The sequence below is a fragment of the Acinetobacter sp. YH12135 genome, assembly GCF_013418565.1.
Lineage (GTDB): Bacteria > Pseudomonadota > Gammaproteobacteria > Pseudomonadales > Moraxellaceae > Acinetobacter > Acinetobacter towneri.
Genome location: NZ_VPBU01000011.1, coordinates 1 through 57,671, shown reverse-complemented (window position 1 = coordinate 57,671; position 57,671 = coordinate 1). Strand labels below are relative to the sequence as shown.

Below are 57,671 nucleotides of genomic sequence, written 5' to 3'. Positions count from 1 at the left end.
CATTGGCGACGATATTCAGGTCCATGTTTCTTGCGTTTCCATTCGCCCTCACCTAGAAACTTCATGCCTGTAGAGTCTATGAGTAGATGCAGCCCATCGCTACTTTTTTGGTAGCTGATTGCAATATCAATATGCTTTTGTCTTCTACAAAGCGTACTGTAATCTGGTGCGGTCCAATTTAATCCACAAAGTTTAATCAGACTTTGCACAAAGCCAGTGACCATACGTAAAGATAGACGGAATAAGGATTTAATCATTAAGCAGCATTGGATAGCTGCGTCGGAGTAGGTTTGATTTCGCCCTTGTTTGCCTTTTGATGGAGCATACCATTGCGTAGCAGGATCAAACCAAATGGCAATATTTCCGCGACTCATGAGTGCTCGGTTATATGCGGGCCAATTGGTTGTACGGTAGATTTTGTGTGTAGGCTTCTTCATTTGAAAATTATATCGCTGAAAAAGCCTTTACAGATAGGTTTGTGCAACAAAGCCCTTTTAAACTCAATTATTTTTTTGGGGGATTACCAAAGAGTTTCTTTGTATAAGGAAACTCCTGTACTCAAAACACAAATTTATAGTGTAGGTAACTTTACAGGAATCTTATAAAATTTAGTAAATTGATCAATTGAATGAACTTTTAAATTTTTAGGTAAGATTCTAGAAGAATTTTGGTCTGGGTAAATGATTAAGCAATCCACAACAATATCTTGCATATCTTCATCCGTGTAACCCAAGCGTTTTAAAATTTTTCGATCTCTAGCATATCCACATATCTGTCTTATATCATCAGAATTAAAACGATTTTGATATTCATCATTATTCTGATAAATACGCTTATATTTGGTATCTATCACCATCTTTTCAGATTCAGTAATTAAAAGAAAATCCGGTTCACCATAATTTCCCTTCGCCTGAAACTGGATTTTACTGCCATATTGTTCTTTCAATAACCCCAATACATAAAGTTCAAAAAGCTTCGGCATATCAATCCAGAAAGGTGGAACTCTTACTACCTTTTTATCCATTTCTCGAATGTTATAACCGAATCTCTTTATAATCATTTCTGCTAAATCAAGTGCTTCTTTATATTCCTTAAAAAAAGCATTAATTTTTATTTTTTTTATCGAATTAAGATCAAAAAACGAGTCATCCACCTCATAGAATGCAGGTTTACAAAAGCTTAGGAGTAGCAAAAAACAATCTGAGAATTGCCTATATTTCGCTAAGTAAAATTCTACAAATTTTAAAGCAGATTTTAAAATTTTATTTTCAATAGAATCGACACCATAGACTTCAAAATTACATATAGTCTTATTAAGTCTGTTCTTTACGATATTTTGTTTTAAAGTCTTTGAAACAAAAACTTTGCCTTTGATCTTAGAACTTAAATTCTGTTCTACTCGGTAATATGACTTTTTTAACCCTTTTCGAACTACCGATTTTAGAACTTGCAGATACCTGATCATTAACAGTGGTGTAATTAAATCCTGTTTCTGATTTATCTCGATATATTGTTCATCAAACTTAATTTCGTACAAATCCTTTGAATGTGCTGATATATCGGAATGTTTCATACATGAGAATAACATATGAAAATAGTCAGTTTCTTTTCTCTCCTCATTCAATTTTGGAGCTACATAAATAGCTATGTCATTCTTTTTAAGCCAATCAACACCGACATAATAATTAGTATGTAACGTAATAATACCTTGACTAAATTTAAACTCTATACACTTTTTTTCCTTATTATTACAAAAAATAATTTCTTTCATATTTGTCAAGTTATCTACTGAAATATCAATAGGTAAATGTTCATATGTTTGATGTAAGTTCACTTTAGACCTTTAAATTTTCAATATGTACTGCAGCGGACTCTAGTAGAATTCCATCTTTCAAATATTCTTTTAATATTGGTTTAATTTCGAAATCCAACTTAACTTTTAACTCATTTTCATCTTTGGTTAAGAAGTAACTATGCCCAATCATCACATCATTCGGTTTAAAATCTGGAGATAAGTAATCATTACCAAAAATTAATTTAACGTCATTAAATAATTGTTTGGCTTTGAGATTATTGATAATACTTTCATCAGGAAGAATATCGACAAATGCAAATCGTCTCCTAATCGCATAATCAATATGTCCTACAGATCGGTCAGCTGTATTCATTGTGCCAATGATGTATAAATTTTTAGGTAAAGTTATATTTCTTTCTCCCTCAAACTCATACATAGACGTTACTGCGTCCCCTCTGTACTCTAGTGCATAAATAAGTTCACCTAGTACTGACGGTAAGTTAGCCCTATTAATTTCATCAACAATTAATACATATTTTCCATTCGGATTATCTTGTGCTTTTTTAGCAAACTCAGCTAATACTTTATTTTCTACCTTATAGGTTATATTGCCACTGTCATTCGTTTCAGCAACAATCCCTCTCACAAAGTCTTCATAAGAATATGCTGGATGGAATTGAATGATCTGATATTCCCCCTGGCTTATCACTTCATGTTCTTGGTTAATGTCTTCTCCAGTTTTCAAATTAAAATTTGAAGATAATATATTTGAAAACTCAAAGGCTGTAATGTCTAAATTAAACTTGGTTTTCTTATCTACATAAACTTCATAAAGCTTTTTATTTTTTTCGAATACATTTAGCCCCGCATAATTCACTTTGAAAATTTTTAAGGAGTGATCAATCAATTTTTCACTATTGATTGGAAAATATTCCTCAGGAAAGTAAGTATTTAAGATTTTTAAAATTAAACTGTCACCAAAATACTTTGCAGTTTTATCAACATTTTTTTGATTTACTAAGCTATGAAGTTCTTTCGCAACGTCCTTCATTGCTTCTTCATCATTGGCTACTTCCTTAACAAATCCATGCTTACTATATTCTTGAGCACTCTTTTTCCAATAAATTTGGTATGAACGAGATGTACCTGGGAAATAATAACCTAAAGGTTCAAGCCCTCTCTCGAGCCACCAGCAGAAATTATCTCGCTCACCTGTACCCGTACAATATTTATCTAAGGTTAGATTGTTTAGATTTTCTTTAGGGAATTGTTCTAAAAATTCATCGCGAAGACGTTGATGGAGTTTTCTAGTCGCTTGAATATGTTCGTTAGTAGAATCAAATTTTTCAAGCTCTCCATCAACAATTTCTTCTGGATGACCAATAGTTTCTGGCTTAATCAAATCTTCTGCTATTAACTTTGCTAATCGAGTTTTTCCAGTTCCTGGAGGACCTTGTAATATGATTTGATGTTTGTACTTGAGCAAACTAATACTAGTATCCATTAAAACTTTTCCAACTATTGTTTTATACCAAAAATTTATAAATGCTGAATTATTAGCAACTTCTATAGTAGTAGGTAGATATAATGAATCATTCCAATTTGAATTGAATTTCTTTTTAAATTGAACTTTATAAAAATTACCTTCCAAAGATAATATTTCAACCTTTCTTACAAGGTCAAACCAAACGCTATTATCTTGATTGTTATAACAATCACTTAAGACTTTTACTAAAGCTAGAGGTCCATCACTTCTAATTAAGACAACATCGCCAACTTTGACCTCTTTCTCAAATTTTTGTGGCTGTCCTCTATCATTTTCCCATTGAACTCCTAACCCTATAACACCTTTTTCTAGAAGAATTCTTTTTGCCTCATCACGGTTAACTGCTTGACTATCACTAGGATGAAGTTGCATATGCCAAAAATTCATTTTTAACAGAAACTCTTATAAATAACTTATTCCAAACAGACATATCATCGATTATATGTCTGTACCACTTTATGAAGAGCACTCGGTAAGTGCTCTATTTTGCATTAAGACTTCTGCTCAATTTTCAATGAATCTCCACCAATAATCTGCGCCGTTGCATTATAAGGAAGATGTGCATTTACATGCATCACCTGTTCAATGTGCTCGATACGTTTAGAAATGACGGTATCAATATGGGTCTGCATTTGCTTCTTACTTTCAACAACAGAGGCAACGACAATATGACAACGTTCATTCAGTTTCTTCAACTGTTCTGTCTTGAAATCAAAATGCTTTGCCATTTCTCGGTCAATACCACTCATATAAAGTTTTCGGCTGTCTGATTCCTCCGGAAATTTGTTTGCTATATCCAACATCTGCGGAACTTTTGAAAACATAAAGTCGTCATTTTCGATGTCTTTTCCCAGATCAGCATACATTGCTTCAACTTTCTGAACTTGTTCCTGACTACCGTTCTCCAAGAGAACCAAACGCTCTTCAGCGAGTAAATTGACCTCTTTAAGCATTTGCATCATTGAGCCTTGCATCGCCTGAAAGCCTTTGCATCGAGCTTCAATCATCACTGCTTCCAGACGAGCATTGACTTCCATCAATTCAAGCTGAGCATTTTTCACTAAATCAACACGTTCATTTTCAAGCTTCGCAACTTCTACTTTATCTGGATCATAGTTGGTCACTGTAGAGCTTGTAGAAGTGGACGTTGAATAGGAACCGCCATAGTCTCGATCTCGTCCCCCCCCACTATTTGATGAAGACTCGCTTAAAAAACTACCAACAGCACTTGCTGCACTGCTCACAAAACTACCAATTGAACTAAACAACCCCATTATATTTTTCCTTATTTCATTAATGCTTTACGCATTTTAAAAATCAATGTATTCACGTCTTTTTCACGTTGTGCTAAAGCTTCGCTGTAACTTTGAGCATCTTGTAAACATGCTGCTAAGTTTTGCTGCTGAACTTTACGTAATTCTTCACTCATGATTAAAATAACATCATCACGCTCTATAAGCTGTTCTTTGGCTAAAAAATCTGTGATTTGATTGACCACGCCTTGTTGCCAGACCTCACTAAAGCGTATTAACCAGATTTTTTGCGCCGTTGTTCTAGTATTAAAGATGATCTTTTCCAACTGTTGCATGAACTGGTGAACTAGTTTTGTTAGCTCTTGTTCTTTTTCAAGCTTCTCTTGACGGTGCCCATTCGCTTGGAAAGCATACGTCGTATGAATACCTAAACGTTTTTGTAGATAGAATTGGTCTAATCCTGATTGATACTGTTCAATACATGGCAATACATCAAGTACAGTTTGTTCATCTATAATTTTATTCAAGCCCGCATCTAACAATGGCTGAATCTGTTTTAAAAGGGATAACCGTTCACTACGCCATTCAGCAAACCACTTCGTGATTTCTTCAGCTTCAATGCTATTGTCTAGACCTAGCTGTATTAAGTCTTGCTGATATTTATCAATTAGAATGAAATATTCTTCTGCTGATTTGCGTAGAGCACCTACAACTGTTTTCACAAAATCGAGTGATTCATCCAACCATTCCATTTCTTTTAATGTCTTGGTACACAGTGTTGCTGTGTGTTCAGCAAGCAATTGAAAGCTTGGACGTACTTGTTGTTCAAGCTTTGCTAGTCCAAGCAATGTATTGGTTTGCTCTAAATTGAGAGAAATCTGCTGAGATTCTGAAAATAAATTAATTAAGTTTGAACGTAACGGCGTTAAGCCTATATCAAGACGTTTTTTTAGCTGTTGTAATTGCGATTCAAATAACTGCTTTTCTTCAGCAGTCACATTCATACTTACAGTTATCTTTTTATTTAGCTCCTGCTTTAATTCAAGGGCAGTATTCATTAGATCTAGATTGTCATTTTCCCATTCATCAATTTTACCTAAAAGACTATTCAGCCATTTTTGTGCAGAAAGACTGTACTGCCACACAGATTTATTGATTTCATCAATATTATAGTTTTGTATTTCAACAAGAAAGTTATAAGGCACTTTACCCACATTTGATACCGCCGCATTTGACAGATCATCATAAGTTAGACCAAGACCCAAAAGTTTTTTCTCTAATTGTCTTTTTTCATAGTAAATTTCAAAAATACTATTGTACTCATCACATTGTTTCTTAGCTATATTGAATCTGTTCTGATAATCATCATTGGATTCATTGTGAAACTGATCCAAGAAGGGCTCAAAAATCGGCATCCATCCTTTATCTATAAAGAAATTCAAAATTATTTTGCTTTTTTCCTTTCCGATCATACTCGGATGATCTGGTAATAATTTTGGATTATTCAATACCCTCAGTACAGGGAATACACTATGGTTTAAGTAATTCTGATAATTTCCTGTGACATACCAAGAAAAAGAATCATTTGTGCTGAAGCCTGTTATATAGTTAATCTTTTTTAATTGGCCTAATTTATCTATATGCTTTGAAATAAATATTCCAGTCGCCTTAGATCCTCTAAATTTTTTTGGATAGTCAAATTTTAAATTATGTGAGCCTTGTTTAAAAAAATATGAACCTTTAGTTCTATCAGTTTTCTCATCATAATAAAAAATCTCAGATAAAATTTCCCATCGCCCTTTTTCAATATCGTTAGGTCCATAAGATTTTTTTACCTCGTTCCATTCACGATAGGCAACATGTTTAACGTGGTTAAAATTTGGAAATAAAAAACCAGTTCTACGATCAAATACAACAAATGGCTTATTTTTAAAAGTAAACCAATTCTGCTCTTCTATAGCCTCATATAAAGTATCCTCTACATCACCATAGGCAAATAGTTTCTGATTTACTTCGATCAACTGCACTTTTAATCCATTTATTTCTTTTTGATCGTCATATTTGATTTTAGAAACTGTATTCACATTACCCCCTAACATTTAAACTATTTTTTAAAAACTCTTCTGTTCTTTATTCACCGACCCATCATAAATAACCCGAATCGCGGATAAGAAATTGACTTGAAAAATAAGAGGACTAGAGCCATCAGTTGAGTTACCACACCAAACTCACAACTCTAGTCCTGATGTTCAATAGTACCGAATTATTTTGCGTAATTGATGATTTTTTCTTAAATTTGAAGCAACTTATTGGGAGTTTCTCAAACAAAACCGTGATTCCCTAAGAATCAGAACTGCTCAACTTACAATTTCAGAAATCTGATTTATTGCCATTTGGTACAAATGCTCTCATTTCAATAATTTCACAGCCTTTTCACCTGGTTAAAAGAAGATAAAAGCCATTTATTTAAGTACTCGTCTTGCTATCAAAGGATGATTCATCTGATCAAAAGGCATGAATTAGCACTGCATGCCCTACATGTGGCACTGATGAAAGGCCAAAGTACACAATATTTATGGATTGATTCAACAACTCTGCCAGTTTGTAAAAATCAACGTATTCAGCGTCATAAATCATTAGTCCAAATTGCATCACGTGGTAGGAGCTAAATGGGCTGGTTTTATGGCTGTAAATTACATATTGCGATGAACCAATTTAGTGAAATTGCCTGTTCTGCTTTATCGAATGTGATGTGGGTCTAGGATTTTAGACCAGGCCTATAAGTGATAATCTACTCCCCAATAAGCATGGGAAATGCTTGTTTTTGGAGTCAATCATGACACGAAGAAAACGTCGTAATCATTCAGCAGAGTTTAAAGTTAAAGTTGCTCTGGCAGCAATTAAAGGCGACCACACACTCGCTCAACTTTCTACTCAATTCGATTTACATCAAAACCAAATCATTGATTGGAAAAATCAATTGCTTGAACAATCGTCAATATTTTTTCACGACCAACAGCACAACAAGAACCAGAGATTCACCTCAAAGCTTTACATGCCAAGATAGGACATCAGGCATTGCAAATTGATTTTTTAGAAGGTGCGCTCAGAAAAATAGGGCAGCTGAGCGTCAAAAAATGATCGATAAGACCCATCAACTTTCGGTACGACAACAATCGCAGTAGGTTGTATTACAAGCCCAAAGAGATTTCATCAACTGATTTGAGTTTGATGCGTCTGATCGATGAAATTCATCTCGACTATCCATTTATGGGCAGTCGAATGATACGAGATATGCTACAGCGTCAAGGACATCAAATAGGTCGGCGTAAAGTCCGACGTTTAATGCGCTTGATGGGAATACATGCCTTGTATCCAAAACCCAATACCAGTAAGCCTAATCTTGCACACCGTATTTTCCCATATCTGTTGAAAAAAATGCTCGTAGATCACTCTAATCAAGTCTGGTGTACAGATATCACGTACATTCCTATGGCTAAAGGCTTTGTCTATCTGTGTGCAGTTATAGATTGGCATAGTCGTAAAGTACTGGCTCATCGTGTATCGATCAGTATGGAAACAGACTTTTGCGTAGATGCGTTGCAAGAAGCAATTGTGAAATATGGTTGTCCTGAAGTCTTTCATACAGACCTAGGCAGTCAATTCACAAGCGAGGCATTTTTGAATGAGTTAAAATTGCGAAATATCCGTATAAGTATGGGTGGGAAAGGACGATGGATGGATAATGTGATGATTGAGCGGTTATGGCGCAGCGTGAAGCATGAGGAAGTCTATTTGAAGGCTTACGATACGGTTAAACAAGCGAAACAATCAATTGCTGAATATTTGGATTTTTATAACATGATGAGGGTGTAAATAATTCTGTGTAAATACAGTTTTAAAAATACTTGGTTACACGCTCTTCAAACATGATACTAAAGCGATTCATGGCAGCTTTCCAATTCTGAATAGGCATCGTCCATTTTTTGCTTGCTGCCATAATTGCTAAATATACCACCTTTTTCACGGAATCATCAGTTGGGAAGATTTTTCTTTTCTTGGTTGCATGGCGGATAACGCTGTTCAATGATTCAATCGCATTCGTCGTGTAAATCGCTTTGCGAATATCCATAGAGTAAGCGAAGAACGTGTTGAGATTCGACCAGTTGGCAAGCCATGACTTGCTGATTTGAGGATACTTCTCATCCCATTTTTGTCCAAATTCATCTAAAGCCTGTAAGGCTGCGTCTTCTGTAACAGCTTGATATATCTTTTTTAAATCGGCTGTGACAGCTTTGTAGTCTTTCCAACTCACATATTTAAGGTTGTTGCGTACCATGTGGATGATACACAACTGAATATGCGTATCAGGGTAAATTGTATTGATTGCATCAGGAAAGCCCTTCAGTCCATCTACGCAGGCAATCAGAATATCCTTTAAACCACGATTTTTCAGTTCTGTAAGGACTGAGAGCCAAAATTTAGAACCTTCGTTTTCTGACACCCACATACCTAATAAGTCTTTCTGTCCGTCTGTATTGACACCTAATGCTAGATACACCGCTTTGTTAATAATCGTACTATCTTGACGCACTTTCACCACGATACAATCCATATAGACAATAGGATAAAGGGCATCCAATGGTCGATTTTGCCATTCTATTACTTGTTCTTTAACTGCATCCGTCACTTTGGAAATAAGCGTTGGGGAGACGTCCGCATCGTACATTTCCTTGAATGGGCTTTGTTGCACAAAGATTTCATAACTATGTGTTTTAAAAGTTTTGATTATTTTTTGATCCAAAATTAAATTTATTTAAATCAGATGCTTACATATTTATGCAACAAAGCCTCGGTTAACTAAATTTTTTTTAGCTTGGTTAGTTATTTTGTCAACTTAACATTTCACAAAAAATTCACTATTAAATACATAATCTTTAAAAAAGTAAAAAGCTGAAATTTATAATTGTAAAAATTTAGCCGATGCTTTTAAGAAAGATTAAGTAAATCGTATCAAATATAAATTTATATAGGTGTATTCTTCAATGGCTATAGAGTTTGTTTCAAAATCAAAACTACCGACTTCATTTGGCGATTTTGAAATTATAGCGTTTCAAGACCAAAGTACTGGTGAAGAACATATCGCTCTTGCTAAAGGAATGGATACTATTTCTAATCAATCTGTACTCGTCAGAATTCATTCGGAATGCTTAACAGGTGATGCTTTTGGATCACTCAAATGTGATTGTGGTCCACAATTACACTCAACTATGAAAATGATAAATGATGCAGGTCAAGGTGTGATCTTATACTTACGCCAAGAAGGTCGCGGCATAGGACTAACCAATAAAATTCGAGCTTACGCACTTCAAGATCAAGGACATGATACTCTTGACGCCAATTTATTATTAAATTTACCAGCAGATGCTCGTAAATATGATATGTGTACCATTATGTTAGATTATTTAAAAATAAAGAATGTAAAACTCATTACAAATAATCCCCTTAAAATTAAATCTTTAACTGATTTAGGAATTAATGTTGTTGAACGTATTCCTTTAAAAGTTGGTTTAAATATCTTTAACAAAGCTTATCTAGAAACAAAGCAAAAACGCATGTCACATCTATATGATAATAGTGATTTTTAAAAGCGATCACTTTTAGAAAAAAATTCACGTATGAAGTTCCATCTCCCTCTCGGGAGAAGACTAAGATAAAATACTGTTTTATATTTAATTATGTTTTTAAAGAATACGCAAATACCTATCAAAGAAGCTGGCTTATTATTTATTTTCTCTCAGGATTTGTGAAAAAACTGTGACTTTTTCTAAAGTTGCGTTCATTCCTTTATTAAAAAAAGTGTCTACGAGCGCTGAACCGATAACAATAAGATCTACTTTATTGGCTAAGGCTTTAACATGACTTTCATTTTTGATCCCAAAGCCAATTGCAACTGGGATATTAAAAATAGGCTTGATTTCAGCAATCTTTTTCTCAAGATTAGCCAAATTTAAGTCTCCTCCTGTTAAGCCATTTTCTGCAACATGATATAAAAACCCTGTCGCGCGCGCTGAAATTTGCTCTAACCTTTCAACTGGGGTAGTCGGCGCTGTCATTGCAATTAAATGCATATTTTTTTCATTTAATTGCACCTCAAATTTTTCTCGATATCCATATGGAGCATCTAAAATCAATATTCCATCTATAAGATTTTCTGTTTCGGCGATAAGTGTCTCAAAACCATATTGCATCATCGGATTTAAATAAGTCATGAAAATTATTGGTGTCTGGTCATCATGCAGCCTGATTACTTTTACCAACTCAATGGTCTGTTTTACCGTTTGACCTGCATCTAAAGCCCGAAGATGCGCTGCCTGAATGATCTCTCCATCTGCCACTGGATCAGAAAATGGAATACCCACTTCAATAATGTCAGCCCCTGCTTGACCCAATTGGCTTAACAGACGACAACTTGCTGTAAAATTAGGATCTCCAGCAGTAAAATAACACACCAGACCGCTTCGATTTTCCAGTTTCAATTGCTCTAATTTTTGATCTAGACGATTCATGCTGTAGCTCCTGCAAGATATTTTTTGACTGTGTTTAAGTCTTTGTCACCTCTGCCACTTAAATTGACAATAATGATCTGTTTTGGCTGCATTTCTTGAGCAAGTTGAATCGCATATGCAATCGCATGGGAACTTTCAAGAGCAGGAATAATGCCCTCCTGTTCGCTTAAAAGCTGAAATGCATTTACGGCTTCTTGATCGGTTATAGTCGTATATGTAACACGTCCTGTTTCAAACAGAAAGCCATGTTCAGGGCCAATACCAGGATAATCTAAGCCAGCTGATATAGAGTGCCCCTCTAAAATCTGCCCATCTGAATCTTGTAATAAATAAGTTAAATTGCCATGCAGCACACCGACTTGACCTTTGCAAATAGAGGCGGCATGTTCACCGCTATTTGTTCCTTTTCCACCCGCCTCAACGCCAAACATTTTGACATTCAGATCTTCTAGAAAAGGATGCATCAACCCTAATGCATTTGATCCCCCACCAACGCAAGCAACTAGAGCATCAGGCAGTTTATTTTCTTTCAGGAGTATTTGGTTTCTGGCTTCTAAACCAATAATTTTCTGAAATTCTCTGACCATGGTGGGATATGGATGAGGGCCTGCACCCGTACCCAATAGGTAATAGGTTGTATCCACATGATGAATCCAGTCACGTAATGCTTCGTTCATGGCATCTTTTAAAGTCCCACGACCTTTTTGAACACTTCTGACTTCAGCACCGAGTAACTTCATACGTTCAACATTCATTTGTTGGCGCTGAATATCTGTTTCTCCCATAAAAATGGTACATTTCATCTTAAACAGCGCGCAAACCGTTGCTGTTGCAACACCATGTTGCCCAGCACCCGTTTCCGCAATGATTCTGGTTTTACCCATAAATTTGGCTAATAAGATTTGCCCTACACAATTATTGATCTTATGCGCACCCGTATGGTTCAAATCTTCTCGCTTGAAATATATTCGAGCGCCGCCTGCATAAGCTGTTAGGTTTTTTGCATAAAAAAGAGGGCTAGGACGACCAACAAAGTCCGTTAAAATCTGCTGATATTCAGCCCAAAATTCAGGTTTGTCCCGAACAGTATTAAAGGCTTGCTCTAATTCTTGAAGTGCTGGCATTAAGCTCTCTGGCATGTAGCATCCACCAAATTTACCAAAAAATCCCAAGGCATCAGGACCATTACCTATATAAGGGGTTGTCATCTCATATCTCTTTTACTATCAAAACTTGTTTGATCTTAAAATATTTTCATTTTTCTGATAATTGATATATTTTGAGCTTATGGTGTTAGAAAATTTTACAACATGAAACGCAGAACATTACCTCCGCTTAATGCTTTAAAAGCTTTCGAAGCTGTCGCCAGAAATAAAAGTTTCAGCTTAGCTGCCGAAGAATTATGTGTAACCCATAGCGCGATTAGCCATCAAATAAAGCAGTTAGAAGAATGGTTGGATAAAAAATTGTTTATTCGACATTCCTCGACCATCTCTCTGACGGCGGATGCCGAAGAATTATCGCTCGTTTGTACGCAGCTTTTTAATCGTTTAGAACAATGCGTCTTTGAGTTAACTAATAAGACATCTGAAGTAGAAGTTGTCATAGGCGCTTCTCATAGTTTTATGGCAAATTGGCTGATTCCTCGATTAGAAAAGCTCGAAGTCATTTATCCCAATATCCATATAAAATTAATGACATGTAATGATTTAAAATTGTTAGAAAAAGAGAAAGTTGACATATTTATCAATAGCATCAGTGAGCATCATCTACTTCCCAACTTTTTGAATAAATATCTGTTATTTCCCGATAACATGGGTCCTATTTGTCATCGTGAAATAAATCCTCTTCATTCCGTAAATGATCTTTTAAACTATCCATTACTTCATACCCACTCAAATAAAAGTGCATGGCATACATGGTTTGATCAGTTTCAAATAAGCTTTTCCCCAAAATCCAATGACCGTTATTTTGATAGTCTGAATTTAATGATAGAAGCTGCCGTGTCTGGGTTAGGAATTGCCATAACACCTCAAATTTTAGTAGAAAAAGAAATGTTAAATGGAAAGATCATTGCCCCTTTTGGTTTTATCTATTGTGACTATAATTTTTATGCAATGGTCAGAAAAAATAACGAAAATCGTGATGTTATGAATATCATTGATTGGTTAATGGCCGAAGAAAAAAGTTAAACATTTAATCTTTGATTTGAAAACTTCTATTCAATTGCTCATCTATAACGTCTATTTCACATTCTGTTCACGCTGTGCTGCCTAAGGTATAAACATACACTTCATACGGACACTGATGATGAGACTTGTAAAAACACTAATTGCTACAGCCTTATCCTTGCCGCTTCTGTTGTTAGCCGGATGTAAAAGTATTCCCAGTTATTCAGCCGATTACGCCCAATCCAGAAACGGTATTCAGGGGATAGCGCTGGATCAGGCTAAAGCTCAGGATATCGGCCTCCGCTTTACCTCAGCTTTTAATACTTTGGGCACACCTAAATTCGTTGAAAATGCTGGAGCAATGTATGCCGACCAGCTGTTTATTAACGATACCCTATCGCAATTTTCATCCCGTCAAAATCTGCTGGAGCACTTTCAAGGCATGAACAAACGGGTCAGCAAGGTCAGCGTCAAGCTGTTAAACGCTTCTTATCATCAGGACTCTGCCTACGTGCACTGGCATATGACCTATGATTTTAAAATGTTCGGCACGACCCGCAGTATGGACTCTTACGGTATCAGTGAAATCAAGATCAACGAAAACAACAAGATTATTTTCCAGCAGGATTTCTGGGACCCTGCGAACGGCCTGTACCGTTCCCTGCCTTATGTTGGAGGGGTCTACTCATGGCTACTGCCTTTCAAAAAATAGCGATCAGCACGGCGTTAGTGATGGGATGTGGCTTCAGTCCATGGGCCCAGGCACAAAGCCTGAATCAATGCGGCAATGGTCCGCTGATGGTGGGTCAAAAACAGGTTGGAGTGGCCAGATATTTTGCACAAAACTGTAGCCAGTCCTGGGAAAAACAAAATATACAGATGGACTTTTCCTATACCCAGAATATTCCGGAATGGGCATTTAAGCGTGCGGCCACACATTTACTGAAACGAAATGTTAAAGACGCAAAAATACATGCTCTATTCAACCCAATCACCGATTTGTATCGTCCGGTCAGATCAAGCGACCTGTACCGTTTAAAATACAACCATGCTACACAGACCCTAAGCTTATCCCTGAACCAGCAGGGTTTAGGGCAGCTTAAACATCCTCTGGCACAACAATATTTTAATATATGGCTGGGTCCCCAGCCATTTAGTGCTAAATTAAAACAGCAATTATTAAATTAGTGTCTGCCGCTATGTCGAAACATTTTATCCTGATGGTTGAAGACCATTATGAACTGGCCTCTACCCTATGCGAGTTTCTTGAAGAACATGGCTTTGTGGTTGATCATGCCCGCAATCTGAGTGCTGCTAGACAATTACTGAAACAGCAACGCTACCATATCTTGCTACTAGACATTAATTTGCCTGATGGTTCTGGTTATGAATTGTGCGAGTGGTTACGCAATGAAGAGGGGTTGGACTTACCTGTCTTGATGCTTACCGCTCGGGATACCTTGGATGACAAACTTAAAGGCTTCAATTCCGGCACGGATGATTATCTGGTCAAGCCCTTTGACTTTAACGAGCTAGTGGTTCGGGTCAAGGCCCTGATCAAACGTTCCCTGGGTGAAGTATCTAGCAGTCGTCTGCAAATTCATGACCTAATTTTGGACCCAGCAACACAACAGCTAACTCGAGCTGGGCAGAACATTGAATTGCCTCCGATTCAGTTTAAACTTTTGAAGCTACTAATGCGACATTCTCCTAAAGTACTGACCAAACAGGAAATTATGATGCAGCTTTGGGGTGACGAAGAGCCAGAAAGTGATGCTCTGCGCAGTCATATCTATAATTTACGCAAAATGGTCGATAAACCCTTTGAACAAAAGCTGATTCACACCATATCCGGGATTGGTTTAAAGATTGCTTTCGAAGATGAAGCCTAATTTAGGTACACAACGACAATCAGTCCAGTGGTCATTGCCAGGTCAACATTCTGATGAGTGCAAAGATAATATTGCCTGTCAAACAGCTCCACACGCCAACCTAGCTGTTTGCATAGCTTTTGCACCAATTGCAATCCAATGCCATGCCCTTTGATTTCCAGTTGTAGCTGCTGGCCAGACAGTTCCTGAACCTTAGAATTGTTAGGTAAAGGCATGCCGACCCCATTGTCAGCAATCAGCACTTTATTTTTTTCCAGAATCACATCAATTTCTGTGCCCTGTGAATAGTTCAGCGCATTGCGCAGAATATTACCAAACACCATTTTGGTCATGGATGGGTAAAGTTTACGCGGCTGTTCATCGAGGTCTTTTTGCAGGTCAATCTGCATGCCTTTGTTATGACTGACACTCTCTAGATCCTGCACCAGATTGTCCAGACATTCTGAAAGCATGGTCGGTTCAGCAGTTAAAGTATTGGTGGTATTGCGGGCAATGGCCAGCAAGGTATCGACCAGCAGCTGCATGTCTTCAATGGTGTTATGCAGGCGGGTAAAGGACTTGTTGTCGCCATAGCGTGCCTGACACAGCTGCACATTGCCTTTTAAAATGGTCAGTGGCGTGCGCAGCTCATGGCTAACATCTCCGGTAAATTCACGCTCACGCTGAATAAATTCGCTTAATACCTGATGATATTTTTCCAGCGCCTGCTTGAGGTATTCAGCTTCCAGATTGGAGTCGGTGCGGATGTCCTGAAAAGGCGAAGCCTGATTTTTCTGATGTTCCCAGTCGATATGTTCCAGCGCATTGGCCAACCGGGTAATCGGGGAAAAATAACGTCGGGCCCGACGGTTCCACCACCACAATACGCTATATAGCACAAACAGGCTGACCATCAGCGGTGCCAGACCAAACAGCCAGACCAGCTTGTTGACGTTGCTTTCGCCAAACACCAGCAGCACATGCTGTCCGTCTTTTTCACCATACACGGTCATGCGCTCCTTGCCATCGACAAAATGCCGGTTCACCCCTTGCTCAAGCTGCATGTGGCGAAATTGGACTGGCGGCACATCGCTCCAGCGGTAACCATACAGGTTTTTGGTGTCGGGCAGTTCAGCAGCTGGATTACGTTCCAGCCGCTGCCAGTAGTGTGACATTTCCTGTTCTAGCGCAGTTCTGAGCAGGGAACCCTTGATTACCCAAGCACTACAGCCAATCCCGATCACCACAGACAGGGCAATGAATCCGATTTGCAGCCAGTAATAGCGGTTAAACACCTCACCCAGAGGATGATCGTGTTTGTCCCTGAACAGCTTTAACATTGGTGCATTCCCCGCTGGCCCATCCGATTCGCCATTCAATTATACGGTTTTCTTTTTAAACAGAAAGTGACCGATCACCCACTCGCGTCCATGCTCATAACCGAACAGCTCGGCACAGGCCATAAAGAAAATCCGCCAGCGTTGCCACCAGATGGCGGCATCTGCACCATAGGTCTGTTCAAACAGGGGCTGCAGCTCGACCTGTTTCCGGTCCATGTTCTCCAGCCAGGCATTTGCGGTGCGTTCATACTGCGTGCCGGCCCATTGCCAGTGCTGCTCTAATTGCAAATGCTGCTGGAAATGCAGAAAGGTCGAAGCTGCCGGCATCAGTCCGCCACTAAAGAAATATCTCGACATCCAGTCGAATTCATTTTTCACTTCAAACGGATAATGCAGGAAACGGTGACAGAAAATATGGCACCAGAGCAGACCATCCGCTTTCAGCCAGCTGCTGATATTTTCAAACAGTTTCTGGTAATTACGTACGTGTTCAAACATTTCCACCGAAACCACGCGGTCAAAGGACGCGGGTTCCAGTTGCAGCACATTGACGTCGCAGGTGATCACCGTCAGGTTCTGCAGTTTTTTCAGACGCGCCTGTTCCTGAATATACTGGCGCTGGGTCGAGGAATTCGACACCACCGTGATACGGGCCTTGGGATAATGCTCGGCCATATACAGACTCAAAGATCCCCAGCCACAGCCAATTTCCAGAATATCCTGTCCATCTTTTAACTGTGCACGCTGGCAATAGCTGGCCAGTGCCGCTTCTTCCGCCTGATCCAGCGTGGTATGAGTATGTTCAAACAGGCTGGCACTGTATTTCAGACGCTTGCCCAGTACTGCCTGGAAAAATGCGGTGGGCAGTTCATAGTGCTGTTCATTGGCCTTGTCGGTCTCGATGGCAATCTCGCTGTTTTTCAGCATATGCAGCACATCCATATAGCGCCGGGCTGCCAGTGCCGGGTCAAAGCGTCCTTCCTGTGCCAGACGTTTTTTGCTTAGGCTGCGAATGCCGGCGCGAATGACCGAATCGGGCAGCTTGCCGCTTTCGACCAGTTTTAAAGATTGTTGAATCATAAAGTCCATGTATTTACCTACTGTTTGGGTGGCCACGGAATAAACATTGAAGTTCGTCGTTGATAGTCTTTATAGTTGTCGCCGCGATGTGCCAGCGCCTGTTGTTCACTAAAGGGAATCCCGGTGATGTAGTACAGAAACAGCCACATCAGCAGCGGATAAATCCATAATCCATAGGCACCTGCTGCCAGACCAAGGACCGGATAGGCAAACCAGTGCAGCCATTCAAAGAAATAATTGGGATGGCGCGAATATTTCCACAAACCCTGATCCATGGTTTTACCTTGATTCTGTGGATCTAGCTTAAAACGGTAAAGTTGCTGATCGGCAGTGCTTTCGCCTATCAAAGCGGATAGCATGATCATGCCCGCCACAATCACAGTGACCAAAGTCCAGTCATTCCATTGCTCGGTCGAGATACTTAACAGCTTCAGCATTGGGTAAGAAAACAGTAGAGCCAATCCTGCCTGAAATATAAAAAACACCAGAAAACCAAGATGCTGATACTCCCCCATCGCTCGGCGCATGTTGGCATAACGCGTGTCTTCTTGGGTTTCACTGGCATAGCGCCGTAACAGATGCCAAGTCAGCCGTGAAAACCAGATCCCACTCGCCAGTCCCAGAAATAAGCGAACCAACATCGGTGCACTGTCAATCGCCCAAGCGGCAATAATCACATTGAGTGCAATACTGAAACTCCACGCTACATCGACCAGTCCGGCACGCTGGTTATAGGTCACCAGCAGCCAGCTACACAGCATAATGAAGACATTCAGCACCAGTAAATTCAGCAGCATGTCAACCCTCCTGCTTTATCTTGGCTTAGTAGGCACTGGCTTCGAACAGCAGATGTACATCACTGATCACGCCTTCGCGGAAGCCACCTTCGCAATAACACAGATAAAAATCCCACATGCGGATAAAACGCTCATCAAAGCCAAGCCCAAGTACCTGATCATGCTGCTGCAAGAAACGCTGACGCCAACACTTCAGGGTTTGTGCATAGCTTTGACCAATATCTTCCAGATGTTTGAGACGAAGTTTTTGCTCAGAAGCCGTTTGCGTCATAACACTGATACATGGAATAAAACTACCGGGGAAAATATAACGCTTGATGTAATCCACCGTATTTAAAGCTTTAATATAGCGTGCATCTTCAATCGTAATCGCCTGTATCAAGGCCAGACCATTCGGCTTGAGGAGCTCGCGGCATTTTCGGAAATAAGTTGATAAATATTGCTCACCAACTGCTTCAATCATTTCAATGGACACCAATTTGTCGTATTTACCCTCGAGTAAACGGTAGTCCTGAAGCTGTACAGACACCCGATGAGACAGCCCTGCTTCAGCAACTCGGGCGAGTGCTTCATCGTACTGAGCTTTGGAAATGGTAATGGTAGTCACCCTACAGCCATAATGCTGAGCCGCATAAATGGCAAAACCGCCCCAGCCGCTGCCAATTTCAACCAAATGATCCATCGGTTTGAGTTGCAGTTTCTGGCAAATCAGTTCTTTTTTATAATCCGAAGCCTGTTCCAGGGTCATGCCCGGCTCTTTAAACACCGCACTGGAATACATCATGCTGGAATCTAGGAACAGCTTGAAAAAGTCATTGCTCAGGTCATAATGCTCGGCAATATTTTTGCGGCTGCCATCAATCGAATTCTTGCGCGATTTATACCAGACCTTTAACAGTAACTGGCTGGCTTTGGCCACTGCATTCTGATTCATCTGGTCCAGCACATCGCGGTTACGTGCCAAAATGCGGATCACATCGACCAGATCTTCACTGCTCCAGTAGCCACGGATAAAACCTTCGGCAGCACCCAGTACACCATTACGGAACAGCAGATCCATCAGACGAACATCATGCACCTGTATCACCGCCTGTAAATCGCTATTTTCCCCGACAGCCCCGTTCCAGACGCCTTTAAAAATCAGCTGACCATGGCGTAATTTCAGCAGGTGGCGCAGTACCACCGGCAGTGTGCTTTGCTCTCCCATGAATAGTGTCTTCATCGCAATGTGTTTCCTTTTTCTTTTTTAGGATGTCGGTAAAATGGAACTTTCTTTTTCCATAAACGAAAGGCGTGCAGATAAATTCCGCTGACCATCCTGAAGGGTTCAAGAACTTTCATTACAGCATAGCGATGCTGCTGTGAAGGAACCGTGATGGCCTGCAAGGAAAATTTCAGGGTGGCATCGAATTGCAAGATTCCCTGCTCAAACAGCTGCATATGAATCACGTTCTGCCGATCCGAAAAGCTGAAGCGCCAGCGATAATCCAGCCCCATCGGCATGAACGGCGACACATGAAAGGCCTTTTTAAAGTCAAACTGGTGACTCTGGTACGGCGCATGTTCGTCTGCATTGTTCCGGCAGTCGTGAATGTAGACCTGTCGTTCATTCCACGGTGTGTTGGTGATTTCACTCAGCACAAAGAGCAACTGGTCGGTGGCACCAAAGACCAGATAAAACACTACGGAATTGAAACGGAAACCCAGTGTGCGCGGCAAGGCCAGCACCCGGATGGAAGCGGCATGCGGTAACAGATAGTTTTCCCGCTTGATTAGCAGGCGTGCAACTTTCTGCCGGATTGAACCACATTCCATGCTCAGAAAATCGCGCTCATCCAGGGTCAGAAAATTCCAGCGGCTGGAAGACCAGAGCCAGGATTTACCGGTAAAGGTCGCGAGCTGATCCGGATCAAACCATAGATAGGTTAGCTGGGTCTCAAAAGCATGGGCTTTGGGCAAATAACGTCGGTGCCGGATTTCGGCAGAGGCAATCGCCAGTGGATACATCTGCATCATGTGCTCCTAGGCGGCCTGTTCGGCCTGTTTCAATAGCTGATCGACTACCCATGATGCGCTACGCGCCCCATCCTCATGAAAGCCCCAGCCCCAGTAAGCACCACAGTATGAAGTGCGGTTTTGGCCGTTGACCTCGACCCAGCGTTGCTGTGCTTCAATCGCCGGGGCATCAAACACTGGATGACGGTAATGTCGTTCTACCCAGACTTTTTTCGGATTCAGGGCAAAATTAGGATTCAGGGTGGCAAAGACTTGGGTTTTGCAGTTCAGGTTCTGCAACTGGTTCATCCAGTAGCTAAAGCCATAATGTGTGCCACTGTGCTGGAATGGCGTCTGTTCAGTGGCCTGAGTCGGCGTGACGTGTACATGCCAGCTGGCCCACTGGCGACGGGATTTGGGCATGATAGAGGTATCGGAATGTACCACCATGCGGTTATCCTGATAGCGGAACTTGCCTAGCACGTCCAGCTCCTGCGCGGTCGGGTCTTTCAGCAGTTCCAGGCTGTCATCGGCGTGGTTGGCGAAAATCACCCAGTCAAAACGCTCGCTACCTTGTTGGGTTTCAATCAGTACATCATTGGCGCTGCGAGACACCTGATGCACAGCAGTTTTACGGAAGGTGATATTGCACTGGGCTTGAATGGCACGAACGTAGCGAGCTGATCCACCCTTGACCGTCAGCCATAAAGGACGGTCTTTGAGCTGCAACATGCGATGATGCTGGAAAAAGCTCACCACAAATTTATAGGGAATCTGTCCGGCCTGTTCCACCGGACAGGACCACAGCGCTCCACACATCGGATAGAGATGTTCATGACGGAAGGCATCGCTATAACCATGGTGATTTAAATACTCATCAATACTTAGCTGTGCATCGACCTGTCCCACATCCAGATCTTTATTGGCCGCATAGAAACGGAACAGATCCGACAACATCGCGCGAAAATCTGCATTAAAAAAGTTTTGAGGTCGGAACAATAACGAGAATTTTTTTGAAGGATTGTACTGTAAGCCACTGACCTGATTATTCACCGAAAAGCCCATGTCACTGCTTTGCGATTGAATCCCAAGTTCTTTTAGCATGGCGCAGAACAGCGGATAGTTATGCTCGTTAAACACAATAAAGCCACTGTCCACCGCAACCTGTTCACCATCGATATTCAGCTGATGGGTATCGGTATGACCACCAAAGTAGTTATTCTTTTCAAAGACTGTGACTTCATGCGCTTTGCTGAGTTTCCAGGCAGCATACAGACCGGAAATACCTGAACCAATAATTGCAATTTTCATGGTGATTCCTTTGAATGAATAGTCGGAGTGCCAGTCTTGGCAGCTTTTTTCTGTTTTCGAGCCCGGGCAATTTTACTGACGTCATAGACACGTGCCGGAATGGGCTTGAGTCCCCAGACCAGCCCGAACAAAGACATGAGTTTCAGCAGGTAATAGGTCACATCAATCTGCCACCAGTAAAAACCCTGCCGGGTACTGCCGGCATAATAATGGTGATTGTTGTGCCAGCCTTCGCCCAAGGTAATGATCGACAGGAATAAATTGTTGCGGCTGTGATCATCCGTGTCAAAATCTCGGCTGCCATAATGATGCGCCAGTGAATTGATACACAAGGTGGCATGGATCAGTAACACGGTAGACACGACAAAGCCCCACACTAGCAATTGCAGGCCTGATGTACCAAGTTGCGGCCAGGTGATGGCCACCCACTCCCCGAGTGCATAAATTCCTCCCGCGGTCAGCAGCACCACAATTAAACTGAAGCGGTCCAGCCAGATCAGTTCCGGATATTTCAGCCAGTCCTTGATCACTTCTTTACGCGTGGCAAAATTATATTCATTTAAAAACCAGCCGACATGGCTGTACCAAAAACCATGTGTTGAGGAGTGTGGATCTTGTAGTGTATCGGTATAGCGGTGGTGATAACGGTGATGGGCCGCCCACCAGAGCGGGCCACGCTGCGCACTCATGGTACCCATCAACACAAACAGGAACTGTACCGGACGCGAAGTCTGAAAAGTTTTATGTGACAGATAACGATGAAAAAAAGCGGTGATGGAAAACATGCGGATCAGGTAGAACAGCAGCATAAAGCCAATCGCAAACCACGACACTCCCACCCAGAACACGGCGAGACAGGCTAGATGTAATAGAATAAAGGGTAAAATCCTCAGCCACTGAATCTTGCTGTTTTCAGCCGTCAGTGTTTCGGGCGCTGTGGGTGTAGACCAGCTGTCTATCCATCGCATCAGACTTTTCAACATGGACTCATCCTATTTTCAAGCGATTGTCTTTATTCTATTTGATGAGTGTAATCAGTCAGATATGAATTTTATGTGAAATGAAATAAAAAAAGCCGAACTGTGTAGAGAGAGTGGTCAGTTCGGCAAAAGGGTAACAGATTAATGAGGCAATTTGATCAGTTTTGTGATGTCATAACCATAATATTTTGCTGTATCCAGATAGGACTGATAAGTGGCTTGATCCAGTTGCGGTTCACGTGACAAAATCCATAGGTATTTGGTACTCGGTCCACCGACCAGCGCCACTTTATATTCTGGGTCTACTCGTAATACCCAGTAATGCCCTTTGGTAAACGGAATCCATCTTAAACCTGGCGGCAAAAAGCTGACTTTCAGTTTGCTGTTGCCCTGATTTTGCGGATAGGCCACCCCTTCAGAGCTTATCATTTCACCATTTTCAATCCGGCAGCTATTTAAGACGTCCATGGTCTGATCGGCATTGACAGTGTATTGTGCCGAGATATTCGATACGCATTTACGCTGAAAATACATCGGTAAATGCGCAATTTCATACCATTTACCAGCATACTTCTGGATATCAACCTGATCGACTGCCTGAGGTGGAACCGTTTCAGCTTGCGTAGTAAAGCTTAAGCTGATTATCGCCAGCGTTGTCGCTGCCAAAACAGACTTGAATAGCATCTTCATTTTTTAGCCTTGTTTGATTTTAGGCTTAAGATAACTCAACAGCATGTGAACAAAGCGTGAAGACGAAATGATGTGATTCAGGAGGCGTGCTGCTAAAAAAGTCCTAGACTGGTTTCCGGGTTAAAGCCATTCTTTGCTGTCATCTGCCACAGGGGTACCATGCATCACATGCTGAATCATGGCATAGGCAATACTGCCCTTGAACGGAATTTCGGGTAACTGATCAAATTTGAAAAACTGCGCATCGCTCAGTTCATTTTCCTGAATTTGAATGTCCCCTGTATGATATTCCGCCTTGAAGGCCATCATCAGATTGCTGGGAAACGGCCACGGCTGGCTGGCCAGATATTGAATGTTTTTGATCTGCAGCCCAACTTCTTCTAGGGTTTCACGGCGGACTGCCTCTTCCAGGGTTTCTCCGACTTCAACAAAGCCGGCAATCAGACTGTACATTTGGGTTTTATTGCGGGCATTTTTTGCCAGCAGAATTTCATCTTCGCCCCGGGTAATGATGGTAATCACACAGGAATTCACCCGTGGATACTGGTTATAGCCACAGGATGGACAGACCATGGCATACTGGCTGGCGTGTTGCTGGGTGGCATGGCCGCATTTACTGCAAAAGCGGTGGTTACGGCGCCATTCCAGTAACTGTACCGCACGGCTGGCCTCTTCAAATTGTGGTCTGTTCCAGACTTGCACTAGTTGTCGGATCGGAACCAGCTGATAACCTTCAGGCACCGGTTCGTCTTCTTTCAGGTCACGAGCAATGATCTCGCCATTTTCCGTCAAGTTCAAGTCGTGCTGCAGTTTGGCTACCTGCGGCAACTGAAAATGCTCATCCACCAATAATTGCTGCTGTCTAAAAATATACGCTTTTGAATGCATGCTCGTGAGAATTCCCTGATTAAAAAAATCCCATACTGGGGATGTATGGGACAAAACTAAGGAAGCTTACATGGAGTAACTTCTAGCCAGATACTAGGTGCACGCCACCTAAATTACAAGCATAATAATTTGTATCTTTTTGATTAAAATCACATAATTTTCACACCAATTATGAACTCAGAAATCATGCAAAGTAAGTTTCATCAACTGGCTTTAGCATTGTAGAGATGAACAGTCTTTTATTGCAGCAATTATGATTCCTATGCGATGTCAGAGGATCATCTGGTCGAGTTGAATTGGCTCAACATGTGGGTTGATTTTTATTTTCACAAAAAATTGAACTGGCTGGCTATAGACTAGGCTATCTTTGATCGGGTCTGGAAAGGCTATGCGTTTCGGTTTAATTCTGGGTGACCAACTTCATCATCAGCTCGCTACGCTTAAAGCGCTGGACCGTACCCGGGATGTGATCCTGATGGCCGAAGTGGTTGAGGAAGCGACTTATGTCGCCCATCATCCGCAGAAAATTGCCCTGATTTTTAGCGCGATGCGGCATTTTGCCAAAGAGCTCAAAGCGAAAGGCTGGCGTGTACGTTACCATGCCTTTCAGTCCGGCAGTCCGATTCGTAGCCTGCTGGATTTCGTACAGGCACAGCAACTGCTCTTCCCCGTCACAGAATTGGTAATGACCCGATGCGGGGAATACCGCCTGCAGCAGCAGATTGAACAGCACTGGAGCCAGCAGCTGCAACTGCCGGTACAATGTCTGGATGACGATCGTTTTTTCTGTAGCCCGGAACAGTTCCGGCACTGGGCCAGCCGTTACCAGACGTTGCGCATGGAATATTTTTACCGGGAAATGCGTAAACAGACCGGTTATTTGATGCAGAGACAGCAGCCACTTGGACAACAGTGGAACTATGACAGCGCCAATCGCAAGGCATGGTCAGGCACTCCACCATTGCCTCCAACACTTCATTTTGAACGCGATCAGATTGATCTGGATGTACTGGAACTGGTTGAGCGCGAGTTTCCGCTTCACGCTGGCAGCCTTGACAACTTCCGCTGGGCCACCACACGTAGCAATGCTCTGCTTGCACTGGAGCATTTCACTACCCACAGTTTGCCGCATTTTGGAGATTATCAGGATGCCATGGTTCAGGGTGCAGACATGCTGTTTCACAGCCTGCTCTCGCCTTATCTAAATTGTGGTCTGTTACTGCCCAAAGAAGTCTGTGATGCGGCAGAAGCTGCCTACTATGACGGTCATGCACCACTGAATGCAGTGGAAGGTTTTATCAGGCAGATCCTCGGCTGGCGCGAATATGTCCGCGGAATTTACTGGCTGTACATGCCGGAGTATGCCAGCCGCAATGCGCTACAGTACTCAACACCGTTGCCACAATTTTACTGGACTGGCCGCACTCAGATGAACTGCATGGCTGAGTGTTTCCGTAATACTTTTCAGCATGCGTATGCACATCATATTCAGCGTTTGATGGTGACTGGAAATTTTGCCTTATTAACTGGTGTAGACCCGCAGCAGATTAGCGAGTGGTATCTGGCAGTATATGCCGACGCCTATGAATGGGTAGAACTACCGAACACCTTGGGCATGGTAATGCATGCCGATGGCGGGTTGATGGCCAGCAAACCCTATGCCGCTTCAGGCAATTATATCCATAAGATGTCGGATTACTGCAAGCACTGTAGCTACAATGTCAAAACCCGTACCGAACCAGACAGCTGTCCTTTCAACAGCCTGTACTGGTATTTCATGATCCGGCATGAAGCGACATTCCGTACTCATCCACGTATGTGCATGATCTATCGACAGCTGGACAAGCTTAAAGATCGGCCTCAGATTATCAGCCATGCCCAGCAACTTCTTAGCCGGATTGATGAGTTATAAACCATGAAAAAACAGCATTTTCCTGAAAAAATCTGTATGCACTGTTTGCGTCCTTTTACTTGGCGCAAAAAATGGCAACGCTGCTGGGAGGAAGTCAGATACTGTTCTGAACGATGTAAACGTGAGTCCAGACAGCGGTCAAAATCAAACGCTTAGAAACGCTTGTATTGCCGTGAACAATAGGCCCGTATCACGTCGGGTGAACGCAGTTGCAGATGTTTGGTTTTTCGGCCGGTGACGCGTCCACGCCACATTTTAAAACTCGATGCTTTCATATTTTGCCGCATCAAGCGGATCACCGCCGCTTCATTTAAACCATACTCACATAAAATAGCTTCAAAAGGAGTTCTATCTTCCCAAGCCATTTCTATAATTCTGGATAAGTCCTCTTCAGAAAATTGATTCATACCATTCTCGTTTTTAATCATCACGAAGCGTCAATAAGCTTTATCGACTTTAATCTGACTAAAAGAATAACAATACAATCATGAATTTTTTGTGATTTTTCTCTAGTTTACGGACTCAGCACGAATAAAAGGGCTAGTTAAACTAGCCCTGTTAAGTCTTAGTTACCTCTATAAGTCGAATATCCATAAGGACTTAAAAGTAGAGGAATATGATAATGGCTGACACTTCCATCTACCTTAAAAATTACAGGAACTTCAGGAAAGAAAGTATCTTGCTTATTTTTTTTAAACCAGTCCTCAGTTTTAAAAGTAACTTTATAAATACCGGCTTCAAGCTTCTGATTTTCAGGAAACAATCCAGTAATACGGCCATTAGGACCAGTATATTGCTGATTTAACTTCACCCATTTATTCCCAGTACTTTTTTCGAGTACCACTTCGACTTGAGCTGAGGGTAGACCATTTTCTAGATTCAACACATGCACACTTAAAGGGTTAGTTTGTGCGAAAGTCATTGAGGTCAACAATAGTGTTGAAAGTGGCAATAATTTTTTAAACATGATGAATTCCTTAAGGATTGAAAATAGACTTAACAGCTGTTTCAGCGCAGTAATGGTCATTTTTTGCACCCCCTGCTCCGGCAACGCCAATGGCACCGACCACCTGATTTTCATAACGCACAGGTAGGCCGCCACCCAACAGCAGTAGATTAGATAAGGTGGTTAAATTTTTTGCATCCTTGTTTTCATTGGCATTTTGACTTAACAACATAGTCGCCGTTTTGGTCGATAAGGCGGTATAGGCTTTCTTTTCAGCTGCGCCCAAATTATGCGGTCCGACAGTTTCATGCCTGTTTGCCATTAACGTATTTCCGCCCCGATCCACCACCACCACAGCGATATTGTGCTGTATTTTTTGACACGCAGTCACCGCAGCATCCGTAAGAGTTCGTGCTGACTGAGAATCAAGTGAATAAACTTGATTGAATTGAACGGATTGTGCAAAAGTACTGCTACTCATCAGCATTACTGTTGCAATAAGCCCTTTGAGTTTGTTCATCATGATTGCCCTGAATTAAGTTTTAAAAATCTTATACAACCTGAATGATTTGAAGGATGACAATCACATTACAAAGTTGTCATCTTTAAAATGAGTCTGAACAAAATGTGTATTCTAATTATCGAAGATGAAGCGAAGATCGCCTCATATCTGGTTAAAGGGTTAAATGAATCTGGCTATGAGGCGCAATGCGTCCATTCAGGACTAGAAGGTTTGGAAAAGTTAAAGATGCATGCATATAGCCTAGTCATATTAGATGTAATGTTGCCCGATATTGATGGCTGGGCAGTCCTGAAAGTCTTGCGACAATTTTCCCAAATTCCGGTCATTTTTCTTACAGCAAAAGATCAGGTGATTGATCGGGTCAAAGGTTTGGAACTGGGCGCCGATGATTATCTGGCCAAGCCTTTTTCTTATATTGAATTACTGGCCCGAATTAAAAGTCTACTTAGGCGCCAGCAGTATGCACAGGAAAACCAATTAGAAATTGCCAATCTGAAATTGGATTTGATCCATCATAAAGTCTGGCGTAACGAGCAGTCGATAGAACTCAGTAGAAAAGAATTCAACCTTTTGCGCTTTCTGCTGCGCCATCCGAATGAAATTATTACGCGCAGGCAAATAGCTTCTGAAGTCTGGCAGATCAATTTTGATACCGATACCAATTTTATTGATGTAGCGGTAAGGCGTTTACGTAGTAAAATTGATGAGGGACATGATATAAAGTTAATTCATACTGTTCGCGGTTTGGGCTATAAAATTTCGGCAGAGAAATAATGTTGAAACCGATTCGTTCGCTAGAACTCCGATTAACACTCTTGGTTACAGGGTGTGCTGCAATGGTCTTGTGCGGTGTAGCATTTATGACCTATCTGGGTATCAACCAGATTTTAATTGCTCAGCAAGATAGGGCTTTGATTGAGCGAATTGAGCGACTGGAAATATTACTACAAGACAGTAGCAATATTGAACAGATTATCGCTCGCCCGAAGCTGTATCAAAACATGTTGGGAAATCAGGATAATTTGTTTTTATTGATTCAGGGTGATCAGGCGCTGATCAGCATTAATCCTCTTGGCATTCCTCTACCTGAATTTACCCATCAGCCCCAAATTCAATTCCAAGATTTATCGGCGCATGCTTATCCCACCCGCATTGCCTGGAAAACTATTCAAATTAATCGCCAGCCGTATCTGTTAATTGCAGGCAAACAGTGGTCTGAACGTTTAGGCATCATTGCACCTTTTCAAAAGAGCCTTGTCATTTATGTTTTCACAGGTATCTTGGCGATTTTCATCCTTTGTGCTATTGCTAGCCATCTGGGATTAAAAGTATTAAGAACCCTGCGAGAACAAACCCATGCGATAAATATTCAGCAACTTGAACAGCGACTCAATCTGCCCTATCCCCCTCAAGAGATTGCACAACTAGCCTCCGATATCAATGCCATGCTCGACCGTATTGAGCTGGGATATAGCCAGCTGAATCGTTTTTCAGAAGACATTGCGCATGAATTTAGAACACCATTGAATAATTTAATAGGACAAACCGAAATTTTACTCATGAGTGAACGCAGTCCCGTACAATATCAGGAAGTGCTGATTTCCAACCTAGAGGACTATCAACGCTTAAAAAGAATGATTGACAGCATGTTATTTCTGGCACGTGCAGATGCGCAGAAGGTTTGCTTAAACAGACAAAAAATCCAACTTCAATCCTTTATAGAAAATATCTTCAGCATTTTTGAGTATCAAGCCGAAGAACAACACTGCAATTTTGTTTTAAAGCTTGAGGCAACTGAGCTATTGGCAGATCCAGAACAGTTACAACAAGCTCTGTATAATCTGCTCTCCAATGCCCTGATTCATGGCGGCAAGCACCGGACTATTTATGTGCATAGCTATCGAAAGATCATCAACAAACTGCCTATGATTGCGCTATCGGTCGTGACCAGTGGTTTAGAAATTGCCCTGGAACATTTGCCGCATATCTTTGAGCGATTTTATCAATGCAGTTCCAGTAGACAAAGTTATCATCAAACAGGTGGTTTGGGACTATCCATTGTGGCATCTATTATGACGCTTCATCAAGGGATGTATCAGGCGATTAATAGCGCAGAAGGTATATGCTTTGAACTGCTTTTCCCAGATACGTGATTCACATTCACACTGAGCTTATATCATTTTTTGGAATCACTCTGAATTCTCCCATCCACCAAATTAATGGTTCGATCACAGGTTGCCGATAATCTAGGATCATGAGTCACCAATAATACTGCACAGCCATGTTCGCGATGAACTTTACGAAATAATTCAAACATTTCCGCAGCAGTTTGAGTATCAAGATTACCTGTCGGTTCATCGGCCAACAATAGTGCAGGCTGAGTAATCAGTGCACGTGCAATCGCTATGCGTTGCTGTTGCCCTCCAGAAAGCTCATTGGGTTTACGGTCAGCGAACTTATCTAACCCTACAGCGGCCAATAATTCATGGGCATATTGCAACGCAGATTGATCTGGCTTACCTTGCTTCAGCATTAATGGCATAAGCACATTATTTAAGGCAGTAAAGGCCTGTATAAGATGATGGAATTGAAACACAAAACCTATACTGTTGCCACGTAATGCTGTCCGAGCCATATCATCCATACGACTTGTTGCCTGACCCAACAAGTACAACTCACCACAGCTAGGCTGATCTAATAAGCCAAGAATATTCAGTAAAGTACTTTTGCCTGAACCAGAAGGACCAATTAATGCAGCAAAGTCATTCCGTTGAATACACAGGTCAATTCCATGTAATACCTCCACTTCATTAGGTTGCCCAACATTATAGGACTTTCGCAATGCTTCTAAACGTAGTACTTCCTCAGATGAATCAGACATGACGAATTGCCTCCACAGGATCGAGTGCAGCAGCCCGACGGGATGGTATTGCAGCAGCCAAAACTCCCGTTAAAGTCGCCAAGAATAATGCTGACAAGATAAGCTTGATTGAAATCGAAATATAAAACAAGCCGGGACCAAACTGATTAAATCCCCAAATTAGACAATAACTGACAACACTACCAAGCATCGAACCAAGCAGACCAAAAATTGCTCCCTGAAATAAGAAAACTCTTAAAATTTGCGTTTGTGTAGCCCCAGTTGCACGTAAAATACCGATTTCCCGAGTCCGTTGCACCACACTCACCGACATCACACTGGCAATTCCAAAAGCGACTGAAATCCCTACAAAAACAATAATCATGTTGGTCGAAAGACTTTGAGCGGTAATCGCATTCATTAATTGAGCATTGGTTTCAATCCAGCTTTCTGCTTTTAATCCAGCCAGGCGTCCAACTTGTGAGGCAATTTGCTCCGCCTGAAAAATATCTTGGATCGTCAGATCAATCACTGTGACCCCACCAGGCAAATTAAGTAAAGATTGCGCCTGTTTCAAATCCAGATAGACATAGCGCGCATCCAATTCACGCACGCCCAGTTCAAATATTCCAGAGATATTCACCACTGCATTTTTCTGTTGCCCAGTATCTAATCTTAATTTGCTCCCGACTTGCACACCCAAATCTTTGGCTAATTGACGCCCAATTAATACATTATCCGCACTGACCCGTAATTCACCACTCACCATATATTGCTTCAACGGAATAATCTGTTGATAACGTTCAAGGTTGATACCAACCAATGCAACAGATTGAATTGCATCTCCGCGCTGTACAAATGCAGGACCAGAGACCACAGGAGAAACCGCAGTCAACACCGGTAAATGATCTAAAGTCCCAGTAATCTGCTGCCAATTATTAATAGAACGTAAGCGTTGTGCACGCTGATCTTCTAGTAACAACTGAAGTGTTCCTGCTGCTGGTGGCACAATATGATTCACCTCATCTGGTGAGAGCAAACGAATATGCGCTTGTGTCCCTAAAGTCCTTTCTACAATATTCGATTGTAAACCCTGAATTAAGGCGCTAATGAACACAATGACCGCTACCCCCACCGCGACGCCAATGGTAATCATCATCGACTGTGTGCGACCCTCTCGCAAAAAACTGATTGCGATGGTCCACTCGGTCCAAAGTCGCCTAAAAAAGTTTTTCAATCGAATTTCACCGGTAATTCATTTTTGCTATTTTTCTGATCCGTTTGACTCTGGAAAACACGTTTAGTTTTCTCTATTCGGACACGAGTTCCATCTTTAAGCACTGATTCTGCATCGGTAAGGACGTGATCACCTTCTTTCACTCCAGCTACAACTTCAGACATAACCAAACCACGTAAACCCAGTGTGATAGGATGACGTTGAATTTTTCTATCTCTTACTAAAATAACCATAGCCTTGTTGCCACTTATACTGCTTAAAGCATCATTTGGAATGACCAAGGTTCGCTCGCGCTTGTTGGTTTCAACATTTACCGATACCGTCATGTCTTGACGCAGAAAACCTGGGACTGGATCAACTGTTAATCGGACGTCTACTGTGCCACGTTGAGCATCAATACTTGGAGCAATAAAATTAATATGGGCAGGAAAAGATTGATTTGGATAGGCATCTGCAATCACTGCGGCTTTTTGTTGTAAAGCCAGCAGTGGTAAATTTCGTTCATCAAATGGCACTCGTATTTCAGTCGCACCATCCAGTGCAATAGTGAAGAGAGTCTGACTCGGTTGTACCAGATCCCCTGGCTCAACATTACGCGTTAAAATAATACCTGAAACTTCTGCACGAATTTTGGTCTTGGCAAGTTGCGCTTGTAGTGCAGCGAGTCGTTCGCGTAATTTTGTCTCTTCAACTTTATTTGGGGCAAGTGAAGCAACTTTTAATCGAGCTGATTCCAAATTATTACGGGCGAGTCTTTCTGCCTCTATCGATTTCTCCCTTTCCTCTGCTGATAATATTCCTGATTCGGTATTTCGTCTGCGTAACGCCTCTCTTTGAGCCTGTTCTAATTGTACTTTGGCATTCGCTAAATCAACTTCTGCTTGCGGGCGTCTAGTGGTTTCGAGTTCTTTTAATTCAGCTTCTGCCTGCCGCACTTGCGCTGAAATTTCATCAGATTTCAGTACTAAAAGAATATCCCCTCGAGAGACCCGATCTCCCTCTTGAACCAATCGCTCAAGAACAACCCCTGTAATTTCACTACCAATCTGAGTCCGAGATACTTTCTCTACCCGTCCTGAAGCGACAACTGTTTGAATCAATGGACTAGATACGACTTCATAACTAGGCAGCAATGGTCCTTGCCACCAGCGATATGTAGCAAAACTGACAGCTAAAACCAGTAGTATGATCATGATCCAAGGCTTATAGTGGGTAACAAGCAATTCCATTCTCCAAGCCAGATTAAAAGAAAGTTTTTTAATCGAATAATTAATTCTTAGTTAAATATATATGAAAATGGCTTTGTTGCATAAACATTCAACAGCTAATTTCCCGCTAATATATTCAAATTTAAGTAACAACTTGGGTGTGAGGTCTTCGTTTTTTCACAAGATATGCGATGAATGTCTGATTATTTGTAGTCATAAATTTAGTCCCCACTTGTTTTTAAGTGGGGACTAAATTAAGGCTTATAGTATGAATTCATAGATTTGACTTTCATCAAGAAAAGTTTTTATTTTGAACCGTACCGGGTTTGTCGGAGACTTTTTTATTTAAGTTAGGCCACCTGACCTGAACCGTACCGGGTTTGTCGGAGACTTTTTATTTAAGTTAGGCCACCTGACCTAACGGATTAATCTTATCATATAGGACTTACGCACTATTATTTAAAGATTCTCTGTGGTAGCAGATGATTTTTATCGAGAATAAAGTCATCAATGAAGCTTTTGATAATTGGTCTAAATAATTTCTTCTGCCAACGATATACATTTTCAAAGATCCGCTCAAACTGGTTCTTTTGTATCTCAACGTAGGCCATCAAGGCTGAAAAAATATGATTCAAAATCAGTTTAGATCGTCTTACCTGAAACTTTTCAATATGACAAACCTGTTTAATAACCCGGTGATATTGCTCTATTTTCCAATGACTTGAATGTAATTCATGAAAACCCTCAAAGGACAATAAATCATCTTCATCTTGATGTACAATATAAAACCTCTGCTGTTCTTTTAACTGAGTCTTAAATAATTGTACAAAGCCAAAATCTTTGAGCCAAACCACTTGACCCTGATGGAAATCTGGCAATAAACGCAGTTGAAACCATTGTCCTTTTTCTGGGGAAACCTTACGGTTACAGTCGATACCAAACATAAATCGAATACCATATTTTCTTATGGTTTTTAGATTTCCAGTCGATGAATACCAACTATCACCTGTAATAAATTGAATCTTTGCACCCCAACTGAGTACTTCACTTAACATATCCATAAAGTAATCATTCTTGGTTTTACTTTCAGATTTGTCATAAATTCGGAAATTAATTGGAATATTTTGACCATTTTGATCTGTCGCATACAAGGTAATGAGATTAATACCCTTGACGGATCGGTGGTGTTTGCCTGACCAAAAATAGCTAACTAAGTCCATATGTTGACTATATGGTTTATCTAAAACAGTATCATCAATACTGACTATAAGTTTATTATTATCAATATGTTGAATTGATTCTTGATATAGGTCGTGAGGTGTGTAGTCTTCACGCTCTAGAAAGCGATTTACACTATCATGCGAGATATTATAAGTCTCGGCAAGTTGTGTGCAGCTAATAGAGTTCGGTTCTGTCATGAGAAAGCCCATATAAATGGGTAATGTACAAGTTGCTGTAGAAGCATGTTTAATTCGTCTGATCACAGATACTTTATAAAGTATTTTAATACTTTTTTGAATCCGTCAATGCGTAAGTCCTATCATAGTAGATTGCTTCAAAATCAAAAGGTGATACATAACCCAGTGCACTATGTACACGTTCTTTATTGAACCAATCTACCCAGTTTAGTGTCGCAAGTTGTACATCTGCTAAACCTTGCCAATCTGCTTTTAAATATTCAATCACCTCTGTTTTGTATAAGCCATTCACCGTTTCAGCCAAAGCATTATCGTATGAATCACCAGTCGTACCGACTGATGCTCGTAAATTTGCTGCTTCTAAACGATGGGTATAACGAATGGAAAGATATTGCACACCTCTGTCGGAATGATGAATCACATTCTTTGGCATGCCTCGGTCATGCAATGCTTGCTCCAATGCATCGAGCACCATGTCTGTATTCATACGTGTTGATACTTTCCATCCAACAATTGCTCGTGAGAACACATCAATAATAAAGGCGGTATAGACCCAACCTGAATTGGTTTGAATATACGGGTGAGTAGACCAAGGGAATTTCACCCTTAGCCCCTCGCAGAACCGGACATGAACCTCTCAGCTCATCCGGCTCCCATTATCCAACCGATGGTAAACATCCCATTTTCCAGTGCACAAAGGCATTTGGAAAATCACGCGCAAGTCGCCCTAAGGCATATCTAGCCCGTCTTTTATGACGGGCCAAGTTTTTATACTTACGCCTCATCCAGCGTATAAGATAAGCATTCATGTGTTGCCAGATCGCTGACATTGCTGAACCATGGAATCGACCATAGTATTGCTGCCAACCTTGAAGAATTGGATTGAATATTGCAGATAAATCACTTAATTCGCGATTACACATCAGATGTAGATGCCATTTCCGAATAGTCTGTCGCATTGCTTTAAGTGCATCACGACTGACTGCAGGAGAGAAATTTACATAAACTCTTTTATACTTGTCCACAGCCTTACGGGGCCTAAACGTGTACCCGAGAAAAGTAAATTGAACATCGGGATATGCTTTACGACGATTAATATCTTGGCAATAAACAATCTTTGTCTTGTCTGGATGCAATTCGAGACCACATTCACGAAATCGTGCATCGATCTTTTGTAAAACAAGTTTGGCTTGAGATAAACTCCGACAATGAATTACGCCATCATCTGCATAACGGCAGAACCGTACACTTTGAAGATGTTTCGTAATCCACATATCAAAAGCATAATGCATAAATAAATTCGCCAATAAAGGACTCACAACACCACCTTGTGGTGTGCCGCGATTCCTTTCTAAAAGATGGCCATTTATGTGTTGCATTGGTGCTTTTAACCAACGTTGCACATATAAAAGAATCCATGGAATTTCACAGTGTTTCTTGAGTGCACGCATTAGTAAATCATGGTCGATGTTATCAAAGAGACCTTTGATATCAAATTCCACAACCCAGTCATAATCCCAACTTCGTCTCCTCACTATCGCAATTGCATCATGGGCAGAACGCCCCGGACGATATCCATATGAGTTTGGATGAAATAATGGATCAATTTTCGGCTCTAATAAGAGCTTAACTGCTGTTTGCGCGACTCGATCTGCAACTGTTGGAATACCTAGTATACGCACGCCACCTGACTTCTTTGGAATCGGAACAGCCTTAACTGGCGGTGGAAAATAACTGCCAGAACAAAGTCGATTCCATAGTTTGTATAGGTTGTTCTTTAAATGCTTTTCGAATTGCTCAATAGATTCATGATCAACGCCTGGAGCGCCACCATTCTCTTTGACTTTTTTAAATGCCTCCCAGATTAACGCTTTAGGAATGTTAAATGGTTTGGTCATAAAGTTTTGCTCCTCCTGCTTGCACAGTTGACAAATCCGTAGACCTGGATAATGCAACCCCTTCGCTCCATTACCATTACAGTAACTTCAACACTACTACGAGTTGCTCCGCCCCTTGGTGACGCATTGCTATTATCAGCCTTGCCTTTTGAGCTTGTGCCTTTCGCTTGACATCGCCACCGAAGGTTCCCGCAGTTCAACGTAAGAGCCTGAATTAGGATCGCGCTGCCTCTACGCCGGACACCGAATGGCCCGTAAGCAGGTAACGGCCAAACTAATCGCGGGGTAACTTCCATCCCCGGTTTTGATGTCATTTGAGTACTTTCGACACTTGAACGGCAGTTCACTGTTGTTCGCCTTCCTAATTCTTACCTGACATCTCTACGATGCCTTTTCCATAACGCTCACGACCGGGACTTTTGATCCAAGCCGCTTATGGTGGTTTGCTACCTGCTCCTGCAAGCCGATAGCGAGGGGCCATACCCTCATCTCTTACGCCGCTTGCTGCGGCACACTGAAGTCAGCGACCTGAGAAGCACTGCTTCGCAAGGGTCAGGCTGATCTGCATTAAAATTGCGTTTTACTAAGTCATCTGCTCGTTTTTGATCATCTCGGCTACGGGTGGTTTGTTTATTCTTACCACGCCAAACACCTTGTATACCTAGCTTCTGCATCAATCGAGCAACTGTACAACGTGCGATAACATAACCTTCACGTTTCAATTGTTGCCAAACCTTACGCACACCATATCGACCTAAACTTTCTTTCCAAATATGTTTGATTTGCTCTGCATGATGTAAATCATGCAGAGCACGTTTCGCTCGATGTTCTGGGTTATCAACGAGATCTAAAGCCCGATAATAGGTCGAAGCTGCAATCGGTAAAATTCTACAAATCGCTTCAACACCATATCGATCTTTATTGTTCTGGATAAAATCCACCATTATTAGTGTGGGCGGTCGAGCTCCGCCTGGGCGAAAAAAGCGGCTGCTTTACGTAGAATCTCATTGGCGCGTTGCAGTTCTTTATTTTCGCGTTCGAGTTGTTTGATACGTTCTTGGTCTGAAAGCTGCTGTACTTTAACTGGATTTTGTTTATCTAAATATTTTTGATACCAAACACGAAGTGTTTCAGGAGTACAACCCTTGCGCAGCATGCTGCTCAGGTGCAATAGCTGTGATTGCAGCCCAATTCGATGGATAATCTTTTTCGGATTCAATCAATAATTGAACCGCTCTATCTCTGATTTCAGGGGTGTATTTTACTTTTTTCATCGGGACATTCTCTCAAGAAAAGTGGTCTCCGACAAACCCGGTACGGTTCACAAATGGATAGCCAAATCCTATCCCTATACGCCAAAGGCATGACGACACGAGATATTGTTGCTACATTCAAGGAAATGTACGATGCGGATGTCTCCCCAACGCTTATTTCCAAAGTGACGGATGCAGTTAAAGAACAAGTAATAGAATGGCAAAATCGACCATTGGATGCCCTTTATCCTATTGTCTATATGGATTGTATCGTGGTGAAAGTGCGTCAAGATAGTACGATTATTAACAAAGCGGTGTATCTAGCATTAGGTGTCAATACAGACGGACAGAAAGACTTATTAGGTATGTGGATGTCAGAAAACGAAGGTTCTAAATTTTGGCTCTCAGTCCTTACAGAACTGAAAAATCGTGGTTTAAAGGATATTCTGATTGCCTGCGTAGATGGACTGAAAGGCTTTCCTGATGCGATCAATACAATTTACCCTGATACGCATATTCAGTTGTGTATCATCCACATGGTACGCAACAATCTTAAATATGTGAGTTGGAAAGACTACAAAGCTGTCACAGCCGATTTAAAAAAGATATATCAAGCTGTTACAGAAGACGCAGCCTTACAAGCTTTAGATGAATTTGGACAAAAATGGGATGAGAAGTATCCTCAAATCAGCAAGTCATGGCTTGCCAACTGGTCGAATCTAAACACGTTTTTCGCTTATTCTATGGATATTCGCAAAGCGATTTACACGACGAATGCGATTGAATCATTGAACAGCGTTATCCGCCATGCAACCAAGAAAAGAAAAATCTTCCCAACTGATGATTCCGTGAAAAAGGTGGTATATTTAGCAATTATGGCAGCAAGCAAAAAATGGACGATGCCTATTCAGAATTGGAAAGCTGCTATGAATCGCTTTAGTATCATGTTTGAAGAGCGTGTAACCAAGTATTTTTAAAACTGTATTTACACAGAATTATTTACACCCTCTTCAGTTGAGGGATAGTTTAAGCGTTTACACAGTTTTATTTACAGTCTCATTATCAATTGACTTGTTCCTCTTATGAAATATCAACAGCTCCTTTACAAAGTTTATTAAATAGTAGAAATACAATTTCAAAGATTTCTAGAAATCACTCATGTATTCTAAAATCTGCTGAATATATTCATTATTATCTATACTTCGATAAGCCAATGTAATTGGGCTAAATGCCTCCTCATCTAGGATGGGAAGAAACTTTAAGTTTTTTATACCAATCGCGCTTGCACTTTTTGGAATAATACATACTCCCTCACCTGATGAAACCAATCCGAGTGCCATATGAATTTCCCTTACTTCAGTCAAATTTTGTGGTATTAGATCTAATTCAGAGAAAATATTTTGAATAAACGTTGAAAAATTTGGTTTAGGGGTATTAGGGTACATATATATGATTTCATTTAATATTTGTGATAAGTAAATGCCTTCATGATGATAGTGACCTAATGCATGTTCATTATGTACTGCAAGTAAAAGCTTTTCATGTTCTAGAATTTTTCTTTTTATTGAAGGATCACTAATTCCTAGTCTTCCAAATCCCATATCAATTTTTCCAAGTTTTAAAGCTTCAACTTGATCTCTTGTTCCACACTCAACCAACTCAACTTTAACACCACCAATGTGGCTTCTAAGATAATCAATTAATTCTGGTAATTTCCAGTAAAATAAAGAACTTACATATCCTATTCGTACTGTTTTATCGGTTACTTTATATCTATTTACCATTGATTTAGCATGTGCAGACAAGGTTAATATTTGAACAGCATACTGATAAAAATATTGTCCTACTTCTGTTGTTTTTACTGGACGTATTCCTCGTTCAAATAATGTTACCCCTAGTTCAGCCTCTAAATTTTTAATTTGACGCGTTAAAGGAGGCTGTGCCATACACAATTTCGAGGCAGCTTTAGTTATACTTTTTTCTTCTACTACAGCTACAAAATATTTTAAAGTTTTCAGTTCCATTGAATCGCCCCATTAAATACTTTTTAAGTATATTAAAATACTATTTATAGCCTATTTTCGCAAAATAAATTCAAATATGGTATGTAATATCGAATAATGGATTATACAGCGATATGTTCAGATCAATAGAAACGTTGCTTATCGATATCCCAACCATACGCCCTCACAAAATGGCAGTAGCCACAATGCAGACCCAAACATTGGTGCTGATCAAAATTGAAACTCAGGACGGGTTGATTGGCTGGGGGGAAGCAACCACAATCGGTGGCTTAGGCTATGGTGAAGAAAGCCCAGAAAGTATCAAAACCAATATTGATACATATTTTAGCCCACTACTGAAGTCGCTGAATAAACAGAATATTGCACAAACCATGCAAGTTCTAAAAAAGAACATCAATGGCAACCGTTTTGCAAAATGTGCTATTCAGACAGCCCTGCTAGATATTCAGGCACAGCGTCTAGGTTTGTCTTTATCTGAACTACTCGGTGGCCGTTTACGTGATAGCGTTCCAGTGCTTTGGGTACTGGCCTCTGGGGATACAGAAAAAGATATCGCAGAAGCACAGAAAATGCTGGCAGCGAAACGCCATAACTTCTTCAAGCTAAAAATTGGTTCTCGTGCGGTTGAAGCCGATGTTGAACATGTACTAGCGATCAAAAAAGCTCTCGGCGATGAAGTCTCTATTCGTGTTGATGTGAACCGTGCCTGGTCAGAACTGGATGCTATTAAAGGCATTACCCTGCTGCAAGACGGTGGTGTCGATCTGATCGAACAGCCATGTGCTATTGACAATATTGATGCCATGGAACGTCTGACTCGTCGCTTTGATATTGCCATCATGGCCGATGAATCACTGATGGGGCCAAGTAGTGCTTATAAACTGGCACGTACCAATGCAGCATCGGTATTTGCAGTCAAAGTGGCGCAATCTGGTGGTTTGCTTGAAGGCCGTGATGTAGCCACTGTGGCTAACCTTGCAGGGATCGACCTGTATGGCGGCACCATGCTAGAAGGTTCTGTAGGAACGATTGCTTCTGCTCACCTGTTCTCGACTTTTGAAAATCTGGCATTTGGTACCGAACTGTTTGGCCCATTACTGCTCACTGAAGAAATTCTGAAAACACCATTGCAATACCATGACTTTGCATTACACCTGCCTCAAGGCACAGGACTCGGCATTGAAATGGATGAAGACAAAATCGATAACCTTCGCCGCAAATAAGCGACACTGTAACGGATTAAGGAGTGGAATATGCTGTTTCATGTACGAATGGATGTAAATATTCCTCGTGACTTGCCTGAAGCACAAGTCAACGAAATTAAAGCTATTGAAAAAGCATACTCACAAGAGCTGCAACGCCAAGGCAAATGGCGTCATATTTGGCGAGTTACAGGTCAGTACTCGAATATCAGTATTTTTGATGTCGAAACTAATGAAGAGCTACATAACCTTTTGCAAGGTTTGCCACTTTATCCGTTTATGAAGATTGAAGTCATGGCATTAAATCGTCATCCATCTTCAATTCGAGATGATGATACTTAATTTATTTCAAAATTTTGAGATCAATTTATAAACACGAAAAACAGTTAGCAAGAAGGACTAGGACAAGATTTTTTCAAAAGTAAGAATTGTCCTAATTAACAAAAAACACTTAAGGAGTAAGTAGCATGAACCATCAAGAAATCGATGCTTTAGTTAAAAAAATGAACGTAGACACTGCAACTGGATCTGTAGATGCGCGTGTACAGCAAGTTGTTGTTCGTTTGGTTTCAGATTTATTTAAAGCAATTGAAGATCTAGACTTATCCCAATCAGAAGTTTGGAAAGGTCTTGAATATTTTACAGATGCAGGCCAAGCCAATGAACTTGGACTTCTTGCTGCAGGTCTAGGCTTAGAACATTTCTTAGACCTTCGTGCGGATGAAGCGGATGCTAGAGCCGGTATTACTGGCGGTACACCTCGTACCATCGAAGGCCCTCTTTATGTTGCTGGGGCACCTGAGTCTGTAGGCTTCGCACGTATGGACGATGGATCAGAACTAGATACAGTCGACACCTTATTTATTGAAGGTACTGTAACGGATGCTGAGGGAAATATTATTGAAGGTGCCAAAGTTGAAGTATGGCATGCCAACAGCTTAGGGAATTATTCCTTCTTTGATAAGTCTCAATCAGACTTTAATCTCCGTCGTACAATTTTTACTGATCAAGATGGTAAATATGTCGCTCAAACGACTATGCCAGTCGGTTATGGTTGCCCTCCAGAAGGGACCACCCAATTCGTTCTGAATAAACTTGGTCGTCATGGTAATCGCCCTTCTCATGTTCATTATTTCGTATCTGCACCTGGTTATCGCAAATTAACAACTCAATTCAATATTGAAGGTGATAAATACCTTTGGGATGACTTTGCATTTGCAACACGTGATGGCTTAGTTGCAACTGCTGTTGATGTTACTGATGAAGCAGAAATTGCACGTCGTGGTGTTGATAAACCATTTAAGTTCATTCAGTTCAACGTTGAACTTGTGAAAGACACTGAATCAGCACCTACGACTGAAATTGAGCGTCGCCGCGTAAGCGCTTAATTTGATCAAAGAATGGATAGCCCTCTCTATCCATTCTTTCCCTTCTTCATTGAATTATTACTAATCAATATTTATAAGATACTGATTAATAATGGTTTAAATACAAATTAATATTAGTTTGAGTGATTTTTATGATTGATAAATCAGCATCCTTACAAACAGCGCTTTCCCAAATTAAGGACGGTTCGACCATTATGATTGGCGGTTTCGGTACCGCAGGTCAGCCAGCTGAACTCATCGACGGCTTAATCGAACTGGGTATTAAAGACTTGGTCATCGTCAATAACAATGCAGGTAATGGCGATTATGGATTAGCAAATCTACTTAAAACTGGTGCTGTACGTAAAATTATTTGTTCTTTCCCACGCCAATCAGACTCTTGGGTGTTTGATGAACTGTACCGCGCTGGAAAAATTGAATTAGAGCTTGTACCGCAAGGGAATTTAGCCTGCCGTATACAAGCAGCAGGTATGGGTTTAGGTCCAATTTATACACCAACAGGTTTTGGTACATTGCTGGCTGAAGGTAAACCTACTCTGAATTATGAAGGTAAAGATTACGTTTTAGAAAATCCAATTAAAGCGGACTTTGCACTGATCAAGGCTTCTAAAGGCGACCGTTGGGGCAATCTTGTTTATCGAAAATCTGCCCGTAACTTCGGCCCAATCATGGCGATGGCGGCAGATGTGACCATTGCTCAAGTATCTGAAGTGGTTGAACTCGGTACACTCGATCCTGAACACATCATTACCCCGGGTATTTTTGTTCAACACGTTGTACAAGTACAGCCTGCACAGTAATCACGGATTAGGAGATAAAAGATGAGCTATACCAAACTGACCCGTGACCAGATCGCTGAACGTGTTGCCCAGGACATTCCAGATGGGGCTTATGTCAATTTAGGCATTGGCTTACCAACCAAAATTTCAAGTTATCTGCCTTCAGACAAAGATGTCTTCCTGCATTCTGAAAATGGCTTACTCGCTTTCGGTCCACCCCCTGCTCAAGAAGACCGTGATCCTGAACTGATCAATGCCGGTAAAGAATTCGTCACCATGCTTGAAGGCGGTGCTTTTTTCCATCACGGGGATTCTTTTGCGATGATGCGTGGTGGTCACTTAGATATCGCAGTCTTGGGGGCTTTCCAGGTCGCTGCAAATGGTGACCTGGCCAACTGGCATACCGGTGCACCGGATGCAATTCCTGCTGTTGGTGGGGCCATGGACTTAGCTGTAGGTGCTAAAAAAGTATTCATTACAACAGACCATGTGACCAAAAAAGGTGAACCCAAGATTGTGGCTGAGCTTTCATATCCTGCAACTGGTTTGAAATGTGTCGATCGGATCTATACCGACCTATGTGTGATTGATGTCACTGCTGATGGCATGAAAGTCATTGAAAAAGTCGAGGGCCTCTCATTTGAAGAATTACAGTCTATGACAGGTGCGAAACTGATTGATGCGACACAAAGTTAAGGGAAGAAAGATCATATGAAAAACGCATATATCATCGATGCTATCCGCACCCCTTTTGGCCGTTATGCGGGTGGACTGGCACCTGTTCGTACTGATGATCTTGGCGCGATCCCGATTAAAGCCTTGATGGAACGCAACCCAAGTATCAACTGGGAAAAAGTAGATGACGTCATCTATGGCTGTGCCAACCAGGCCGGTGAAGATAACCGCAACGTGGGTCGTATGTCAGCCCTGCTGGCAGGTGTGCCCTATCAGGTACCGGCAACTACGATTAACCGTCTATGCGGTTCATCACTCGATGCGGTAGCCATTGCTGCTCGTGCCATTAAAGCTGGTGAAGCGAATCTGATTGTGGCTGGTGGTGTGGAATCCATGTCACGTGCACCGCTGGTGATGGGTAAGTCTGAAACAGCTTATGGCCGGACTCAAAAGCTTGAAGATACCACCATGGGCTGGCGTTTTATCAATCCAAAACTGAAAGAACTGTATGGCGTGGAAACCATGCCACAAACCGCTGAAAACGTGGCAGCACAGTTCAATATCAACCGTGAAGATCAGGACAGGTTTGCCCTATCCAGCCAGCAACGTACCGCAGCAGCACAAGCCAAAGGTTTCTTTAAAAAAGAAATCGTGCCCATGGCCATTCCTCAGCGTAAAGGCGAACCTGTCGTTGTTGATACTGATGAACATCCTCGTGCATCGACCACACTTGAAGGCTTAACCAAGCTGAAACCAGTCGTCGAAGCAGATGGTACGGTGACCGCAGGGAATGCATCGGGTATCAATGACGGTGCAGCGGCACTCTTGATCACATCAGATGAAGCCGTTCAACAATATGGTTTAAAACCACGTGCCAAAATCATTGGTGCAACCGTAGTGGGTGTTGAACCACGCATTATGGGCTTTGGTCCGGCACCGGCGATCAAAAAGCTGCTGGCTCAGACTGGGCTAACACTGGATCAGATGGATGTCATTGAACTGAACGAAGCCTTTGCTGCACAGGCACTCGCAGTGACCCGTGATTTAGGTCTGGTAGATGATGAAGCACGAGTAAACCCGAATGGTGGTGCGATTGCGATTGGCCATCCACTCGGTGCTTCCGGTGCGCGTCTAGTGACGACGGCGTTAAACCAGCTTGAACAAATTAGCGGTAAATATGCCCTCTGCTCCATGTGTATTGGCGTGGGTCAAGGTATCGCGCTGATTATTGAACGTGTTTAAAAAATCCTTCCTAACCCAAAGGAAGGAACTTTTAGAAGGATATAAAAGGAATAACAAATGCCAACATTTACATCGACTGATGCCCAGATCAATTACCAGACTTTCGGGAATGCCAGCAAACCTGCATTGGTATTTTCCAATTCACTGGGTACCAAATACAGTATGTGGCAGCCACAGATTGAACATTTCCAGCAGGATTATTACGTAATATGCTATGACACTCGTGGTCATGGTGCATCTTCTGCACCACAAGGCCCATATAGCCTGGAGCAGCTGGGTCAGGATGTCGTGAATCTACTGGATCATTTGGACATTACAAAAGCAGCATTCTGTGGTATTTCTATGGGTGGCTTAACCGGTCAATGGTTAGCGATTCATAAGCCAGAACGTTTTAGTCAGGTGATTGTCTGCAATACCGCAGCCAAAATTGGCCAGGAACAGGCATGGCAAGACCGTGCTGTTCTTGTCCGTGAGCAAGGTCTTACTCCGATTGCTGTAACTGCGGCATCACGCTGGTTTACCGATCCCTTTATCCAGAGCAATCCGGCAGTCGTTGCAGAACTTTCAAACGACCTCGAAGCTGGCAGCCCAGAAGGCTATGCAAACTGCTGTGAAGCTCTGGCTAAAGCGGATGTCCGTGATCAATTAAACAGTATCACCGTGCCTGTATTGATTGTTGCTGGTCAACAAGACCCTGTGACTACCATTGCAGATGGCCAGTTTATGCAGCAACGTATTGCGAATAGCCAGCTATATGGAATAGACGCCTCGCATATTTCCAATATTGAACAGCCAGAAGCCTTTAATCAGGCAGTAAAAGAATTTATTTCAGTCTGATTAATTGTAGAAAATCAAAAAGCCACGGAATATCGCGGCCTTTTGATTATTATAGATACAGGTATTTAATCAGGCTCAGATCACAAGAATCTTAACGTAAAATGCATCACTCTTTCACGAGGTTCGAAATAGTACAATGCCAATGCCGTAATATAAGGCTCTGCCGGTGGAAAAACGAACAAGAAAAATGCCAGCATATCTACAGTGGTGCTAACTGTTCGAAAGACACTACGCCATGCCTACAAATGCAGCCCTTAAAGTAAAGAATAGCCCGCTAGTTGTCTTTAAATCAGGTGCCATTCTCCTAAAAGAAAATTAATTCTATGTCTTAGCGGAATTACTAACTAATTAAAAAAAAGGAATGTACTCGAATAGCTAAAAGTTTTCTTTGTATTTATGAATAATAAAAATTATTTACCTTTATTAGTCAAAATAAAACGTGAATATGGTACTAACCTTGCTTAATAAATAGGGATAGAGATAAACACTTAAATGAGCATTTGTATATTGTTTAAAGTATGTAATTAGACTCTAAGTCTAATTGCACTACTGCACAATTTGCTGCATTATCGAATACAATAACAACAAGTGTTGTGAAGATCAAACATACCTCTACCAGATAGCCGGACGCCATCCAAGGTAAGGAACATAATGAACAGCTTGAATTATTATCAAACCATTTTTGATAAAGCGGGTGATGCTATTTTCGTGCATGATATCGGCAGTGTCGAATTCATGGACGTAAATGAAGCAGCTGAAAACCTCACCGGTTACAGTAAATCCGAATTAACAAAAATGAGTGTAGAAAAAATCAGCGCGCATAGCCATGGGTTTGATTTTTATCATGCATTAAAAAAGGTTCAACAGGCTGCTAGCCATGAAGCGATTACTTTTGAGTGGATCATCCAAGCTCAAGATCAACGACAAATTCCTGTTGAAGTTTGCCTAAAAACAGTTGAAATTGAACATCAACCTAAGTTATTAGCACTTGTCCGCAATATTAGCGAAATCAAAAAGTATCAATATGCTCTACAGTCTAAAGATCAATATTTCAAAATGCTGCTTGAGCATTCGGGAGATGGAATTGCTATTCTCGACTTACAAGGCAAACTACTTTATGCCAGCCCATCATTACAAGGTATTCTTGGTTATCGAGATCGCTTTGTACTCAATAAGAATGTGTTAACTGCAATTCATCCTGATGATCGTATTAAAGTCAGACAGCTTCTATTTAAAAAAACAGAACAAGGTGCACTTAGTGTGATTCATTACAAAATCTTGCACCACAATGGAAAATGGCGACACCACGAGGCAACCTATCGTAACTTATTAGATCACCCTGATATTCAGGGCATATTGGTGAATTATCGTGATATCACTGAGCGTATTGAGGCTGAAGAAAAAGCACGTGCTCGAGAAAAGCAACTTGGTCATATGTCACGTTGCAAAACTATGGGTGAGTTAGCTACCGCACTTGCACATGAATTAAATCAACCACTTGCTGCACTCAATAATTATGTCGGAGGCAGTATTATTCGCATTCAAAACGGTTTAGCCAACTCACAAGAGACACTTGATGCCCTCAATGCTGCGTTAAATCAAACACATCGCGTCAATGGTATTATTCACAGCATGCGAAGTTTTTTGCGTAAAGGTGAGGCGAATTTTCAGATTCATTCTGTGAATCATCTTATTCAAGAGTTACATCCTTTGATTAACCTTAAAGCTGATCAAGGTGGATGTACCATACATTATGAATTAAGTGTTTCACCTATTTTTATATCAGCAGATGAAACGCTCTTTAGCCAAGTCATTATCAATCTCGTCTTTAATGCGGTCGATGCTCTACAAAATAATCCCGAAGGTGAAAGGGACATTTATATCCGCACTTGGCAACATAACCAACATGCTCGAATTGCAATTGCAGATAATGGGCCTGGACTCGAAGGGCAAAATCCAGAACAAATTTTTGAATCTTTCTATTCAAGTAAAAACAACAGCATGGGTATTGGCTTAACTCTGTCTCGAAGCATCATTGAAAACCATCATGGTTATTTATGGGTCTGTGAAGGTGAGTCTGGTGCCATTTTTAATATCTCTTTAGCAGCACAGGAGCGTGCAAAATGTATTTAACTAATTCTCATGTTCCCGAGCCCATTGTGTATGTGATAGATGATGATCAAGACATTTGTAATTCACTCACATGGTTGCTTGATTCAGTGCAACTCGAAACTAAAACATTCAATAGTGCTACTGAATTCCTGAATTTTCAGCGCCCGCAAACGCCTGCATGTTTAATCCTTGATATTCGTATGCGAGGGATGAGTGGCTTGCAACTACAACAACAATTGAATCAACAAAAAATCCGTATGCCAATCATTTTCATGACTGGTCACGGCGACATTCCAATGTCGGTCAATGCGATGAAAACTGGGGCATTTGATTTTTTAGAAAAACCTTTTAATCCACAGCATATGCTTAATCAAATCCAAGCCTGTCTGCAACTTGCTGAACAAGACTTTATTGAAGAAGAAAAACGTCAAGAACAGATGATTAAATTGAAATCTTTATCACCAAGAGAAAGTGAGATTATCAATTTATTGGTCGATGGACTTTCGAGTAAACATATCGCACAAATGTTGAATATCAGCCATAAAACAGTAGAAATTCACCGCACTCATATTCGTCAGAAATTAGGAACTGAATCTATCGCACAGATCGTCAATATGGTCTTGATGTGTCGTGATCGCTCAATACCGGCGATGGGTTAACCATCGCCTGAGCGAGAGAAAAATGATATCTTCGATTAAAAGAAACGATCAAAATGAATTTGTTGGTGTGGAATACCTACTTGATGGGCCAATTGTTCAATTGATTTCACCATCGGTGGCGGACCTGCACAATAAATTTCATGCTCAATCAAATGTTCTCCTAATACATCTTGAATCACTTCATGAATAAACCCCGAACGGATACCTTCAATGAATTGAGAGGAGGTTGCAGGTACATAATTGAGGCGTTCCCCTAATTCTGTCCAGTCACGTAATTGATTTTCAGTAAACAAATCACGTTGCTCACGTCCACCATGGAAAAACCAGACTTTGTGATGTTGTAAATGTGGATTGACTGCAACGCCACGAGCAATCGCTAACATGGGGGCAAGACCTGAACCGCCTGCCACACAGACAATCGGACGAGGTTGTTCTTGTAAATGTGCTAAACCGTATGGGCCATCAATTTGAATATCGGCCTTTTCACGTAACTGTTCATCAAATAATAGATTGGTCATTTTACCATCAGGAACACGGCGGATTTGGAAGACCCATAATCCATCATCATTCGGGAGATTGGACATCGAATAGGCACGAAGTAACTCTTGATTCACCCAAACCAAGGCATATTGTCCTGGGATAAATTGTGCAGGTTCATCGGACTGCAAATGCACTTCCAAAATATCGTGAGTCACCAATTGCACATGTTTAAGCTTCACTTTTTGTAATTTTGGAATCACTTTGGGTACGCATTTTTCATCTAAACGAAGCTTAATCACGCAATCCGATTTAGGACGACATTGACACGCCAGTAACCGACCTTTACGTTTATCACGATCGCTTAATCCAGGTGCATCTGCCCATAAATTTTCCACTTCGCCTGACAGGACTTCGATTTTACACGTTCCGCAACCACCCGCATTACATTCGTAAGGAATGCCTAGCCCTTCACGTAAACCACCACGGAGCAATACATCATCCGCTGCGCAGTTGAATGTGCCCTGACCTTCGATTTGAATTTTATACATCGGCATCACTCCACCAAATAAACTTTGTCTTCACGCACGATGGATTGATAGGTTTTCAGTGGAATCGTACATGGCGCCCCACAAGGTTCACCTGTTTTGATATCGAATGCACCTGCATGAAATGGGCACTCCACTTCACAGCCATCAATTTCACCATCTGCCAATGATGCATCACCATGTGTACAGGTATCATCGGTGACATAGAACTCGCCATCTTCTAAATGAAATACTGCCAATGGCGGATAACCATCAATGATGACTTGTAGTCCCTCACCCTGTTCCACATCAGAGGTTGAACACAAAAATTTCTCAGCAACATTGGTCATTTTAATGTTCATTGGCTTAACTCCTCTATGGGTGAATCTGTGGCTTCAGGACCTAAAATGTGATAACCACCATCGGCATGAATCACACTACCTGTGAGTAATTTTGCTTTCGGGCTACACAATAAACTTAAGGCTTGTGCAACTTCCTCTGCATCCGCAATACGTCCTAACACATGGAAACGTCCTGCCACGAGGTCCGTCTTGGTACGGTCTCCACCAGAGATCATTTGCATTGGTACGGACCAAGTCCAACCTAATGAGAGTGCATGTACACGAATTCCATCTTGCGCTAGATCCAGTGCCATACTTTGTGTGAGTTGCTCTAAAGTTGCTTTAGACGCTGGATAGACCCAGCGTTCTTTTTGTGCAATACGTGCGCTTACGCTGCTGATATTAATTACTGCACCATCGGTACTTTTTTTCAAAAGTGGTCGACATGCTTGTACTAATGCTGCGTGACCAAATACCGTGACATTGAACGTGTTTTGCCAATCTTGACGAGTAGATTCAGATCCATGATCTTCATACAAACACGCTAGGTTAACCAAGATGTCTAACTGAGTGAGTTTTCCACTTAAGTTACGAATACTTTCATCATTAGCGAGATCTAAAAACTCATATTGCGCTTGGGTTGCATCTGCCACTTGCTGACCTTGCGTCTGATTAATATCGGCAATAATGACCTGTGCGCCTAAGCTTTTTAATTCTTGCACCACGGCTTGACCAATATGCGTTGCACCACCTGTCACCAGTACCACTTTGCCATTTAAGTCTGTCATGAAACCTCCTGATACTCAGGCCATTCATTAAATTGACCTTTGCAAAACAACAGTGGACGTTGATTACTGTGACGACATTGCTCAATTTTTCCTAAGAAAATTTGATGATCACCTGCTTCAATTTGTTGAGCTCTTTTACAAATAAATTGCACTACACAATCTTCTAAAACAGGAGCTTTTGAAGCTTGAATATTCCACGTACCATACTGAAATTTATCTGCTATTGGCTTAGCGAAGTTCAAACCTACTTCCTGCTGATGTGCACCTAAAATATTAATGGCGAAGTATTCAGCACTTTCAAAAATAGATCGGCTTGGAGAATGATTGACTAAACTCCATAACACCAATGCAGGATCTAAAGACACTGAACTAAAGGAATTAATCGTCAACCCTACAGGTTGTTGATCTTGGTCTAAGCAAGTGACAATCGCGACACCAGTGGCAAAACCGCCGAAGGCCTGCCGAAGCGCTTTCGCTTCAGCTAGGTCAACGTCCTGCCACAAAACTTCAGGCAGCTGCATGTTGAAACTCCTCACGTGACAGATATTCTTTAGCCCCTTCTGCACCATCTACGGCTGGCCAGAAACCGCATGGGTTGTTGAAATGCCCCATAAAGTCATCCGCAATCGCTTGGTTCTGCGAGGCTGCAGCTAATACTTGTAATAAGCTCTCACTTGGTGGATTTAACAATAGATTCGTGAATTCAGTCGTATAGCGACCTGACTTTTCCCAGAATTGCTCGAATACTTCTGTCATCCAATCTGCACTAAAGTCTTCATCACCTCGTGCTAAAATCGCAGCTAAATAATGCTCCACCATACGGGTTGCATTGTTTGCGCCTTGTCCTGCGATTGGATCATTTACAATGACAGTGTCTCCAATCCCCCAAATTTTTGCACCGTTATCTAAGGTTGCAACAGGATCTCGAACTTCAGGGCGGAATGCACCTTTGAGCCATGTGTTTGGATCACTTAATTCCATATTATCGACCATACGGAAGCTTTGATCTGGTGTTACTTTGGCAACCGCTTCTTTCATGCGTTGGACCATTTCTTCGCCAGATGTCACATCATCGAAGATATCCATTGGACCATTCGGTACACATTCAAATAAGAAACTACGACATGGACCATGCGTGTGACTATAGAATGGCATACTGAAGTATTCGCCTGCACCTGCAACAAAATTAAAATGCAAAGTCTGAGATGGTTGACCTTGCCAACTGTTTGGACCGCATAAATCATCACCGACGACGAGTGCTGCAGCCAATTTGCGAGGAGGAGTGTGATGTACTGAGCGTGATTCGTTGCGTTTGAATAAACTGGTGATATTGCCCTTACCTGCTGCCAAAATCGTCAGATCATTTTCAACAGTGATTACTTCCAAATCTTCTGGACTGACATTTTGAATGATGAGCTTGCCACCACGGCGCGGATATTCCTCTAACCAACGGTGATATTTGGTTCGTTGGTCCATGGCAATACCGTCATTATCATGTAAAAAACCTGTCACAGGTAACATGATATCGCCGTTTGGTGCACGAAAATCGACATGCAATGCTTGAGCACGATGCGCTTTCCCATCCCAGAAATTCAAACCAAGTTTGCGTTCAAACTCTAATGTATTGGCGAAGAACATCGTGGTACTGACCATACGACCGTGTAACAATTCATCCGCAGGGCGATCTACATATAAAGTGACATCATATTTATTTTCGAGTAGCGAGAACGCGAGTAATAAGCCTGCTTGTCCACCACCGATAATTGCGATTTTTCTCATCTTGAATTCCCCTTAGGCCGTACTGATACAGTGCCTATATTGCTGTGTTCGGATAAGGTTGATTGAAGGTCAAATTCAATTCGACACGATCAAATTTCCATTCACCCTGCTCATTCCGACTTACTTCTGTTTTATAAAATCCACCTAAGCAACAGGTCGTTGCAGGTTTAACTTGATCTGTTGCTGCTGTTGTTGATTCCTCGGCTAAATTACAGACTTCCCATAACATCCAAGTTGCCTTTGCATGGTCTTGATCTAGGAGCTGTATATCGGGCATGGCCATAATATGTAAGCTCCATAACACTTGAGCCTCTGCAATATTGGACAATGCCTCTAAAATATTTTGACGTCCTTGATACTCCCCAAAACCCTTAGCACACCAAACGGCATTTTGGTGAAATACATGCTGTAAAATGGCTGAATTGTTGCGCTGATCAGCCGCTGTTGCATAGCGACCGATCAGGCCACGAATCGCCTCGCAGGCCTCCAGATAATGCAAACGCTGTTCTAGATTGTGCTGGCTCATCCTGTATTCCTCTTAAACGTTGACCACGTCACCAGTTTCATAAATGAAACGGTTCTCCGCAAATGCATACGGTACGCCAACTGAACCCTTATAAAGCTCGATGTGTGGTGCAACTTCAGCAAAGCTGAGACTTAACCAATACAACTTATGAAGCTCTTCAGGTAAGGTCCCTAGGGCATATTGATCGAGTGCGGCAAGTAACTTGCGCATTTCGGGCAAAATAGCATCGTAAAATGCTTGCAATTCTTCTTTGGTTGAGTTCAAACGCGCTTCATGGCGTTGCTTACCCGTTCCTAAAGCCCATTTCGCAACAAAAGGTTCTAAGCTTGCAAAGTCAGCTGGCAACTGTGAAATGATGTTTGACATGTGCATTCTCCTTATGCGCGATTTAAATATTGTTCAAGTACGTGGTAACCGTGACGAATCAAGATCTCTTCATCTTGAAGGTGCATCACTTTTTTCGCTTTAGATTCAAGGGCTGCTTGAGTGTCTTCCATGGTTGCGGTGTCTTCTAACCAAGCGTTACGTTGTAAGATTTGTGCAAATTCTTGTGCCCAACGCTCCGAATAAGTTTTCGCTTTAGGAATGTAATAACGACCTTCCCAACGTGTTTGATTGTGCCCAACTGGCCAGAATTGATGCGTAAACCACACCCCTTCAGTCACATGCACCAAAATATTTGGGAAAATGACAGACAGTTCGAAAGAGAAGTCATCACGGTCATTTGGATTGACTGTTTTTGGTAACTGAACACGTTCATAGTGATTGACTAAAGAGGCACCTGTAATCTCGCCCGACAATGCTGCAGCAGGTTTTGGATTGGCATTCTTGGTCAGACACACTGCACAAGTACGGTGATCACCAAACAACTGTACTTCCTGTAAGCCTGAAGCAAAGACATTCGGGAAAGAGCCAGCATGAATGGTTGCAACGTGATAGGCTTCTGCAAACGCGTCATGTGCCACTTTCCAGTTACAATTCAATAAGGTGTTATAAGCAAAGCACTCTTCCATTTCATGAAAAGGGTAACCCCCTAAATGTTTACCCATATCACCTAAGAACTCTTCAACAGATTGTGTCCCTTCATTATCCAAATTGATGAAGATAAAGCCTTCCCAAACTTGAGTACGAATAGGCGCCAAACCGTTATGACCTTTATCAAAACAAGAAGTGAATTTTTCTTCTTCCGGCACGCTGACCAAATCACCTTTAGCATCGTAAACCCAGCCATGGAAACGACATGTCACGACTGCGGCTTTGTTTGAACCAAAGGTTTCATTGCCAGTCTCCACCACAACTTTATTGCCACGGTGTGAACAAATATTATGAAATCCACGGATTTCACCATCTTTGCCATGCATTAAAATAACTGAGGTTTTAGCAAAATCTAAGCGTTTAACTTTGTAGTCACCTTTATTTGGTATTTCTTCTACACGCCCCACTTTCAACCAGACTTTTGAGAAAACCTTTTCAATTTCCTCTTGATAGATCTCTGGTGAAATACATGGTTCAGTTGGAATAGGCTCAATACCAAGTTCTGGATATAAATCGCCCCAACGAAGTTTTGCATTACTGTTCATATGACACTCCTGTTCAAGTTTTCGTTTCTAAGTTTTAATTTCAGTAAATTTCATGCTTATTTACGAACAGCGTTTGAAACATGCCAATCAAACGCCGATCACGTGATGAATTAAAGTCGGTAATGTTCGCGAACTAAGTTTGCGATCCCCAGTTTTTCTAAAATTGGCATTGGGCATAAGAAGGTTGCACGTACCATTCCTGGTAAACGGCTGATTTCGATAGAGCCTGTAATGGTGCAACGGTTCATGACCTCATCCACACTTAAACCTGTGACTTTTGCCGCTCGATTTAAAGCATTGTCTGTTGCATCATTAAGGTTCTTACCTGTTCCCATAAATGTGATTGGACCACTTTCCTCAATTTCAGTTTGTCCCCAACGTGCACCTAAAGCTTTCACTTTTTCACGCTCTTCCTTGGTAAATGGACGTGCCATTGGTGGTAAGTCATCTGGTGCTTGAAGCAAAATTGGACCATCAATGGTTAAGCCTTTAATCACTTCCACTTGTAATTCTGTTTCGCCTGAAACGTCCGTGGCATGTCCTGCAATTTCACCATTGCCTTGTTGCGCATGCATATCCCCCATGTAGACACCTGCACCTGGTACTTTCACAGGACAAATCAAAATACAGCCTGGACGAATCGAATTGGTATCCATGTGACCGTCTGTTTTGGCTGCGATAAGTTCTTCTTCAGTCATTCCGAATTTATGCGGTGCATCAATCAAATACTGACCAAAGTCGTGGCAGTTGTGAGAGTCTGGTAAGTCACGTGAAGGTGTCGTACCAATATTTCCGAGGAATGGACGCATATGCGCAGCAACCCCAGGCATATCAGCACGTGCAAGCGACAAGATTGAATGTTGCGCTGCATGTTCAGGCAGTGCAGAAAGCTCATTGGCATTGCCTGCTAACTTGTTGGCAATCTCTTGATTGACCGTCAAGCTCACTTTGTTTTCTTCATCCAACACAATCACATAACCATGTGAAAAGCGAAAAGCACTGACTTCTGCCCCACAGTTTTTACAGTGAATCGCATCTTCACCAATTCCTTCTACATAACTTGCTGGTTGCTCTGTACCACATGCTTCACAGTATTTCGCAACAAACGGATCGCCTTTATAACGCCCTTCAACAAATTGCATCACACCCGATGAGGTTGCTGTAGAAGTGACATGCATATCCTTAATCTTTAAAGCGACAGCATCACCTACCTCTGCACCTTCAATAAAGACAGGGAGTGTCACTTCATGACCACCTTGGAATGCAGGTGTAATCATTGGACCCCAACAGCCAGGCGGTGTGCCTGTTTTTAACGTTCCACCATTTTTTAAAGGTCCCAGCATACGTTGGCTTGGTCCCACAATACCGCCTGAAAACTCATTCACCACTAAATAATCGACAGCTCCAGCACTGCCTGCTGCATATTCTTGATTCTCAATTTTCATGGCCTTACCTCTATATGCTTGCTCTAATGTTTAGGTAACAATGTTTTAAAATGGGATGGTGATATCAATTGCGAACTTCTGACCTTCTGGTCGGTTTTCAACATCAAATTCTTTTTGATATTTCGCTGCGATTGCATACCCTTTAGGGAATTGATAGCGAACTTGCGGACCTATGCTGGCTGCTTTAGCTTTAAAGTCACCTAAAACAGCACCTTCACCTGAGTCACCTTCAATCTGACGATGTACATAACCACCAACACCAACCGCCAAAGGTCCCATGTGTTTCGCGACTAAGTAATCGACATGCAAAGCGTTGCCCGATTCATATTTGGTATCCTTATTCTCGAAATTGATGTCGTACATCCACTTTGTACTGACTTCGATACCTTGTTTATTTAAGTATGTGGTCGAGATAATTGGTTGAATGGTGTAATAGTTACGTCCAATATTCGCGAGTCTATTTTTGTTGTAAGAGCCAACTGGAATATAAAAGTCGATACCTGTCGCTACATGCCAATCTCCTTTATGCCAACCCAATAAGAATGGATCGATAATGAGATCACCCATTGCCATGTGATCATCTTGACGACCACCTAATGTAAGATCTGCATGGGCATATACAAGGAATGCATGCATGCCCCATGTCGCGCCTAAAAATGTTTTGTCACTGACATAGACACCACGAGCAACTGTGGCAAAAGTATCAATTTTAAAATCATCAAATACTGGATGATCATTTTTAAATTTATCTGCGTTGTAGTATTGGTTATAACTGACGAGATACATCCCAGGTGGTGGCATTGCTCCACCAAAAAAACTCTCTGTTCCATCAGGATAAGCACTTCCGCCATTTTCAGCGGCAAGCGCTAAACTTGCACTACTGAAAAGACATGTGGTCAATGCCACTGTTTTCAGATATTTTCTTACCATTTACAGCATTCCCCTAATTTCTAAAGTCTTTGTTTATCGGTCTTTAAGCTCATGACTTAATCTAGACCTGAAACATGGCAGGAAAATATAAGGATGAATCTGTGCTTTTATCAGGCAAAAGCTAAGGAGTAATAGTCAAAATCGTGTAATGTGATAAGAAAAAAACTGACAGAATCTATAAGAATACTTATTTGTATAGGTAGATATACCTATGATCAGCAATGACTAATTGAACCACACCTGATTTGTCGGAGACCTTTTGTCCTAAGAAAATGTCCGATAAAACCGGCTTTGTTGCACAAAGCTGTTCTTAAGCGCTTCTTCGGCAATATAATTTCCAAATGAAGAAGCCTACACACAAAATCTACCGCACAACCAATTGGCCCGCATATAATCGAGCTCTCATTAATAGTGGGAATATTGCCATTTGGTTCGATCCAAAAACACAATGGTATGCAGAACCTCAAGGCAAACAAGGTCGAAGTCAAACCTACTCCGACATAGCGATTCAATGCTGTTTGATGATCAAATCTCTATTTAGACTCACTTTACGCATGGTTACTGGTTTTGTTCAAAGCTTAATTAAAGTTTGCGGATTAGATTGGACAGCACCAGACTTCACGACGCTTTGTAGAAGAAAAAAGTATGTTGATATTCAAATTAGCTACCAGAAAAGTCGTGATGGGTTACACTGAACCGTACCGGGTTTGTCGGAGACCAACTTTCTTGAGAGAATGTTCCAATGACAAAACCAAAATATACCCCTGAAATCAGAGAAAGAGCGGTTCAATTATTGATTGAATCTGAAAAAGATTATCC

The 57,671-nt window shown here is 41.4% G+C and carries 52 protein-coding genes, 8 pseudogenes and 1 other annotated feature (1 of these 61 running past the window's edge); of the genes and pseudogenes, 22 read left to right on the top strand and 38 right to left on the bottom strand.

Annotation, left to right across the window (positions count from 1 at the left end; all coding sequences use genetic code 11):
• From FTU70_RS07990 to FTU70_RS07970, 5 genes and pseudogenes are all read right to left on the bottom strand, one after another.
• A pseudogene (locus FTU70_RS07990) lies at positions 1 to 437 on the bottom strand (IS5-like element IS17 family transposase); its annotated part reaches 25 nt to the left of the window's first position; the annotation flags it as partial.
• Positions 438 to 571: 134 nt separating this feature from the next.
• Positions 572 to 1,834 carry a hypothetical protein gene (locus FTU70_RS07985; RefSeq protein WP_373685326.1) on the bottom strand — a complete coding sequence of 421 codons (1,263 nt, stop codon included), beginning with the start codon at positions 1,832 to 1,834 and terminating at the stop codon, positions 572 to 574.
• Position 1,835: 1 nt separating this feature from the next.
• Complete coding sequence (locus FTU70_RS07980; protein ID WP_180060421.1) at positions 1,836 to 3,728, bottom strand: AAA family ATPase; 1,893 nt, start codon at positions 3,726 to 3,728, stop codon at positions 1,836 to 1,838.
• A gap of 104 nt (positions 3,729 to 3,832) precedes the next feature.
• On the bottom strand, positions 3,833 to 4,615 hold the full coding sequence (locus FTU70_RS07975; protein ID WP_180060420.1) for a hypothetical protein: 783 nt from the start codon (positions 4,613 to 4,615) through the stop codon (positions 3,833 to 3,835).
• A gap of 11 nt (positions 4,616 to 4,626) precedes the next feature.
• Positions 4,627 to 6,678, bottom strand: a complete 2,052-nt coding sequence (locus FTU70_RS07970) for a hypothetical protein (RefSeq protein ID WP_180060419.1) — start codon at positions 6,676 to 6,678, stop codon at positions 4,627 to 4,629.
• Positions 6,679 to 6,839: 161 nt separating this feature from the next.
• On the opposite strand from FTU70_RS07970, the pseudogene FTU70_RS07965 reads away from it, so the two are divergent.
• Both FTU70_RS07965 and FTU70_RS07960 read left to right on the top strand, forming a co-directional pair.
• Positions 6,840 to 7,341, top strand: a pseudogene (locus tag FTU70_RS07965) (transposase); the annotation flags it as partial.
• 89 nt (positions 7,342 to 7,430) lie between these two features.
• Positions 7,431 to 8,464: pseudogene (locus FTU70_RS07960) on the top strand (IS3 family transposase); the annotation flags it as partial.
• A 28-nt stretch (positions 8,465 to 8,492) separates the two neighbouring features.
• On the opposite strand, the pseudogene FTU70_RS07955 reads toward FTU70_RS07960, so the two are convergent.
• Positions 8,493 to 9,332 (bottom strand): annotated as a pseudogene (locus tag FTU70_RS07955) (IS256 family transposase); the annotation flags it as partial.
• A 307-nt stretch (positions 9,333 to 9,639) separates the two neighbouring features.
• On the opposite strand from FTU70_RS07955, the gene ribA reads away from it, so the two are divergent.
• Positions 9,640 to 10,242: a GTP cyclohydrolase II gene (gene ribA, locus FTU70_RS07950; RefSeq protein WP_180060418.1), complete on the top strand. Its 603-nt coding sequence runs from the start codon at positions 9,640 to 9,642 to the stop codon at positions 10,240 to 10,242.
• Positions 10,243 to 10,377: 135 nt separating this feature from the next.
• On the opposite strand, the gene trpA is transcribed toward ribA, so the two are convergent.
• Positions 10,378 to 11,163: a tryptophan synthase subunit alpha gene (gene trpA / locus FTU70_RS07945; RefSeq protein WP_180060417.1), complete on the bottom strand. Its 786-nt coding sequence runs from the start codon at positions 11,161 to 11,163 to the stop codon at positions 10,378 to 10,380.
• A complete protein-coding gene (gene trpB / locus FTU70_RS07940; RefSeq protein WP_180060416.1) occupies positions 11,160 to 12,371 on the bottom strand; it encodes a tryptophan synthase subunit beta in 1,212 nt (403 codons plus the stop codon). The genes trpA and trpB overlap by 4 nt, the downstream gene beginning before the upstream one ends.
• Before the next feature lie 102 nt (positions 12,372 to 12,473).
• Between trpB and FTU70_RS07935 the strand changes: the two genes are divergently transcribed.
• From FTU70_RS07935 to FTU70_RS07920, 4 genes are all read left to right on the top strand, one after another.
• The gene (locus tag FTU70_RS07935) at positions 12,474 to 13,355 is read left to right on the top strand and encodes a LysR family transcriptional regulator (protein WP_180060415.1); all 882 of its coding nucleotides are present in this window, start codon (positions 12,474 to 12,476) and stop codon (positions 13,353 to 13,355) included.
• 118 nt (positions 13,356 to 13,473) lie between these two features.
• Positions 13,474 to 14,046, top strand: a complete 573-nt coding sequence (locus FTU70_RS07930; RefSeq protein WP_180060414.1) for a nuclear transport factor 2 family protein — start codon at positions 13,474 to 13,476, stop codon at positions 14,044 to 14,046.
• Positions 14,022 to 14,522 (top strand): chalcone isomerase family protein, encoded by a 501-nt coding sequence (locus FTU70_RS07925; RefSeq protein WP_180060413.1) that lies wholly within the window; start codon positions 14,022 to 14,024, stop codon positions 14,520 to 14,522. The genes FTU70_RS07930 and FTU70_RS07925 overlap by 25 nt, the downstream gene beginning before the upstream one ends.
• 11 nt (positions 14,523 to 14,533) lie before the next feature.
• On the top strand, positions 14,534 to 15,226 hold the full coding sequence (locus FTU70_RS07920) for a response regulator transcription factor (RefSeq protein ID WP_005177281.1): 693 nt from the start codon (positions 14,534 to 14,536) through the stop codon (positions 15,224 to 15,226).
• Here the strand turns inward: FTU70_RS07920 and FTU70_RS07915 are convergent.
• The 9 genes from FTU70_RS07915 to nudC all read right to left on the bottom strand — a co-directional run bounded on the left by FTU70_RS07915 (position 15,223) and on the right by nudC (position 24,286).
• On the bottom strand, positions 15,223 to 16,545 hold the full coding sequence (locus FTU70_RS07915) for a sensor histidine kinase (protein ID WP_373685325.1): 1,323 nt from the start codon (positions 16,543 to 16,545) through the stop codon (positions 15,223 to 15,225). The two genes, FTU70_RS07920 and FTU70_RS07915, sit on opposite strands and share 4 nt — an antisense overlap.
• Positions 16,546 to 16,584: 39 nt before the next feature.
• A complete protein-coding gene (locus FTU70_RS07910) occupies positions 16,585 to 17,634 on the bottom strand; it encodes a cyclopropane-fatty-acyl-phospholipid synthase family protein (RefSeq protein WP_005177277.1) in 1,050 nt (349 codons plus the stop codon).
• Between the two features lie 8 nt (positions 17,635 to 17,642).
• On the bottom strand, positions 17,643 to 18,422 hold the full coding sequence (locus FTU70_RS07905; RefSeq protein ID WP_179995329.1) for a DUF1295 domain-containing protein: 780 nt from the start codon (positions 18,420 to 18,422) through the stop codon (positions 17,643 to 17,645).
• Between the two features lie 25 nt (positions 18,423 to 18,447).
• Positions 18,448 to 19,644 (bottom strand): cyclopropane-fatty-acyl-phospholipid synthase family protein, encoded by a 1,197-nt coding sequence (locus tag FTU70_RS07900; protein WP_179995330.1) that lies wholly within the window; start codon positions 19,642 to 19,644, stop codon positions 18,448 to 18,450.
• Complete coding sequence (locus tag FTU70_RS07895) at positions 19,641 to 20,435, bottom strand: DUF1365 domain-containing protein (RefSeq protein ID WP_180025613.1); 795 nt, start codon at positions 20,433 to 20,435, stop codon at positions 19,641 to 19,643. The genes FTU70_RS07900 and FTU70_RS07895 overlap by 4 nt, the downstream gene beginning before the upstream one ends.
• 9 nt (positions 20,436 to 20,444) lie before the next feature.
• The gene (locus FTU70_RS07890) at positions 20,445 to 21,728 is read right to left on the bottom strand and encodes an NAD(P)/FAD-dependent oxidoreductase (protein ID WP_180060412.1); all 1,284 of its coding nucleotides are present in this window, start codon (positions 21,726 to 21,728) and stop codon (positions 20,445 to 20,447) included.
• Positions 21,725 to 22,711 (bottom strand): acyl-CoA desaturase, encoded by a 987-nt coding sequence (locus tag FTU70_RS07885; protein WP_180060411.1) that lies wholly within the window; start codon positions 22,709 to 22,711, stop codon positions 21,725 to 21,727. The genes FTU70_RS07890 and FTU70_RS07885 overlap by 4 nt, the downstream gene beginning before the upstream one ends.
• A gap of 138 nt (positions 22,712 to 22,849) precedes the next feature.
• Positions 22,850 to 23,398 carry a lipocalin family protein gene (locus tag FTU70_RS07880; protein WP_180060410.1) on the bottom strand — a complete coding sequence of 183 codons (549 nt, stop codon included), beginning with the start codon at positions 23,396 to 23,398 and terminating at the stop codon, positions 22,850 to 22,852.
• 120 nt (positions 23,399 to 23,518) lie between these two features.
• Positions 23,519 to 24,286, bottom strand: coding sequence for an NAD(+) diphosphatase (nudC, locus tag FTU70_RS07875; protein WP_180060409.1), 768 nt, complete (start codon positions 24,284 to 24,286; stop codon positions 23,519 to 23,521).
• Positions 24,287 to 24,674: 388 nt separating this feature from the next.
• Between nudC and FTU70_RS07870 the strand changes: the two genes are divergently transcribed.
• Together FTU70_RS07870 and FTU70_RS07865 are read left to right on the top strand one after the other, a co-directional pair.
• Positions 24,675 to 26,198 carry a cryptochrome/photolyase family protein gene (locus FTU70_RS07870; RefSeq protein WP_180060408.1) on the top strand — a complete coding sequence of 508 codons (1,524 nt, stop codon included), beginning with the start codon at positions 24,675 to 24,677 and terminating at the stop codon, positions 26,196 to 26,198.
• 3 nt (positions 26,199 to 26,201) lie between these two features.
• On the top strand, positions 26,202 to 26,354 hold the full coding sequence (locus FTU70_RS07865) for a DUF2256 domain-containing protein (protein WP_078194309.1): 153 nt from the start codon (positions 26,202 to 26,204) through the stop codon (positions 26,352 to 26,354).
• Here the strand turns inward: FTU70_RS07865 and FTU70_RS07860 are convergent.
• The 3 genes from FTU70_RS07860 to FTU70_RS07850 all read right to left on the bottom strand — a co-directional run bounded on the left by FTU70_RS07860 (position 26,351) and on the right by FTU70_RS07850 (position 27,664).
• Entirely contained in the window at positions 26,351 to 26,605 is a 255-nt protein-coding gene (locus FTU70_RS07860; RefSeq protein WP_078194347.1) for a TIGR03643 family protein, read from the bottom strand. The genes FTU70_RS07865 and FTU70_RS07860 overlap by 4 nt on opposite strands.
• Before the next feature lie 158 nt (positions 26,606 to 26,763).
• Positions 26,764 to 27,165 carry a hydroxyisourate hydrolase gene (uraH, locus tag FTU70_RS07855; protein ID WP_004981585.1) on the bottom strand — a complete coding sequence of 134 codons (402 nt, stop codon included), beginning with the start codon at positions 27,163 to 27,165 and terminating at the stop codon, positions 26,764 to 26,766.
• A 10-nt stretch (positions 27,166 to 27,175) separates the two neighbouring features.
• A complete protein-coding gene (locus FTU70_RS07850) occupies positions 27,176 to 27,664 on the bottom strand; it encodes a heme-binding protein (RefSeq protein ID WP_171521832.1) in 489 nt (162 codons plus the stop codon).
• A gap of 105 nt (positions 27,665 to 27,769) precedes the next feature.
• Between FTU70_RS07850 and FTU70_RS07845 the strand changes: the two genes are divergently transcribed.
• On the top strand, positions 27,770 to 28,441 hold the full coding sequence (locus FTU70_RS07845; protein ID WP_005177241.1) for a heavy metal response regulator transcription factor: 672 nt from the start codon (positions 27,770 to 27,772) through the stop codon (positions 28,439 to 28,441).
• A complete protein-coding gene (locus FTU70_RS07840) occupies positions 28,438 to 29,820 on the top strand; it encodes a heavy metal sensor histidine kinase (protein WP_180060434.1) in 1,383 nt (460 codons plus the stop codon). Before FTU70_RS07845 ends, FTU70_RS07840 begins: the two co-directional genes overlap by 4 nt.
• Positions 29,821 to 29,843: 23 nt before the next feature.
• Here the strand turns inward: FTU70_RS07840 and FTU70_RS07835 are convergent, their stop codons facing one another.
• From FTU70_RS07835 to FTU70_RS07805, 7 genes and pseudogenes are all read right to left on the bottom strand, one after another.
• Complete coding sequence (locus FTU70_RS07835) at positions 29,844 to 30,548, bottom strand: ABC transporter ATP-binding protein (RefSeq protein WP_078194313.1); 705 nt, start codon at positions 30,546 to 30,548, stop codon at positions 29,844 to 29,846.
• Positions 30,541 to 31,764, bottom strand: a complete 1,224-nt coding sequence (locus FTU70_RS07830) for an ABC transporter permease (protein WP_078194314.1) — start codon at positions 31,762 to 31,764, stop codon at positions 30,541 to 30,543. The genes FTU70_RS07835 and FTU70_RS07830 overlap by 8 nt, the downstream gene beginning before the upstream one ends.
• Positions 31,761 to 32,993, bottom strand: a complete 1,233-nt coding sequence (locus tag FTU70_RS07825) for an efflux RND transporter periplasmic adaptor subunit (RefSeq protein ID WP_171502409.1) — start codon at positions 32,991 to 32,993, stop codon at positions 31,761 to 31,763. The genes FTU70_RS07830 and FTU70_RS07825 overlap by 4 nt, the downstream gene beginning before the upstream one ends.
• Positions 32,994 to 33,427: 434 nt before the next feature.
• On the bottom strand, positions 33,428 to 34,456 hold the full coding sequence (locus tag FTU70_RS07820; protein ID WP_081402506.1) for a transposase: 1,029 nt from the start codon (positions 34,454 to 34,456) through the stop codon (positions 33,428 to 33,430).
• A 19-nt stretch (positions 34,457 to 34,475) separates the two neighbouring features.
• Positions 34,476 to 34,967 (bottom strand): annotated as a pseudogene (locus tag FTU70_RS07815) (IS3 family transposase); the annotation flags it as partial.
• Between the two features lie 79 nt (positions 34,968 to 35,046).
• Positions 35,047 to 36,288 carry a group II intron reverse transcriptase/maturase gene (ltrA, locus tag FTU70_RS07810; RefSeq protein WP_004826931.1) on the bottom strand — a complete coding sequence of 414 codons (1,242 nt, stop codon included), beginning with the start codon at positions 36,286 to 36,288 and terminating at the stop codon, positions 35,047 to 35,049.
• A 551-nt stretch (positions 36,289 to 36,839) separates the two neighbouring features.
• A pseudogene (locus FTU70_RS07805) lies at positions 36,840 to 37,562 on the bottom strand (IS3 family transposase); the annotation flags it as partial.
• Positions 37,158 to 37,274 (bottom strand) — a sequence feature (AL1L pseudoknot). It overlaps the preceding pseudogene by 117 nt.
• Positions 37,563 to 37,609: 47 nt before the next feature.
• On the opposite strand from FTU70_RS07805, the pseudogene FTU70_RS07800 reads away from it, so the two are divergent.
• A pseudogene (locus FTU70_RS07800) lies at positions 37,610 to 38,518 on the top strand (IS256 family transposase); the annotation flags it as partial.
• Between the two features lie 168 nt (positions 38,519 to 38,686).
• On the opposite strand, the gene FTU70_RS07795 reads toward FTU70_RS07800, so the two are convergent.
• Positions 38,687 to 39,565, bottom strand: coding sequence for a LysR family transcriptional regulator (locus tag FTU70_RS07795; protein ID WP_180037010.1), 879 nt, complete (start codon positions 39,563 to 39,565; stop codon positions 38,687 to 38,689).
• Between the two features lie 113 nt (positions 39,566 to 39,678).
• On the opposite strand from FTU70_RS07795, the gene FTU70_RS07790 reads away from it, so the two are divergent.
• The 9 genes from FTU70_RS07790 to FTU70_RS07750 all read left to right on the top strand — a co-directional run bounded on the left by FTU70_RS07790 (position 39,679) and on the right by FTU70_RS07750 (position 48,459).
• On the top strand, positions 39,679 to 40,788 hold the full coding sequence (locus FTU70_RS07790; RefSeq protein WP_180037009.1) for a muconate/chloromuconate family cycloisomerase: 1,110 nt from the start codon (positions 39,679 to 39,681) through the stop codon (positions 40,786 to 40,788).
• A 30-nt stretch (positions 40,789 to 40,818) separates the two neighbouring features.
• On the top strand, positions 40,819 to 41,109 hold the full coding sequence (gene catC / locus FTU70_RS07785; protein WP_180037008.1) for a muconolactone Delta-isomerase: 291 nt from the start codon (positions 40,819 to 40,821) through the stop codon (positions 41,107 to 41,109).
• 125 nt (positions 41,110 to 41,234) lie between these two features.
• Complete coding sequence (gene catA, locus FTU70_RS07780) at positions 41,235 to 42,155, top strand: catechol 1,2-dioxygenase (RefSeq protein WP_180037007.1); 921 nt, start codon at positions 41,235 to 41,237, stop codon at positions 42,153 to 42,155.
• Positions 42,156 to 42,286: 131 nt separating this feature from the next.
• Positions 42,287 to 42,955: a 3-oxoacid CoA-transferase subunit A gene (locus tag FTU70_RS07775; RefSeq protein WP_180037006.1), complete on the top strand. Its 669-nt coding sequence runs from the start codon at positions 42,287 to 42,289 to the stop codon at positions 42,953 to 42,955.
• 21 nt (positions 42,956 to 42,976) lie between these two features.
• Entirely contained in the window at positions 42,977 to 43,630 is a 654-nt protein-coding gene (locus FTU70_RS07770) for a 3-oxoacid CoA-transferase subunit B (RefSeq protein WP_180037005.1), read from the top strand.
• 15 nt (positions 43,631 to 43,645) lie between these two features.
• Positions 43,646 to 44,851, top strand: coding sequence for a 3-oxoadipyl-CoA thiolase (pcaF, locus tag FTU70_RS07765; RefSeq protein WP_180037004.1), 1,206 nt, complete (start codon positions 43,646 to 43,648; stop codon positions 44,849 to 44,851).
• A gap of 57 nt (positions 44,852 to 44,908) precedes the next feature.
• On the top strand, positions 44,909 to 45,688 hold the full coding sequence (gene pcaD, locus FTU70_RS07760) for a 3-oxoadipate enol-lactonase (protein ID WP_180037003.1): 780 nt from the start codon (positions 44,909 to 44,911) through the stop codon (positions 45,686 to 45,688).
• Between the two features lie 651 nt (positions 45,689 to 46,339).
• Positions 46,340 to 47,821, top strand: a complete 1,482-nt coding sequence (locus FTU70_RS07755; protein WP_180037002.1) for a PAS domain S-box protein — start codon at positions 46,340 to 46,342, stop codon at positions 47,819 to 47,821.
• Positions 47,812 to 48,459 carry a response regulator transcription factor gene (locus FTU70_RS07750; protein WP_180037001.1) on the top strand — a complete coding sequence of 216 codons (648 nt, stop codon included), beginning with the start codon at positions 47,812 to 47,814 and terminating at the stop codon, positions 48,457 to 48,459. Before FTU70_RS07755 ends, FTU70_RS07750 begins: the two co-directional genes overlap by 10 nt.
• A 35-nt stretch (positions 48,460 to 48,494) precedes the next feature.
• Here FTU70_RS07750 and FTU70_RS07745 read toward each other — a convergent pair whose 3' ends face one another.
• The 10 genes from FTU70_RS07745 to FTU70_RS07700 form a co-directional block, all read right to left on the bottom strand.
• Positions 48,495 to 49,487, bottom strand: a complete 993-nt coding sequence (locus FTU70_RS07745; protein ID WP_218946837.1) for a 2Fe-2S iron-sulfur cluster-binding protein — start codon at positions 49,485 to 49,487, stop codon at positions 48,495 to 48,497.
• A 5-nt stretch (positions 49,488 to 49,492) separates the two neighbouring features.
• Positions 49,493 to 49,825, bottom strand: coding sequence for a non-heme iron oxygenase ferredoxin subunit (locus FTU70_RS07740; RefSeq protein ID WP_168379990.1), 333 nt, complete (start codon positions 49,823 to 49,825; stop codon positions 49,493 to 49,495).
• Positions 49,822 to 50,592, bottom strand: a complete 771-nt coding sequence (locus tag FTU70_RS07735) for an SDR family oxidoreductase (protein WP_168379991.1) — start codon at positions 50,590 to 50,592, stop codon at positions 49,822 to 49,824. Before FTU70_RS07735 ends, FTU70_RS07740 begins: the two co-directional genes overlap by 4 nt.
• A complete protein-coding gene (locus FTU70_RS07730) occupies positions 50,589 to 51,113 on the bottom strand; it encodes a flavin reductase family protein (protein WP_168379992.1) in 525 nt (174 codons plus the stop codon). Before FTU70_RS07730 ends, FTU70_RS07735 begins: the two co-directional genes overlap by 4 nt.
• Positions 51,100 to 52,371, bottom strand: a complete 1,272-nt coding sequence (locus FTU70_RS07725) for a styrene monooxygenase/indole monooxygenase family protein (protein ID WP_180036999.1) — start codon at positions 52,369 to 52,371, stop codon at positions 51,100 to 51,102. The genes FTU70_RS07730 and FTU70_RS07725 overlap by 14 nt, the downstream gene beginning before the upstream one ends.
• Positions 52,372 to 52,405: 34 nt before the next feature.
• Positions 52,406 to 52,897, bottom strand: a complete 492-nt coding sequence (locus FTU70_RS07720; protein WP_180036998.1) for a nuclear transport factor 2 family protein — start codon at positions 52,895 to 52,897, stop codon at positions 52,406 to 52,408.
• 12 nt (positions 52,898 to 52,909) lie between these two features.
• Positions 52,910 to 53,263, bottom strand: a complete 354-nt coding sequence (locus tag FTU70_RS07715) for a hypothetical protein (protein ID WP_179998700.1) — start codon at positions 53,261 to 53,263, stop codon at positions 52,910 to 52,912.
• An 11-nt stretch (positions 53,264 to 53,274) separates the two neighbouring features.
• Positions 53,275 to 54,477 (bottom strand): aromatic ring-hydroxylating dioxygenase subunit alpha, encoded by a 1,203-nt coding sequence (locus FTU70_RS07710; RefSeq protein WP_180036997.1) that lies wholly within the window; start codon positions 54,475 to 54,477, stop codon positions 53,275 to 53,277.
• 110 nt (positions 54,478 to 54,587) lie between these two features.
• Positions 54,588 to 55,922 carry an acetamidase/formamidase family protein gene (locus tag FTU70_RS07705; RefSeq protein ID WP_180036996.1) on the bottom strand — a complete coding sequence of 445 codons (1,335 nt, stop codon included), beginning with the start codon at positions 55,920 to 55,922 and terminating at the stop codon, positions 54,588 to 54,590.
• Between the two features lie 45 nt (positions 55,923 to 55,967).
• Positions 55,968 to 56,852: a transporter gene (locus FTU70_RS07700; RefSeq protein ID WP_180036995.1), complete on the bottom strand. Its 885-nt coding sequence runs from the start codon at positions 56,850 to 56,852 to the stop codon at positions 55,968 to 55,970.
• A gap of 341 nt (positions 56,853 to 57,193) precedes the next feature.
• Between FTU70_RS07700 and FTU70_RS07695 the strand changes: the two are divergent.
• Positions 57,194 to 57,544 (top strand): annotated as a pseudogene (locus tag FTU70_RS07695) (transposase); the annotation flags it as partial.
• Between the last annotated feature and the right edge of the window lie 127 nt (positions 57,545 to 57,671).

Bases quoted from the DNA above. Each gene is read 5' to 3' on its own strand.
- FTU70_RS07735 (WP_168379991.1), bottom strand. From the start codon at position 50,592: ATGACAGACTTAAATGGCAAAGTGGTACTGGTGACAGGTGGTGCAACG.
- trpB (WP_180060416.1), bottom strand. From the start codon at position 12,371: ATGACAACCCCTTATATAGGTAATGGTCCTGATGCCTTGGGATTTTTT.
- FTU70_RS07860 (WP_078194347.1), bottom strand. From the start codon at position 26,605: ATGAATCAATTTTCTGAAGAGGACTTATCCAGAATTATAGAAATGGCT.
- FTU70_RS07910 (WP_005177277.1), bottom strand. From the start codon at position 17,634: ATGGACTTTATGATTCAACAATCTTTAAAACTGGTCGAAAGCGGCAAG.
- FTU70_RS07935 (WP_180060415.1), top strand. From the start codon at position 12,474: ATGAAACGCAGAACATTACCTCCGCTTAATGCTTTAAAAGCTTTCGAA.
- FTU70_RS07770 (WP_180037005.1), top strand. From the start codon at position 42,977: ATGAGCTATACCAAACTGACCCGTGACCAGATCGCTGAACGTGTTGCC.
- trpA (WP_180060417.1), bottom strand. From the start codon at position 11,163: ATGAATCGTCTAGATCAAAAATTAGAGCAATTGAAACTGGAAAATCGA.
- catC (WP_180037008.1), top strand. From the start codon at position 40,819: ATGCTGTTTCATGTACGAATGGATGTAAATATTCCTCGTGACTTGCCT.
- FTU70_RS07900 (WP_179995330.1), bottom strand. From the start codon at position 19,644: ATGAAGACACTATTCATGGGAGAGCAAAGCACACTGCCGGTGGTACTG.
- FTU70_RS07845 (WP_005177241.1), top strand. From the start codon at position 27,770: ATGTGTATTCTAATTATCGAAGATGAAGCGAAGATCGCCTCATATCTG.
- FTU70_RS07925 (WP_180060413.1), top strand. From the start codon at position 14,022: ATGGCTACTGCCTTTCAAAAAATAGCGATCAGCACGGCGTTAGTGATG.
- ribA (WP_180060418.1), top strand. From the start codon at position 9,640: ATGGCTATAGAGTTTGTTTCAAAATCAAAACTACCGACTTCATTTGGC.
- FTU70_RS07870 (WP_180060408.1), top strand. From the start codon at position 24,675: ATGCGTTTCGGTTTAATTCTGGGTGACCAACTTCATCATCAGCTCGCT.
- FTU70_RS07905 (WP_179995329.1), bottom strand. From the start codon at position 18,422: ATGCTGCTGAATTTACTGGTGCTGAATGTCTTCATTATGCTGTGTAGC.
- FTU70_RS07835 (WP_078194313.1), bottom strand. From the start codon at position 30,548: ATGTCTGATTCATCTGAGGAAGTACTACGTTTAGAAGCATTGCGAAAG.
- FTU70_RS07775 (WP_180037006.1), top strand. From the start codon at position 42,287: ATGATTGATAAATCAGCATCCTTACAAACAGCGCTTTCCCAAATTAAG.
- FTU70_RS07890 (WP_180060412.1), bottom strand. From the start codon at position 21,728: ATGAAAATTGCAATTATTGGTTCAGGTATTTCCGGTCTGTATGCTGCC.
- FTU70_RS07705 (WP_180036996.1), bottom strand. From the start codon at position 55,922: ATGAAAATTGAGAATCAAGAATATGCAGCAGGCAGTGCTGGAGCTGTC.
- FTU70_RS07920 (WP_005177281.1), top strand. From the start codon at position 14,534: ATGTCGAAACATTTTATCCTGATGGTTGAAGACCATTATGAACTGGCC.
- FTU70_RS07980 (WP_180060421.1), bottom strand. From the start codon at position 3,728: ATGAATTTTTGGCATATGCAACTTCATCCTAGTGATAGTCAAGCAGTT.
- FTU70_RS07880 (WP_180060410.1), bottom strand. From the start codon at position 23,398: ATGAAGATGCTATTCAAGTCTGTTTTGGCAGCGACAACGCTGGCGATA.
- FTU70_RS07740 (WP_168379990.1), bottom strand. From the start codon at position 49,825: ATGAACATTAAAATGACCAATGTTGCTGAGAAATTTTTGTGTTCAACC.
- nudC (WP_180060409.1), bottom strand. From the start codon at position 24,286: ATGCATTCAAAAGCGTATATTTTTAGACAGCAGCAATTATTGGTGGAT.
- FTU70_RS07750 (WP_180037001.1), top strand. From the start codon at position 47,812: ATGTATTTAACTAATTCTCATGTTCCCGAGCCCATTGTGTATGTGATA.
- FTU70_RS07915 (WP_373685325.1), bottom strand. From the start codon at position 16,545: ATGTTAAAGCTGTTCAGGGACAAACACGATCATCCTCTGGGTGAGGTG.
- FTU70_RS07710 (WP_180036997.1), bottom strand. From the start codon at position 54,477: ATGAACAGTAATGCAAAACTTCGTTGGGGCGATTTATATCCAGAACTT.
- FTU70_RS07755 (WP_180037002.1), top strand. From the start codon at position 46,340: ATGAACAGCTTGAATTATTATCAAACCATTTTTGATAAAGCGGGTGAT.
- FTU70_RS07720 (WP_180036998.1), bottom strand. From the start codon at position 52,897: ATGAGCCAGCACAATCTAGAACAGCGTTTGCATTATCTGGAGGCCTGC.
- FTU70_RS07975 (WP_180060420.1), bottom strand. From the start codon at position 4,615: ATGGGGTTGTTTAGTTCAATTGGTAGTTTTGTGAGCAGTGCAGCAAGT.
- FTU70_RS07745 (WP_218946837.1), bottom strand. From the start codon at position 49,487: ATGTATAAAATTCAAATCGAAGGTCAGGGCACATTCAACTGCGCAGCG.
- FTU70_RS07790 (WP_180037009.1), top strand. From the start codon at position 39,679: ATGTTCAGATCAATAGAAACGTTGCTTATCGATATCCCAACCATACGC.
- FTU70_RS07885 (WP_180060411.1), bottom strand. From the start codon at position 22,711: ATGTTGAAAAGTCTGATGCGATGGATAGACAGCTGGTCTACACCCACA.
- FTU70_RS07715 (WP_179998700.1), bottom strand. From the start codon at position 53,263: ATGTCAAACATCATTTCACAGTTGCCAGCTGACTTTGCAAGCTTAGAA.
- FTU70_RS07930 (WP_180060414.1), top strand. From the start codon at position 13,474: ATGAGACTTGTAAAAACACTAATTGCTACAGCCTTATCCTTGCCGCTT.
- ltrA (WP_004826931.1), bottom strand. From the start codon at position 36,288: ATGACCAAACCATTTAACATTCCTAAAGCGTTAATCTGGGAGGCATTT.
- FTU70_RS07850 (WP_171521832.1), bottom strand. From the start codon at position 27,664: ATGAACAAACTCAAAGGGCTTATTGCAACAGTAATGCTGATGAGTAGC.
- catA (WP_180037007.1), top strand. From the start codon at position 41,235: ATGAACCATCAAGAAATCGATGCTTTAGTTAAAAAAATGAACGTAGAC.
- FTU70_RS07825 (WP_171502409.1), bottom strand. From the start codon at position 32,993: ATGGAATTGCTTGTTACCCACTATAAGCCTTGGATCATGATCATACTA.
- uraH (WP_004981585.1), bottom strand. From the start codon at position 27,165: ATGTTTAAAAAATTATTGCCACTTTCAACACTATTGTTGACCTCAATG.
- pcaD (WP_180037003.1), top strand. From the start codon at position 44,909: ATGCCAACATTTACATCGACTGATGCCCAGATCAATTACCAGACTTTC.
- FTU70_RS07795 (WP_180037010.1), bottom strand. From the start codon at position 39,565: ATGGAACTGAAAACTTTAAAATATTTTGTAGCTGTAGTAGAAGAAAAA.
- FTU70_RS07865 (WP_078194309.1), top strand. From the start codon at position 26,202: ATGAAAAAACAGCATTTTCCTGAAAAAATCTGTATGCACTGTTTGCGT.
- FTU70_RS07700 (WP_180036995.1), bottom strand. From the start codon at position 56,852: ATGGTAAGAAAATATCTGAAAACAGTGGCATTGACCACATGTCTTTTC.
- FTU70_RS07730 (WP_168379992.1), bottom strand. From the start codon at position 51,113: ATGCAGCTGCCTGAAGTTTTGTGGCAGGACGTTGACCTAGCTGAAGCG.
- FTU70_RS07725 (WP_180036999.1), bottom strand. From the start codon at position 52,371: ATGAGAAAAATCGCAATTATCGGTGGTGGACAAGCAGGCTTATTACTC.
- FTU70_RS07895 (WP_180025613.1), bottom strand. From the start codon at position 20,435: ATGCAGATGTATCCACTGGCGATTGCCTCTGCCGAAATCCGGCACCGA.
- pcaF (WP_180037004.1), top strand. From the start codon at position 43,646: ATGAAAAACGCATATATCATCGATGCTATCCGCACCCCTTTTGGCCGT.